At 62.8% G+C, this 56,979-nt stretch carries 52 protein-coding genes (2 of these 52 running past the window's edge); 22 read left to right on the forward strand and 30 right to left on the reverse strand.

The window, feature by feature from the left end; all coding sequences use genetic code 11:
• On the forward strand, positions 1-326 hold the 3' portion of the coding sequence (locus BV071_RS29855; RefSeq protein WP_035615389.1) for a hypothetical protein. It extends 313 nt beyond the left edge of the window; only the last 326 of its 639 coding nucleotides appear in the window; the start codon falls outside the window, past its left edge; it ends in the stop codon at positions 324-326.
• Here the strand turns inward: BV071_RS29855 and BV071_RS35975 are convergent.
• The 3 genes from BV071_RS35975 to BV071_RS29865 all read right to left on the reverse strand — a co-directional run bounded on the left by BV071_RS35975 (position 299) and on the right by BV071_RS29865 (position 2,105).
• On the reverse strand, positions 299-424 hold the full coding sequence (locus BV071_RS35975) for a hypothetical protein (RefSeq protein WP_265595070.1): 126 nt from the start codon (positions 422-424) through the stop codon (positions 299-301). The two genes, BV071_RS29855 and BV071_RS35975, sit on opposite strands and share 28 nt — an antisense overlap.
• Positions 425-949: 525 nt before the next feature.
• A complete protein-coding gene (locus BV071_RS29860; protein ID WP_035615391.1) occupies positions 950-1,234 on the reverse strand; it encodes a hypothetical protein in 285 nt (94 codons plus the stop codon).
• Between the two features lie 124 nt (positions 1,235-1,358).
• Positions 1,359-2,105 (reverse strand): glycosyltransferase, encoded by a 747-nt coding sequence (locus BV071_RS29865; RefSeq protein ID WP_035615394.1) that lies wholly within the window; start codon positions 2,103-2,105, stop codon positions 1,359-1,361.
• 56 nt (positions 2,106-2,161) lie between these two features.
• Here BV071_RS29865 and BV071_RS29870 point away from each other — a divergent pair, with 56 nt between their 5' ends.
• On the forward strand, positions 2,162-3,052 hold the full coding sequence (locus BV071_RS29870) for a glutathione S-transferase C-terminal domain-containing protein (RefSeq protein WP_035615397.1): 891 nt from the start codon (positions 2,162-2,164) through the stop codon (positions 3,050-3,052).
• A gap of 224 nt (positions 3,053-3,276) precedes the next feature.
• On the opposite strand, the gene BV071_RS33965 is transcribed toward BV071_RS29870, so the two are convergent.
• Positions 3,277-5,499, reverse strand: coding sequence for a YXWGXW repeat-containing protein (locus BV071_RS33965; RefSeq protein WP_052574060.1), 2,223 nt, complete (start codon positions 5,497-5,499; stop codon positions 3,277-3,279).
• A 316-nt stretch (positions 5,500-5,815) separates the two neighbouring features.
• Positions 5,816-10,225, reverse strand: a complete 4,410-nt coding sequence (locus BV071_RS29885; RefSeq protein ID WP_035615399.1) for an autotransporter-associated beta strand repeat-containing protein — start codon at positions 10,223-10,225, stop codon at positions 5,816-5,818.
• Positions 10,226-10,427: 202 nt separating this feature from the next.
• Here BV071_RS29885 and BV071_RS29890 point away from each other — a divergent pair, with 202 nt between their 5' ends.
• Positions 10,428-11,531 (forward strand): substrate-binding domain-containing protein, encoded by a 1,104-nt coding sequence (locus tag BV071_RS29890; protein WP_035615402.1) that lies wholly within the window; start codon positions 10,428-10,430, stop codon positions 11,529-11,531.
• A 27-nt stretch (positions 11,532-11,558) separates the two neighbouring features.
• Here the strand turns inward: BV071_RS29890 and BV071_RS29895 are convergent, their stop codons facing one another.
• The 3 genes from BV071_RS29895 to BV071_RS29905 all read right to left on the reverse strand — a co-directional run bounded on the left by BV071_RS29895 (position 11,559) and on the right by BV071_RS29905 (position 14,329).
• Positions 11,559-11,924, reverse strand: coding sequence for a hypothetical protein (locus BV071_RS29895; RefSeq protein WP_035615404.1), 366 nt, complete (start codon positions 11,922-11,924; stop codon positions 11,559-11,561).
• Between the two features lie 93 nt (positions 11,925-12,017).
• A complete protein-coding gene (locus tag BV071_RS29900) occupies positions 12,018-13,028 on the reverse strand; it encodes a hypothetical protein (protein WP_265595071.1) in 1,011 nt (336 codons plus the stop codon).
• A 77-nt stretch (positions 13,029-13,105) separates the two neighbouring features.
• The gene (locus BV071_RS29905) at positions 13,106-14,329 is read right to left on the reverse strand and encodes a saccharopine dehydrogenase family protein (RefSeq protein WP_035615408.1); all 1,224 of its coding nucleotides are present in this window, start codon (positions 14,327-14,329) and stop codon (positions 13,106-13,108) included.
• Between the two features lie 242 nt (positions 14,330-14,571).
• Between BV071_RS29905 and gspG the strand changes: the two genes are divergently transcribed.
• The 11 genes from gspG (at position 14,572) to BV071_RS29960 (ending at position 25,067) form a co-directional block, all read left to right on the forward strand.
• Entirely contained in the window at positions 14,572-15,009 is a 438-nt protein-coding gene (gene gspG / locus BV071_RS29910) for a type II secretion system major pseudopilin GspG (RefSeq protein ID WP_035615410.1), read from the forward strand.
• Complete coding sequence (locus tag BV071_RS29915) at positions 14,984-15,568, forward strand: hypothetical protein (RefSeq protein ID WP_265595072.1); 585 nt, start codon at positions 14,984-14,986, stop codon at positions 15,566-15,568. Before gspG ends, BV071_RS29915 begins: the two co-directional genes overlap by 26 nt.
• An 11-nt stretch (positions 15,569-15,579) precedes the next feature.
• Positions 15,580-16,008 (forward strand): prepilin-type N-terminal cleavage/methylation domain-containing protein, encoded by a 429-nt coding sequence (locus BV071_RS29920; protein WP_265595073.1) that lies wholly within the window; start codon positions 15,580-15,582, stop codon positions 16,006-16,008.
• Entirely contained in the window at positions 16,005-16,934 is a 930-nt protein-coding gene (locus BV071_RS35980) for a prepilin-type N-terminal cleavage/methylation domain-containing protein (protein ID WP_052574061.1), read from the forward strand. The genes BV071_RS29920 and BV071_RS35980 overlap by 4 nt, the downstream gene beginning before the upstream one ends.
• A 14-nt stretch (positions 16,935-16,948) precedes the next feature.
• Positions 16,949-17,890 (forward strand): type II secretion system protein GspK, encoded by a 942-nt coding sequence (locus BV071_RS29930; protein ID WP_035615416.1) that lies wholly within the window; start codon positions 16,949-16,951, stop codon positions 17,888-17,890.
• Positions 17,887-19,125 carry a hypothetical protein gene (locus BV071_RS29935; protein WP_265595074.1) on the forward strand — a complete coding sequence of 413 codons (1,239 nt, stop codon included), beginning with the start codon at positions 17,887-17,889 and terminating at the stop codon, positions 19,123-19,125. The genes BV071_RS29930 and BV071_RS29935 overlap by 4 nt, the downstream gene beginning before the upstream one ends.
• 55 nt (positions 19,126-19,180) lie before the next feature.
• Positions 19,181-19,750, forward strand: a complete 570-nt coding sequence (locus tag BV071_RS29940; protein WP_035615420.1) for a hypothetical protein — start codon at positions 19,181-19,183, stop codon at positions 19,748-19,750.
• Positions 19,751-19,773: 23 nt separating this feature from the next.
• Complete coding sequence (locus tag BV071_RS29945; RefSeq protein WP_265595075.1) at positions 19,774-20,403, forward strand: hypothetical protein; 630 nt, start codon at positions 19,774-19,776, stop codon at positions 20,401-20,403.
• Between the two features lie 28 nt (positions 20,404-20,431).
• Entirely contained in the window at positions 20,432-20,929 is a 498-nt protein-coding gene (locus BV071_RS29950) for a hypothetical protein (RefSeq protein ID WP_035615424.1), read from the forward strand.
• Positions 20,930-20,960: 31 nt separating this feature from the next.
• Positions 20,961-23,465: a secretin N-terminal domain-containing protein gene (locus BV071_RS29955; protein WP_035615425.1), complete on the forward strand. Its 2,505-nt coding sequence runs from the start codon at positions 20,961-20,963 to the stop codon at positions 23,463-23,465.
• A gap of 216 nt (positions 23,466-23,681) precedes the next feature.
• Complete coding sequence (locus BV071_RS29960) at positions 23,682-25,067, forward strand: tetratricopeptide repeat protein (RefSeq protein ID WP_035615427.1); 1,386 nt, start codon at positions 23,682-23,684, stop codon at positions 25,065-25,067.
• Between the two features lie 227 nt (positions 25,068-25,294).
• Here BV071_RS29960 and BV071_RS29965 read toward each other — a convergent pair whose 3' ends face one another.
• The 3 genes from BV071_RS29965 to BV071_RS29975 form a co-directional block, all read right to left on the reverse strand.
• Positions 25,295-26,656 (reverse strand): cytochrome c peroxidase, encoded by a 1,362-nt coding sequence (locus BV071_RS29965; RefSeq protein WP_265595076.1) that lies wholly within the window; start codon positions 26,654-26,656, stop codon positions 25,295-25,297.
• A 98-nt stretch (positions 26,657-26,754) separates the two neighbouring features.
• A complete protein-coding gene (locus BV071_RS29970; protein WP_265595077.1) occupies positions 26,755-28,080 on the reverse strand; it encodes a cytochrome c peroxidase in 1,326 nt (441 codons plus the stop codon).
• 188 nt (positions 28,081-28,268) lie between these two features.
• Positions 28,269-29,300 (reverse strand): alpha/beta fold hydrolase, encoded by a 1,032-nt coding sequence (locus tag BV071_RS29975; protein WP_035615430.1) that lies wholly within the window; start codon positions 29,298-29,300, stop codon positions 28,269-28,271.
• Positions 29,301-29,389: 89 nt separating this feature from the next.
• Here BV071_RS29975 and BV071_RS29980 point away from each other — a divergent pair, with 89 nt between their 5' ends.
• Positions 29,390-29,812 carry a YlbF family regulator gene (locus tag BV071_RS29980; protein WP_035615431.1) on the forward strand — a complete coding sequence of 141 codons (423 nt, stop codon included), beginning with the start codon at positions 29,390-29,392 and terminating at the stop codon, positions 29,810-29,812.
• Between the two features lie 90 nt (positions 29,813-29,902).
• On the opposite strand, the gene BV071_RS29985 is transcribed toward BV071_RS29980, so the two are convergent.
• From BV071_RS29985 to BV071_RS30010, 6 genes are all read right to left on the reverse strand, one after another.
• Positions 29,903-31,171 (reverse strand): hypothetical protein, encoded by a 1,269-nt coding sequence (locus BV071_RS29985; RefSeq protein ID WP_035615432.1) that lies wholly within the window; start codon positions 31,169-31,171, stop codon positions 29,903-29,905.
• Between the two features lie 103 nt (positions 31,172-31,274).
• A complete protein-coding gene (locus BV071_RS29990) occupies positions 31,275-32,663 on the reverse strand; it encodes a sulfatase (RefSeq protein WP_035615433.1) in 1,389 nt (462 codons plus the stop codon).
• Positions 32,664-32,717: 54 nt separating this feature from the next.
• Complete coding sequence (locus BV071_RS29995; protein ID WP_035615434.1) at positions 32,718-33,206, reverse strand: hypothetical protein; 489 nt, start codon at positions 33,204-33,206, stop codon at positions 32,718-32,720.
• 86 nt (positions 33,207-33,292) lie between these two features.
• Positions 33,293-34,342 (reverse strand): Mrp/NBP35 family ATP-binding protein, encoded by a 1,050-nt coding sequence (locus BV071_RS30000; protein ID WP_035615435.1) that lies wholly within the window; start codon positions 34,340-34,342, stop codon positions 33,293-33,295.
• Between the two features lie 119 nt (positions 34,343-34,461).
• Positions 34,462-34,683, reverse strand: a complete 222-nt coding sequence (locus tag BV071_RS30005) for a hypothetical protein (RefSeq protein WP_035615436.1) — start codon at positions 34,681-34,683, stop codon at positions 34,462-34,464.
• A gap of 139 nt (positions 34,684-34,822) precedes the next feature.
• The gene (locus BV071_RS30010; protein WP_035615437.1) at positions 34,823-35,620 is read right to left on the reverse strand and encodes a molybdenum cofactor guanylyltransferase; all 798 of its coding nucleotides are present in this window, start codon (positions 35,618-35,620) and stop codon (positions 34,823-34,825) included.
• 155 nt (positions 35,621-35,775) lie between these two features.
• On the opposite strand from BV071_RS30010, the gene BV071_RS30015 reads away from it, so the two are divergent.
• Positions 35,776-39,042, forward strand: a complete 3,267-nt coding sequence (locus BV071_RS30015; RefSeq protein WP_265595078.1) for a hypothetical protein — start codon at positions 35,776-35,778, stop codon at positions 39,040-39,042.
• A gap of 86 nt (positions 39,043-39,128) precedes the next feature.
• Here BV071_RS30015 and BV071_RS30020 read toward each other — a convergent pair whose 3' ends face one another.
• Both BV071_RS30020 and BV071_RS30025 read right to left on the reverse strand, forming a co-directional pair.
• A complete protein-coding gene (locus BV071_RS30020) occupies positions 39,129-39,566 on the reverse strand; it encodes a hypothetical protein (RefSeq protein ID WP_265595079.1) in 438 nt (145 codons plus the stop codon).
• Between the two features lie 59 nt (positions 39,567-39,625).
• Positions 39,626-40,030: a hypothetical protein gene (locus BV071_RS30025; protein WP_265595080.1), complete on the reverse strand. Its 405-nt coding sequence runs from the start codon at positions 40,028-40,030 to the stop codon at positions 39,626-39,628.
• Between the two features lie 66 nt (positions 40,031-40,096).
• Here BV071_RS30025 and BV071_RS30030 point away from each other — a divergent pair, with 66 nt between their 5' ends.
• Positions 40,097-40,459: a dihydroneopterin aldolase gene (locus tag BV071_RS30030; protein WP_035615441.1), complete on the forward strand. Its 363-nt coding sequence runs from the start codon at positions 40,097-40,099 to the stop codon at positions 40,457-40,459.
• On the opposite strand, the gene BV071_RS30035 is transcribed toward BV071_RS30030, so the two are convergent.
• The 3 genes from BV071_RS30035 to BV071_RS30045 all read right to left on the reverse strand — a co-directional run bounded on the left by BV071_RS30035 (position 40,456) and on the right by BV071_RS30045 (position 42,308).
• Complete coding sequence (locus BV071_RS30035) at positions 40,456-40,986, reverse strand: hypothetical protein (RefSeq protein ID WP_035615442.1); 531 nt, start codon at positions 40,984-40,986, stop codon at positions 40,456-40,458. The genes BV071_RS30030 and BV071_RS30035 overlap by 4 nt on opposite strands.
• Positions 40,987-41,084: 98 nt before the next feature.
• Positions 41,085-41,543, reverse strand: coding sequence for a hypothetical protein (locus BV071_RS30040; RefSeq protein WP_035615444.1), 459 nt, complete (start codon positions 41,541-41,543; stop codon positions 41,085-41,087).
• 12 nt (positions 41,544-41,555) lie between these two features.
• Entirely contained in the window at positions 41,556-42,308 is a 753-nt protein-coding gene (locus BV071_RS30045) for a succinate dehydrogenase/fumarate reductase iron-sulfur subunit (protein ID WP_035615446.1), read from the reverse strand.
• A 340-nt stretch (positions 42,309-42,648) separates the two neighbouring features.
• On the opposite strand from BV071_RS30045, the gene preA reads away from it, so the two are divergent.
• Positions 42,649-43,788 (forward strand): NAD-dependent dihydropyrimidine dehydrogenase subunit PreA, encoded by a 1,140-nt coding sequence (gene preA, locus BV071_RS30050; protein WP_035615448.1) that lies wholly within the window; start codon positions 42,649-42,651, stop codon positions 43,786-43,788.
• A 14-nt stretch (positions 43,789-43,802) separates the two neighbouring features.
• On the opposite strand, the gene BV071_RS30055 is transcribed toward preA, so the two are convergent.
• From BV071_RS30055 to BV071_RS30070, 4 genes are all read right to left on the reverse strand, one after another.
• Positions 43,803-44,576 (reverse strand): glucosamine-6-phosphate deaminase, encoded by a 774-nt coding sequence (locus tag BV071_RS30055; RefSeq protein ID WP_035615450.1) that lies wholly within the window; start codon positions 44,574-44,576, stop codon positions 43,803-43,805.
• A gap of 5 nt (positions 44,577-44,581) precedes the next feature.
• Positions 44,582-45,778, reverse strand: a complete 1,197-nt coding sequence (gene nagA / locus BV071_RS30060) for an N-acetylglucosamine-6-phosphate deacetylase (RefSeq protein ID WP_035615452.1) — start codon at positions 45,776-45,778, stop codon at positions 44,582-44,584.
• Between the two features lie 88 nt (positions 45,779-45,866).
• Positions 45,867-46,187 carry an SLBB domain-containing protein gene (locus BV071_RS30065; RefSeq protein WP_035615455.1) on the reverse strand — a complete coding sequence of 107 codons (321 nt, stop codon included), beginning with the start codon at positions 46,185-46,187 and terminating at the stop codon, positions 45,867-45,869.
• Positions 46,188-46,233: 46 nt separating this feature from the next.
• Positions 46,234-47,103 (reverse strand): nitrilase-related carbon-nitrogen hydrolase, encoded by an 870-nt coding sequence (locus BV071_RS30070; protein WP_035615456.1) that lies wholly within the window; start codon positions 47,101-47,103, stop codon positions 46,234-46,236.
• Between the two features lie 95 nt (positions 47,104-47,198).
• On the opposite strand from BV071_RS30070, the gene BV071_RS30075 reads away from it, so the two are divergent.
• Genes BV071_RS30075 through BV071_RS30090 form a run of 4 tightly spaced genes read left to right on the forward strand, consistent with a single transcriptional unit; the run spans position 47,199 to position 53,055 of the window.
• Positions 47,199-48,698: a CoA-acylating methylmalonate-semialdehyde dehydrogenase gene (locus tag BV071_RS30075; RefSeq protein WP_035615458.1), complete on the forward strand. Its 1,500-nt coding sequence runs from the start codon at positions 47,199-47,201 to the stop codon at positions 48,696-48,698.
• A 39-nt stretch (positions 48,699-48,737) separates the two neighbouring features.
• The gene (gene hydA, locus BV071_RS30080) at positions 48,738-50,177 is read left to right on the forward strand and encodes a dihydropyrimidinase (RefSeq protein ID WP_035615460.1); all 1,440 of its coding nucleotides are present in this window, start codon (positions 48,738-48,740) and stop codon (positions 50,175-50,177) included.
• Between the two features lie 51 nt (positions 50,178-50,228).
• A complete protein-coding gene (locus BV071_RS30085; RefSeq protein WP_035615462.1) occupies positions 50,229-51,701 on the forward strand; it encodes an NCS1 family nucleobase:cation symporter-1 in 1,473 nt (490 codons plus the stop codon).
• 19 nt (positions 51,702-51,720) lie between these two features.
• Positions 51,721-53,055: an aminotransferase class III-fold pyridoxal phosphate-dependent enzyme gene (locus BV071_RS30090; protein ID WP_035615464.1), complete on the forward strand. Its 1,335-nt coding sequence runs from the start codon at positions 51,721-51,723 to the stop codon at positions 53,053-53,055.
• Positions 53,056-53,060: 5 nt separating this feature from the next.
• On the opposite strand, the gene BV071_RS35985 is transcribed toward BV071_RS30090, so the two are convergent.
• The 4 genes in view from BV071_RS35985 to BV071_RS30105 are tightly spaced (at most 51 nt apart) and all read right to left on the reverse strand, a layout consistent with a single transcriptional unit that may run on beyond the window.
• Positions 53,061-53,873: a PEP-utilizing enzyme gene (locus BV071_RS35985; RefSeq protein WP_265595081.1), complete on the reverse strand. Its 813-nt coding sequence runs from the start codon at positions 53,871-53,873 to the stop codon at positions 53,061-53,063.
• Between the two features lie 51 nt (positions 53,874-53,924).
• Entirely contained in the window at positions 53,925-55,484 is a 1,560-nt protein-coding gene (locus tag BV071_RS35990; RefSeq protein WP_265595082.1) for a PEP/pyruvate-binding domain-containing protein, read from the reverse strand.
• On the reverse strand, positions 55,369-56,325 hold the full coding sequence (locus tag BV071_RS34560) for a phosphatase PAP2 family protein (RefSeq protein ID WP_075091043.1): 957 nt from the start codon (positions 56,323-56,325) through the stop codon (positions 55,369-55,371). The genes BV071_RS35990 and BV071_RS34560 overlap by 116 nt, the downstream gene beginning before the upstream one ends.
• Positions 56,318-56,979, reverse strand: partial view of a 1-acyl-sn-glycerol-3-phosphate acyltransferase gene (locus BV071_RS30105; protein WP_035615467.1) — the 3' portion only. Its footprint extends 508 nt past the window's final position; 662 of the gene's 1,170 nt are visible here — the last part of the coding sequence; its start codon lies beyond the right edge, outside the window — the gene reads right to left on this strand; its stop codon occupies positions 56,318-56,320. Before BV071_RS30105 ends, BV071_RS34560 begins: the two co-directional genes overlap by 8 nt.

Here is a 56,979-nt window from a genome sequence, read left to right on the forward strand (position 1 = left end):
TGCAAGAGGTGGTCTCATTCGACGCCGGATGGGAGAGGATGACGGAATACTTCACCCGTCTAACAAAGGGACTGCTTCGGCATCATTACGCCAGCTACGACTACTCAGCTTCGGTGTTCAGGGTCCAGTTCCTTCACCCTTGGGACGAAAGGCTTGGTCAGCTTGAAGCGGTCCGGGACATGTTGAACTACGACCGCATAGGCGAGGGGGTTTTCCAATATCGCCACAGTCTTAGCGATACGGGTCAATCGGGTCTATGGATGCTCGTCTTTTATGAAGCCATTCTCGTGCTGGTTCATCACACAAATAGTCCCCCACAGGCATAGAAGCGCCCCGGCACCACCCCGGCACCATCGACACCGGCGGGGGTCATGCAGCGGCCCTCTTCCTCCGCCTCGCCCGCCAGAGCAGCAGGGCGGTCCATGTGATCGAGACGGCAAGCAGAACCAGCCAATACGGAACTAGCAACAGCCACAGCCCGTCGTGGAGGAACCACGACATGATCATCCCGTAGCGGAAGGGGTTCTTGAAAGGGGTCCCGATCTGTTGAACTGCCCCAGGTCTTGGTGCTATTGACCCACGTCCTCGTTGTGTCGGCCGGGCCCAGCTGGAAGCGGATGAAGAGCGGGGACCCCAGCTTGAAACGACGGGGATTTGCCAGAATGCTCGTGTCTGTGTGGATCTTTGCCGGACCGCCGTCTTTGATTCCGATCCCGATGCATGAGTCTAGATTGCAGAGCGCCACATTCTGGTAGAAGCAGGCGTTGAACTTGCGAGTCGATTGCGACCAGCCCCAGCATACGAACCCCATCACCATCATACCGGACCAGAAGGTTATGGATCGGTGCAGGGCGAGTTTCATACAGGCAGCATGACGGTGCGTGGAGAAATGAAAAGCCCCGGTCAGCGGATGCCGATCGGGGCGGGTGTAAACAATTGTTAACAGCGGTCACCCAGCTTTGGCCGGGAAAGGCTTCGGCTCGTCATCGGCCACGGCTTCCGTCACCCATCGCTCCACGATTGCCTTCGTCGTGGTCTTCTCGCGCTCGGCGTGGAGGGCGGCCAGCGCCGTGAAGCTCGGCGGGACACTTAGTTCCACCTCTACCTTGCCCGTTCGGTTCAGCTTGGGCGGGCGCTCCTGTGTCAGCACCTCGGGGCCTCTCCACTTGCCGGAGCCTCGCGGCCTTCCGCCTTTATGCTTCACCTTCGGAGCCTCGGCGGTGCCAAGCTCCACTTCTGCTTCCTGCTTGGCCTTGTCCTCGCCTGCAAACGGGGAATGCGGAGCATAAGGGGCAATGATTTACGAGTTTTGCTATTGGGCTGCGGGGACCTAGCGTCCCCTTTCTGCTTTTATCCATTCAGGGAATCGGCTCCAGCGGAATGCCACGCTTCTCCAGCGAAGTACGGTGCTTCTCGTAAATCTCCGCCAGATCCCGATTGTAGCGGTCCTTGTCCACTTGCCGCGAGACGTTCCCGCCATGCATGCGGTGCAGATGGCTGACTGTCGGCACGTAGAGCGGTAGTCCCGCTTCTAGGATAAAGCGGGTATAGAGTTCCAGGTCCTCCGCCGTCTCCATTTCTTCGTAGCTCCCGACCGCGTCGAAGAGCTCCCGGGTGAAGCACACATTCCCTTGAATAAAGTGTCGCCCGGAAAAAACCGCCCGCAGCATCTCATCAGCCGAGCTGAAGTCCCAGCCGTAGTAGTCCTCGCCCGCCAGGTAGCGCCCATCTTGGTCGATCTTCAGGAAGTCCGCCACCGCCCAACGCGCAATGCCCGCCTCCAGTGACTTTGCAAAATGGTAGGCCGTGCGCTGCAAGAGCAGGTCATCATCGTCCAGGGGCATCAAGAGATCGCTTTCACAGGAGGCGGCAGCAAGGTTTCGTGCCCGGCCCGGTGCCGTGCGTCCCGGCGAGAAAGACAGGACCAGCCGCGGGTCATCCAGGCCTTGCAGATACTCCCGCGTGCCATCGTCCGATCCACAGTCATGCACTGCCTGGATGATCTCCAGTTCCAGCGGCGCGGTACTGCTCATCCGGACGCTGGCGATGTTTTGTTGGAGAAATCCGAGGCGGTTGCGGGTCGGGGTGAGAATCGCGAGTTTCAATCTCTCCCAAGAGAGCTTCGCTTTCGCACCCGTCAACCTGGTGCTATGGAGTCGGCATGGCCCAGTTCCCCGATGAGACGATTGATGGCTCCTTCGAGCGGCAGGAAGACGCATTTCGCCGCATCATTGGCAAAGAGGCTGACCTGCCCGCCATCCCCGGCCGCTATCACCTCTATATTTCCCTCGCTTGCCCTTGGGCCCACCGCACCCTGATCACCCGCTCCTTGCTGGGGCTGGAAGAAGCGATCGGCGTGAGCATCGCCGACCCCGTCCGCGATGAACGCGGCTGGGCTTTTCGCGAGGGGCCCGGCCATGGTCCCGATCGTGCCGAGGGCTTCCGTTTCCTGATGGAGGCCTATCGAGCTACCGATGCTTCCTTTGAAGGCCGTGTGACCGTTCCGGTGCTCTGGGACCGCCTCGCCAAGCAGATCGTCAACAACTCGGAGGACGACATCTGCCGCATGTTCCAAGATGCCTTTGCGGCGCCGGAAGCTCCCAATCTCTTCCCGGCCCATCTTGCAAAGGAACAGGATGCTCTGAGCCAGTTCCTCTACGAGAAGGTCAACAATGGCGTCTATCGCGCCGGCTTCGCCACTACCCAAAAGGCCTATGAGGAAGGGGTGCTGGAACTCTTCTCGGCGCTCGATCAACTCGAGACCCGCCTTTCCTCCTCCCGCTATCTTCTTGGCGAGCAGCCCGTGGAGAGCGACTGGCGCCTCTTCTGCACTCTCCTGCGCTTCGATGCGGTCTACCATGGCCACTTCAAGTGCAACCTGCGGCGCATCATCGACTATCCCTGCTTGCACCGCCACCTCGTCGATCTCCACGGCATCCCGGGCATCGCCGGGACCGTCAATCTCGATCACATCAAGCGACACTACTACGTGACCCACGACGATATCAATCCCACCCGCATCGTGCCCGTAGGCCCCGCCAGGATTTTCTGACGGGTGAAGCCCGCGCGGGAGCTTGGAATCCTCCATCGCCCCTTGGCGGCGCAGCCGATTTTAGGAGTGCGCGCGAGCGTCGCCGCTTTTCCTGCGCGGTCGTGGGCAATAGCCACACAAGTTCTCGGCGGACCGACCTGCCTCGATCCCAGATCCCGGCAAGGCTCCCCCAAAAACAAAAGCGGCCGGACTCTCGTCCGGCCGCTCTGCGGTTCTATTGAAGTTTACTCGGCGGCTTTATCCTTGTCCTTACCTTTGCCCTTTCCGCCACCACCGCCGCCGCCACCTTCGGGCTGACGTTGTGGTTGCTGGCGCTCGCGCTGCGGCTGGACCTGGCGTTCCTGCTGCGGCTTAGGTTGGGCCTTTTCGCGTTGCGGTTGCGGCTGCGCCTCACGCTTTGGCTGCACTTCACGTTCCCGCTGGGGTTGCGGCTGCGCCTCACGCTTTGGCTGCACCTCCCGCTCCCGTTGAGGTTGCGGCTGCGCCTCACGCTTTGGCTGCACTTCCCGCTCCCGTTGGGGTTGGGGCTGCGCCTCACGCTTGGGCTCCGGCTTCGGCTGGACTTCACGTTCCGGCTTGGGTTGCACCTCGCGCTCGCGCTTCGGTTGAGGCTCCGGCTTCACCTTTGGTTCGCGTTCCGGTTGCTCCGGCTTCACGCGGGGCTCACGCTCCGGCTGTTCCGGCTTCACCTTCGGCTCACGCTCCGGCTGCTGGGGCTTCACCCGCGGTTCGCGTTCCGGCTGCTCCGGCTTCACCTTCGGTTCGCGCTCAGGTTGTTCGGGCTTCACCTTTGGTTCGCGCTCCGGTTGGGGCTTCACCTTTGGTTCGCGTTCCGGGGTCGGCTTGACCTTGGGCTCGTTGGGTCCCTTATCCGGCTTGGCTGGCGTGTTGTCGCCATCCGGCTTGCCCTTGTCGCCATCGGTCATGTCCCCCTTGCCACCTTGGCCACGGCCACCTTTGCCACGACCCGGGCGACCGGGCTGCGGGTTTTGATCCGCTTCCTTGTCGGCACCGGGAGTGGTGTCAGTGGGATCCTTGTCGAGGACGGCCGGAGCCTGTTTACGCTTCGGCGGGGCTTGATCCTGGCTCATCTGCGCAGCCTTGCGGCCGACCACCGGCGAGCGTGGGATTTTCACCTTTGCGGGCTTCACCGCAGCTTCCGCTTGCTCCGCGCCTTTATCGGCCCCTTGACCCTCGCCCCTGGCTGCCACGCGCGGGCCTTCCTTCTCGATCTGTTGGCGTTGCTTCGAAAACTTGGTCATCGCCTGGCGCTGTTCCACGAACTTCTCGCGGGTCGCCTCGTTCAATTGCTTGAACTTCTTGCCGCCTTCCGGAGCCTTGGCAAAGGTGGCCAGAGGGGTGGCGACTGCCAACTCACCGCCATCGCGGCCCTTGAATCCACGGCGTCCATTGCCGAGGTCCCTCAAGGCGGCGAAGTTCTGCGGCGGGCGAGCATCGCGGTTGTCGCGGAAATACTCGAAGTCGTTCATCCGGCGGTGCTCCCAGTCGCGGTCGTCACGGTGCTCCCAGCGCTCGTGCGCGAAGATCGGATCGAAGCCGCGGGTGCGGAAGGTCGTCGCGTAAGTCACCGACGAATAGAAGCCGCGGTCGCGATAACGGGGTTCATAGTAGTCCCCGAAGTAGTAGTGACCGTAGCTCGGCCGCACGAAGAGGTGATTCACCACCAGGCCGATGTTGATCACCGTCACCGGCGAATAGTGGTAGTTTGGCTGGCGCCACACCGGTCCGTGGAAGCGCACCGGGGCGAAGATGATCCCCCGGGTCTCGATCGGATAGTCCCAGTAGCCAGCCACGTAGACATAGCCGCGCGGTGTCCAGGAGTAGCGGTCCGGCACATAGGTCCAGTCGCGGCGATACGGCTGGTAGTAACCCGGACGCCAGCGGTAGCGGGTATCAACATAGGTCCAAGAGCCAGGGATCCACACGTCATTGTCGGATGTGGCGGCAATGTTCGGTCCGCGCTCCAGGCTCCTCGGCGGTTCCGGCAGGTAGCTGACTTCCTCGGTCCCGGCATCCGCCCAATAGCCCGACACCCACTGCCACTGGGCGCCGACTTCGTTCCAGTATCCGGGGACCCACTCGCGATCCGGCGGGACGTTGCGCCAGACCCCGCTGACCCACATGAAGTCATTCAAATCTTCGTCCCAAGACCAGTAGCCGGCAATCCACGTCACATTGTCGCCCTCGAGCTCTTGCTCGGGCGGCAGTTCGTCGATCGCTTCGGGTGGTTGGGTGCTGATGAGGGCACCCGCTTCCGGCTCGAAGCTCACCGTCTCGGCGAAGGCTTCATGCACGGGTCCGCGGGTCAAGACCTCGGTATCTTGGGATACTGCCTCCTGGCCTTGGGCCACGATCGGGGAGAGCAGCGTCCCGCACGCTGAAAAAGCGGTGATGGTGGCCAAGAGGCCGTATCGGGTGGTATTCATGGGTTCCTTCTTCTAGCTTGATGCGTTCCCCCTTGGGACGGAGCGCGCCGCGAAACATTCAATCAACCTTCATTTCCTTCGCAGAATACTTAGGATGAAGGCGATCGTCCGATTCCGCAGAAACGCGGGTGCTCCACCAAAGTGGACCCGCCGCGCCCCGGGGCAACTGCAAAATGCATCCCGACACTCCGGAAAATGCGCCGTGCACCTTGTTAGGGGCCCCAACCCGTAGTTGAGTTTAGGCCCTTCGACCCCCCGACCGGGCCGAAGGGCCGGTTACCCGAATCCCTGAGCGCTTGCTAGGACCTCACTAGGCTCAGGGGGATTGCACCGCGTTCAGGCGGCCAAAGAGTTTGCGCCCGGCGGCCTTGGCGGCCGGGACGGTGATCACAATGGTATCGGTATCCGCATCCGGGCTATCCTCGCTCACATCTACAACGATGGTGTCCGTGGACGAGTCGGTCGCGCCAACAGGCACGTCGTGGGCTGGTGACGTGAAGGACAAGTCGGTGGACCACTGGAAGCTCAGCGCGACGCCGGATTCTGACAGATCCTTCCGCTTGAAGGAGAAGATCAGATTGCCGCCGGATTGCGAGACGGTGGGCAGCAGCGCCTTGGAATTGGAACCCGCGTTGGCGGGATTTGGTTCGCCGCCGAGCACGAATTCCAAGCCGTTGTCCACGCCGTCGTGGTCGGGATCGGCCCCGAAAGCGGCATCCGCACCCGTCAGGCCTTTGGAGGCGGCCCAGGCATCGAAGCCGCCGCCGCCGCTGCTCAGCGTCAGCACGCCGGTCGCCTCGTCGAAGGAGTAATTCTTACTGCCCACGGTTTTGCTCCAGACATCGCCCGTGGCAGTCCATGGAGTGGTGCCGCTGAGGACCTGGAAGCTCGTGCCATAGATCGAGGCGACGTTCTCCAAGGTCCAAGACCCGGAAGTCAGCGGGGAGGCGTCGGTGACGGTGGTGTCGATGTTGAAGTCACCGTTGAAGAACCCGGAGCCCGCACCGGAGATGCCATTGGCCGTCGCACCGATGGCGAAGCGGAGCTGTGCATTGTCCGATAGGGTCAGGCCGGCACCGCTCGCGATGGTGGTGTTGCCAGTGTAGGTGTTGATTCCACCCAAGGTGAGCGAACCACCTTCGACAGCGAGGCCGGTTACCCGGGTGCCCGCACCTACGGCATTGGCGATAACACCGTCGTAGGTAGAGGTGCCGGTGGTGCTGAGCAGGGAGTCCGTGGTGGTGGAACTGTTGCCGATGGTGGCAGCGCTCGCGCTCTTCACGATGCCAGCCAGCGACTGGTTATTACCGGCGAGGTCTAGGGTGGCCGCGCCGCTGGCGCCAAGCGTCACGGTGGCTGTGGTAGCCAGGCCGTTGTTCGCGCCGAGACGGGCAGTGCCCGTCACGGTCATGGCGGTGTAGCCGGTGCCGCCACCCCAGTAAGTGATGCTACCGCTGCGGTGGATGACCGGAACCGTGGATGTGATCACGCTCTTCACATCGAAGCTGCCGCCGGAGGACACATTGATGAAGTGCCCGCCACCGACCGGAGAGGCGGTGATGTTGATCGGTCCGGTGAGCGTGGCGGTGCCAGTCACGCTGGACGAGGCTTCCAGGATGCCAGCGCCCTGCGGGCTGCTATTCGCACCGATGGTAACGGCATTGGTCAGGGTCACGTTGTCACCCAGGCTGAGGCGGATGCCGCCATTGATGGCGACGGTGCCGTTGCCCACGGCTGTGGAGGAGTTCGCCTTGAGGATGCCGCCGGTGATGGTGGTGCCGCCGGTGTAGGTGCTGTTGCCAGTGAGCGTGAGGGTAGAGCTTCCCCCTTTGGATAGCGCCAAGGTGCCTGCACCATCTTGGATTGTCCCGTCATAGGTGCTGGTCGTGGTGCCGGAAATGGTCAGCGTACCGGCACCTGCGATGCTACGTCCGATGGTTCCCGTGCTGAAGCCACTGAGCGATTCATGGGTGGTGCTCATGTTCAGGTTGAGCAGGCCATCCACCAGCAGCGGACCGGCACCCAAGCCACCTGAATTCACGGTAAGCGTACCACCTTCCTCCACGGCAGCGGCGGCCGTGCTGACCAGGTTGCCGGTCTGCAGCGTGGCGCTGGCTCCGGACAACACGTCGAGACCGGTGCCGAATTCGCTCAGGATTGTGAGTGTTTGCGCGCCGCCCACGGTGGCACTGCCGGTGGCGAAAGTCAGGGTGTTGATGTTGATGTTGGCTCCGAGCGTGGTGTTGGTGTTCGCGGCATTGCTGGCGGAGAAGTATACATCGGTCACGGGCCCCACCAGCTGACCGGCATCGCTGGTGCCGCTGGCACCGTTTGCCCAGTTGCTGTTAGGAGCCAGGGAGGAATCGCTCCAGACTGAACTCACATCGCCGCGCCAATACGCGACAAAGGGTGTGGCTGCCCCGCTCACGGTCAGGACATAGTTGTTGCCTTGCAGGGACCCGCTGTAGGTGGTCGGGAAACCGGAGGGAGTCACGTCGCTGGTATCCAGCACGAAGGTGCCGCTCAAGGGCGCCTGGGTGGTGATCAGGTTGTAGACACCCACCGGGGTGCTGCCGTGAAGCTTGATCGTGGTCGTGCCGCTGGTGCTGGCGTCGAGCGCATCGATCTGGTCCGGAGCGGCATTCAGGCCCAGGTCCAGCGTGGCGTTCGTAAGCGCGAGATGGTTGACAAGCTGGGTACGCACCGAGGTGCCCTTGCGCAGATCCAGCGAGGCGGAGCTGATGCTGAGATCGGCGGTGGGCAACGCGCCCGTGTTGCCTAGAGCCAGCGTGCCGCCACTGATGGTGGTGCTGCCAGTGTAGGTATGCACTCCGCTCAAGGTCTGCTTCGCCGGGCCGCTTTTCACCAGGCTGATGCCACCGGAGATCACACCCGAAGAGGATTGGTCCGCAGCGGTGTTCAAGGTAAGCGTGGCCGTGCCGGTGCTGAGGCCCACCTTCACCGTCCCGCTGAGGCCCGCGATGGTTTGGGAGAAGGCGCTGGTGCCGGCTTGATTGTTCAACTGCAGCGTGCCGCCGGTCGAGGTGTTCGAGAACACCACCCCGCTTGGAGACAGGGTGTTGGTCGCTCCCACTGTGACGATGGCGCCATTGTTGTTAATATCGAGCGTTCCCCAGGTGTTGGAGGCATTGCTGAATTCCCACTTGCTGGCGTCTAACAATTGGAGATAGCCGGTGGACAAGCCGATCGAACCGGTGACCTTGCCGGTATTGGTGCGCAGAGCTAGGCTGGCGTTGGCCGAGGTGCCGGTGCCCAAGGTGCTGAAGCCGATGTTTCCGGACACCACGCTCGCCGTCGCGGCATTCGTGCCACTCGCCATGATCGCTGCGATGCCGTTGGCCGAGCTATTGTCCACGGTGATGCCGCCGCTCCAGGTAGCGCCCGAACCGAGCGCCAAGAGCGCGCGGTTGCTGCTGCCGGCGCCGCGCCGCAGGGTCACGGCATTGCCAAGGCTGAGGTTCGCATTCACCGCGACCGAGCCGCTGAACTGCTGCCCGCCATTGATCAGCACCGGGCCGCTTCCAAGGGCCGTGGCGCTGGCGACGGTGATGCCCGTGGCATCGTTCGGTTGGTTCACCGTGGTGCCGCCCGAGTAAGTATTGGCCCCGGAAAGGGTGAGCGTATTGGTGCCCAGCTTGACCAGGCCTAGGGCTCCCTGGGCGGTGTTGCCCAGGTTGGCCGCATAAGCGCGCGCCGCCGTGGTCGTATCGAAACCGATCGCCGATCCCGCGGCGAAGTTCGTGGTTCCGAGCATGGTGGTGATGTTGGCATCGGTGATCGCATTGGACACCGCCAGGGCCGCACCACTGGCCACCGAGTAGCCACCGTTGGTGCCGATGCCGCCGGGCAGTGCGCCGGTTCCATTGATGGTGAGCACCCCGGCGGAGATCGTGGTGGCGCCGGGATAAGTATTCGTGCCGCCGAGCGTGAGTACACCCGGGCCTGCCTTGGTCAGGCCGACACCCACGCCACCGGTGATCGCACCGGTGTGGGTCACCGCGCTGTTTACCGTCAGGATGCGGGTACCGCCACCTAGGTTGGTCGCGGTGTTGAATGTCAGCAATCCGTTGTTGGTCAAGTCGCCGAGCGTGACGTCACCGCCAAGTGTGATGGAAGTAAACTTGCCGCTCAGGTCGCGGGCCGTGCCTGCGGCGTTCGAGGAGATGGTGCCACCATTGATCACCAGCGCACCGCCAGAGCCCATGGCATTCACTCCCCCTACGGCGACGGTACCGGCATTCAGGGTGAAGCCACCGGCGTAGGCATTGCCATTCGCCAGCGCCCAAGTGCCGGGGCCGCTTTTGATGAAGCCGGTTCCCGCTGCGGTGGACAGGGCTTGTCCGGCGAAATTGAGGGTCTTGCCGGCGGCGACATTGACCGTGGCGATCGTGCCGCCGGTCCCCAAGGTGTTGCTGGGAGTAACCGTTACGCTTTCATTCGCCGTGATCGAATTGAAGTTGGTGGCCGCAGACGGACCGGCGATGGTGAGCGCGATACCGAGGTTGTCTTCAAAGGTCACATCGGACCCCGAAGCCCAGGGCTGGTCATAGGTTCCGCCGGGCGCGGTGGCCCAAGTTGCGCTATCCCACGCGGCGGCGCTGCTGGTTTTCCAATACTGCGGGGCAGCGGAAGAGATCGAGATAGCGGTGGCCGAGGCGGCGATGACGGGGAGCGCGGCGGCGATTCGATGCTGAGATGGTTTCATGAATGGTTTTTCCTGATGACGTGTGGAGGGCGGATGCGGGAGGCGCGCATCAAGGCCCGGCAAGGTGCGGGGCGAGTAGGCAGTGAGATCGCATTAGTTGTCCGACAGCCGTGAAAAAAAGGGGATAGTTCTTGCCTGCTGTCCTGAAAAACAGGACGGTCTAACTCGCTTAATTTCACCAAGCCTCACTTCTTCTCGGTCCATGCACCCCTTCCGCCAGCGCTCGGTCGCCGAGCAGATTGTGGATCATCTCAGGGAAGGTTTTCGCAACGGCCATTGGCGCGGCCAGCTTCCCGGCGTGCGCTCCTTGGTCCGCGAATTGGGTGTTTCGAAGGATAGCGTGGAGGCCGCCTTGCGCTTGCTGGAGGCTGAAGGCAGCCTCCAATCCGCCGGGCCGGGCCGCCGCAAGGAGATCGTGCTCTCTCGGGATGCGCCGGGAGAATTCAGGTCCTTGCGGATCGGCGTGCTGTTCTCCGATCCCTTGCGCCAGATCAATCTCTATGCCCAGCAGGTGATGCTCGAAGTGATCCGCCGAATCGAGAATGCCGGGCACACCTGTGTCACTGCGGAACGCAGCTTGGGAGAACTCGGCTCGAAGCTTCCCCGCATCGTCAGGATGATCGAATCCGCGAAAGCCGATGCTTGGGTGGCCTATTCGGCACCGCGCGAGGTCCTGGAGTGGTTTGTCACCCGTTCGATTCCGGTGGTGGCGGTGGGCGGCGGATATTCGGGGCTTCCGGTCGCCAGCTCGGCCTCGCAGCTCGATGAGGCGATCCACGATTCTGTTAGGGTCTTGAGCGATCTTGGGCACCGCCGGATTGTTGCCATCTCGCCGGACAGTTGGCGGCTTCCCGCACCGAGTCTAACAGGCCAGTCCTTCCTGTCGGCCTTGGCGGCCTGCGGTCACTCGCCGACCAGCTATAACCTTCCGGCCTGGGATCAGACTCCGGAGGGCCTGGAGAAACTGCTGGAGTCGCTGTTCCTGATCACCCCGCCGACGGCGCTGATCTTCGTCAATCCCGCCAGCTACGTGGCGGCGCTTGATTTTTTCGGGCGGAAGGGGATCCGGGTGCCGCGGGATGTCTCGGTCATCAGCATGACCACGGGGCCGATGTTCTCCCTCCTGCCTCATCGTCCCGCGCATTTCGAGTGGCCGGTCGAGGAACATGTCCGCCGCGTGAACCGCTGGGTAAAATGCTTGGCCAAGGGCAGGACCGACTTGGCGCAAGTGATCTTCTCCGCGACCTTTGAGCTGGCGGAGACCATCGCGGCGGTGAAGGGCAGGAAGACGCCGGAGCGGCGGTGATCTCAAAAATCCTTTAAGCTGCCGGATTTACCAGTCCGAGATATCCTTCGCCCGGTGGCTGGCATCGCGGCACGGTGCCACCAAAATCCTGGGCCCAGTCACCACGGGGGAGATGGAGTATTCTCCATGGACCGGACACACCGGCTTTGACTCCATCAACAAGCCCGGGCCGATGAGCTTGGCCCACTCGATCGGGGCGCCGGCCTTCAGATGCTCCTCCTCCTGCACATGCCGCATCAGCATCTGGAGATCCCGCTGATGCATGACGCATGTCGCCCGGTCGCTGCCCCGATGCTGGTGGGGCATCAGCGAAAGCACTCCAAGCGCTGCGACGAGCGCCAGGAAGACGATCGTCAGTTGGAACACCTTCTTGCGGGTGAAGTAGCGCGCCATGCGGCAAGGTCTCTAGCAGCAGAGGTTGCTTTTGTCTGCTTGCTGTTGTGCAAGCACATCAATGTATTCATCGCATTGTAGAGGGCTGGACCTCTAATCCCGAATCATTTCTACCTCCGCCTTGCTACCCCCGGAGGCACCACCCCTCAGTCCACCGTTGAATCGCTCGTAAGAGCCCTGCCCCGCGGCGAAGCCAACCGCCCAAGGCGCTGATGGCACTTTTAAATCGTTTCGTTTGAATCCGGTTCTGACGAAGTGGATGGTTTCCCAATCTTTCTCGTTCTCTGGAGTTTTTCCCGTGATCTTGGCCCAGTTCAGAGCACAGGAATAACGATCCTGGTTGCGCGAAAAAGAAACCCCCAGTCCGTCGAAGTGCGGGGTGTCCCCCGGTTCCTCCTGGCGGTCGCTTACAGGCAGGGTATCGCCGGGGTTGCGAGTTTCTTCATAAGAAAAACGGACTTGGTCGCCGTCTCGCACCCGCCAATCGCAACGATAGGCTTCTCCGGCGTCGGCTGAGAACTCCATCTGCTTGAGCTCTCTGTCCCCCCCGCTCACTACTCTTTCCCGTTCGAGGACGCGTAAACCTTGCCAAAAGGACTTCGCGTTTTTGTCCGCCTTGAGAAATGTCGATTTCTCTAACACAATTCGGGAGCCGTCTTTGGACCGAAAGCGGCTGGAAAAGCTCCATTCGCCGGTTAGAGGCGAGCAAAGTTCAAAACGCCAACCGCCAGCAGCTTTAGGCTTCTGCCTGAGCTCCATTTCGACGGAGCGAACCGATTCCGCGGGTGCGGCAGCATTTTCAACGGTGTAGAGGAATACCGCTTGGGTCTCGGCATTCTGTTTCTGGGATACTTCTTGGCGTGCTTGGCCTCCTCCGGCCTTCTGCGCCGCTAGCCGAACAACCAGCTTCGCGCCCGTGCCGGCCAGAAGCTGCCCGGAAGCAGATACTATCGATTTCCAAGGGGCTGGGTCTCCATGACGTCCTTGCTGGATCAGTTTGTCGGCCAAATGGTTTGGCATTTCGATCACCACGGCTTCCGATACGACGGGAGCAGCCTCCAGTGGCGAGATGACACAAGCGCCAACCGCCACAAGCAGGCCCAAGACTCTGGGAATTGTCATGATGCCAAAATACCCGAATGCCAATCTTAGGGGAACTTGGAATCGTCAATTGGATACCCTCAAGCCACCACAAAGCCCGCCGCTTGCTCCGGCGTGAGCTCGATGAACTGCCAGGGCAGGCCATACACATTCAGGTCCGCCATGAATGAGTCCGGATCGTACTGCTCCATGTTCCAGACGCCGGGCTTGCGCCACTTGCCTTCCAGCATCTGCTTCGCGCCGATCATCGCCGGCACGCCGGTGGTGTAGGAGATCGCCTGGCTACCGACTTCGCGGAAGCACTCCTCATGGTCGCAGATGTTGTAGACGTAGATCGCCTTGGCCTTTCCGTCCTTCACGCCGGTGATGACGTTGCCGATGCAGGTCTTGCCCTTGGTCGTCTGGCCGAGCTCGCCGGGATCGGGCAGCACCGCCTTCAGGAATTGCAGCGGGATGATCTCCACGCCCTGATAGACCACCGGATCAATCCGGGTCATGCCGACGTTCTGCAGCACTTCGAGGTGCTTCAGGTAGTTCGGCGAGAAGCTCATCCAGAACTGCGCGCGCTTGATCGTGGGAATGTGCTTCACCAGCGACTCCAGCTCCTCGTGATACATCCGGTAGATCTCGTACGTGCCCACGCCTTGCGGACAAGTGAAAGCCTGGTGCTTCGACATCGGCGCAGTCTCGACGAACTTGCCGTCCTCCCAATGGCGGCATTCGGCCGTCACCTCGCGGATGTTGATCTCCGGGTTGAAGTTGGTCGCGAAGGCCTTGCCGTGGTTGCCACCATTCACGTCGATAATGTCCAGGGTGTGGATCTCGTCGAAGTGGTGCTTCAGCGCCCAAGCGGTGAAAACATTCGTCACGCCCGGGTCGAAGCCGGAACCGAGCAAGGCCGAGCGGCCCGCGGCCTGCCACTGCTCCTGCAGTTCCCACTGCCAGGAGTACTCGAACTTGGCGACGTCCTTCGGCTCGTAGTTTGCCGTATCCAGGTAATCCACCCCGGCCAGGATGCAGGCCTCCATGATCGTGAGGTCCTGGTAGGGGAGGGCGACGTTGATGACCAGGGTCGCCCCGGTCAGGCGGATCAGGTCGGCGGTCTGGACCGGATCATCCGCATCCACATGGGCGGTCGCAATCTCCCGGCCGGTGCGCTTCTTCACCTCCGCGGCGATCGCGTCACACTTCGACTTGGTGCGCGAGGCGAGGGTGATTTCACCGAAAACCTCGGGAACCATGGCGCATTTGTGGGCGACAACGCTGCCGACGCCCCCGGCGCCGATAAGAAGGACCTTGTTCATGGGAATGTTGCCCGAAGGGGTGGGGGAAAGGGGCCCCCCTTGCAAGGATTTCCACCCCCTTTCACCGGAACGTCACCTCCCCCGAAAATGGGTTTTCCCGAGCATCGGCGCGGTTTTCCTCCGCCTCCTCCCCCTCACCCCGTGAAATCCCCCGAAACTACCCCAGATTTTCCAGACAACTTTTGGTTCCCGCGGTGTTTTCTCCCGCGTAGTCCTTTTCCCAGCAACCGCAAGACCACCCAATGAAATACCAAAGAACTATCCGCAAGCGCCTCGCTGCGGGTTTCACGCTGCTTGAAATGGTCATCGTCCTCGGGATCATCGCCGTCCTCCTCGGGGGATCGATCGCGCTGATCGGCGGTATCGGTGATGGCGCTAAGCTCCAGCGTGTTACGGCTGACTTCAACTCGATTGGAGCCTCTCTGAAGACCTACAAGATCAATGCCGGGAACTATCCGACCACTCAGCAAGGCCTTCAGGGCCTGATCACGCGGCCATCGAGCGCGCCGCAGCCGAAGAAGTGGATCCAAGTGCTCAAGAAACTTCCGCCCGACCCATGGGATCACGAATACGGCTACAAGTTCCCGGGCTCCAAGGACCCGAGCGAATTTGAGCTGATCAGCAAGGGCAAGGACGGCATCGAGGGCACCGCCGATGACATCAGCAGTCAGGACGAATAAGCATTTCCGGCGACGCTCGGGCGGTTTCACGCTGCTCGAGATCGTCTTGGTGCTCTTGGCCATCGCCGTCCTCGGCGGCGGGGCCGTCACCATGATGATCCTGTCCAGCGATGAGCGGAAGCTCGACGCCGCCACCGGTGAGGTCGAGCTGCTCGCCAAGCGCGCCCGCACCATCGCCGGCCTGCAGCAACGCCCCTATGCCCTCGAATTCTCCGGCAACAAGGTGACCCTGATGCCATTGGCAGAGGCCATCTTGGAGCCGGAACAGCGGGAAGCCGCTGCGGCGGCACTGGCGGCGGGAACGCAGATGGAGGGCAGCCGCTTCAACAGTGCCCACGCTTCGTGGGCCGCCGATGAAGATACCCAAATTTTCGTCCGCCGCTGGGCTAGCGATACCTTCGTTCCGATCAATGCAAAAAGCCGCCAGGTGTGGCGCTTTGATCCTGAGGGTTTCTGTGAGCCGCTGACGGTCCGCTATCAGGTTGGCAAGAGCTGGGCGGAGACCGAGTTTAATCCCCTGACCGCGGCGATCCGCGATCTCTCGAAAGAAGTTTACTGAAAACAGCCACCATGAGGATTACACGCCGATTGCCGTACCAGCGCTCGAGGGGCTTCCTGCTCCTGGAGGTGCTGTTGGCTCTCGCCGTGTTTGCGATCGCCGTTACCGGCTTCGTGATGGCCCTCAACCAGACCGCGGATTTGGCCACGGTCACCCAGCGCGAGCTGCGGATCACCCGCTTGCTGGAGAGTGCCTTGGCCAAGGCCATGTCCCAGCCTGTGCTGGAAGAAGGGACCACTTCGGAGGCAGTCGGCGAAATGGAGGCCCAAGGGATGGAGATCGAAACGACGGTCGAAATGATGCCGGAGATCGAGAACGAGGACGGCCAGATGCTGCAGGAGATGTATCGCATCGAAGTCGCCGCCCGCTGGTTCGAGAACGGCGTGTCCCAAGAGCAGACTGCGGAAACCTGGCGCTACTCGCGCCTCTACCAGCCATGAGGAAGGGAATTTCCAGAACCATCCGCCGCGCTGGCTTCACCTTGCTGGAGCTGGTGCTCGCCATGCTGCTGCTTGCGATGCTGATCGGGATGGTTTTCTACACCTTCTCCGCGAACATGCAACTGGGTAACACGATCGTGGAGAGCCAGAACGAGGAGAGCGAGCGCAACGCCTTCTTCGACCTGATGAAGAAGATGTTCGGGACCCTTCCCGGCAATACCCGGATGGAGCTGGTTTCGAAGGATGCCGGCCGCCAGTATCTTTCGGACCTGACCTTGCAGAACGTGCCGCTGACCTTCACCTGGGGTGGCACGGAGAAGGTCGCCAAGGCGGTCCAGCTTACCACGGTCCCGCGCCGCGATGGCTACCTCGCCATTGTCCTGCGCTATTATGAGGAGGAAATCCTCCAGGATAGCGACAACCAGCAGACGAATAGTGCTGACGTGAAGCCCTTCGCGGAGGTCGTGCTGCTGGAAGGCGTGCGCACCTTCGAATGGCAGGTGCTCGACGGCCGCACCATGGAGTGGGCCTACGATTGGGATCTCGTCGGCCGCCTGCCTCTACAGATGGAGCTGACTATCGCCTTCGGCGCGGAAGGCGAGTTCATGAAGCAGATTTTCTGGATCCCGCCGAAGCAGGATCCCGAGGTGATGATGCGCCAGTTGCAGCAGCAACAACAGGCCGGTGCCGGTGGCGTTGGCGGTGGCAATATCAATATCCCCGGCGGTCAGATCGGTGGTAACGGGCCTGGCGGCCGTGGCGGGGACGGTCCCGGCGGACGTGGGGGTGAAGGACGGCCACGAGGTGGCGCTGGCCCCGGAGGTGGTCCGGGTGGTGGCGGCGGTCCGGGCGGCGCTGGTGGCGGCCGTGGTGGAAATCGCGGCGGCGGCGGTGGTGGTGGTCGTACTGGTGGCGGTGGCCGTTAAGACGAGATCCTGCGATGAAATTTTTCGGTCAATCCAAACGCAAACACAACCAAGGCTCCGCGCTGATCGCGGTGCTCTGGCTGATCGCGATCCTCGCGATGGCGTCCATGGCGGCGATTCGCGTCGTCATGTTCGACGTCGACTTGGCGACCTCGCAGGTCCACGGCTTCCGTGCCCGTCAGCTTGCGGAGATGGGAATCGCGATTGCGTCCAATCCCGCCGTCAAGCGCACCGACCCCTTGCTGAAGCAGATCGACGAGGCCAGCGGTGAGGGCTTCGAGGCGAAACTGACCTCGGAAGGCGAGAAGTTCAATATCAACGCCCTCGTGCTCAAGCAGGACGAGGACTTCTTCAAATCCACCTTCATCAAGTGGGGTCTCACCCTGGACGAGGCCGAGGCAATGACCGACGCCTTGATTGACTGGGTCGATACCAATGACGAGGCTGGCCTGAACGGTGCGGAGTCCCAATGGTACCTTGATCAAGGTCGCCTCAACCAACCCTTCAACCGGCCCTTCTATAGCCTCGACGAGGTCCGGCTGGTCAAGGGCATGGACTACGTGGAGGCCCTCAAGCCGGATTGGCGGAATTGGTTCACCATCTGGAGCAGCGGCCAGCTCGATCTGAACGAGGCCTCTGCCGAGCTTATTGCCGCGGCCGCCGATATCCCGGTGGAGGAAGCCGCAGTGATTCCTGAGACCGTGCGCGGCCCAGACGGCATCCGGGATACCGATGACGATGCTCCTTTCCAACAGGTCGAGCAGGCCCTTACGCTTTTGGGCGTCGACGCAACCATGAGTCCCCAAGTCGCAGGCCGTTTCACCGTCAACGATGCGACACAACGCATCGAAAGTATCGGCACCGTCAATGGTGCCAAACGGAAGATTACGGTCATCGTGCGCAACCGTACGGGTAGACCGGCGGTTTTGGATCGAACCGAGGAGGTAATGCCTTGAGCAAACAACAAGAAACCACACTGCTCGTCCCCGGTGCCCGGGGTTGGGAGACATGGAAGCAATCCAGCGCTGGCGGCTTTGTCCTCCAGTCTGCGGATGGCCCCGCACGCGCCTCGGATTTGTCCGGCTTGCCTAGCGGCAACTTGGCGATGCTGTTCCCGGTGCGCGGGATGCATGCCCTGCCTTTCAAGGCGTCGAGCACCGATGAATCGCTTTTCGAGGACCTCGCCGCCATGCACGCGGAGCGGCTCGGCGTACGCGCCGACCCGATGGCCGGGCAGCTGAGCGATACCTTCCTGATCACCAAGGATGAGGAAAATGCCACGCTGCTCTGCGTGGTCCTCAAGTCGCCGGGTGACGGTGACCTGCCGCCGCGCAGCCCGAAGGAATTCGACATCTCGCCGCGGGCCTTCGCTCCGGTGGGAGAGGCGATCGCCACTTGGGTGGAGTTCGGGCGCTGGGTCTTCGCCTTCTACCGGAATGGCAAGCTGCTCTACTCGCAGGCCACTTCCAGCAGCGGTCCCGCGCCGGATGCCGGCTGCCTCCGTGAAATTCAACTGGCGCTCGGTCAGCTCTCGATCCAAGGTCTGCAGCTCAAGCCGGAAGTCGTCTATGTCTGGTCGCCGGAAGGCGATGCCGGCTCCGCCGGTAGCCTGGAGCGCGGTCTGGGCCTTGCCGCCCGGGTGATGCCTCGCCCGGAGCCCCAGCTTCCCGACCCGCGCAGCAAGCTGTTGCCGGCAGACGTCCGTGCCGCCCGGCGCGCCCAAGTCGCCCGCCAGCAGAAGATCGCCGCCATCGCCGCGGTGGTCGTCGCCTACCTCGGCGTGGCCGGTTACTTCGGCTACGGGGTCTGGCGCGACAAGCAGTCTATCAAGCAGGCCAAGGCCACTGCGGCCGAGATCCTTTCCGACGCCGACAATGCCCAGATGGAGCAGCACAAGTTGGAGTGGGAAGAGCTTCAGCCAGTGGTGAATAACAACCGTGCCCCGGTGGAAATCATGTCCAGGGTCGCCAAGGCGATCCCGCCCAACTCCGGCCTGCGCCTGAAGACCGCCGAAATCAACATCGGCGAAATCAAGCTGGTGGGAGAGGCTCCCCAGGCGGCTCCAGTCCAGACCTTCAGCCGCAATTTGGAGAAATCCGCCGGCCTGGCGGAATACAAGTGGGATGCCCCGCCGCCCCAGAATGACGCCAAGGGCTGGAACTTCGTCTTCACTGGCAGCCTGCCTAAATAATGGCTTACCGACAAATTTTCCGCCAGGTGGCATTCCTTATCCGACTTCACGATTCATGAGCGACCGCGAAAAGAAACTGGTTTTGGTCTTCGGCCTCGCGGCCTTCTTCCTGATCAACCTGTTCGGCATCTCCCGCTTCCGCAGCTTCCGGGACGAAGTGAAGAGGGACTTGGAGACCGCCAAGAAGTCCATCGACACCGCCGAGGAGAACCGTGCGGCCTACGATGGACGCGTTGATGAGCTCAATTGGCTCAGCGAGCACCGGCCGGAGGGCAAGGACCGCCAGACGGTTGAGACCGAGCTGGTGGGGTATACCGAGAGCCAGGCCACTGCCGCGCAGTTGACGATCAAGCGCCGCAAGATCCAGCCTTCCGTCGAGACTGGCATTTTCCACCGCGCACGCGTCGAATTCGTCGTCAATGGCACCGAGACCGCCCTCTACCGCTGGCTCGACCGCCTGCAGATGCCGGAGCAGTTCCGCGCCATCACTTTCATGCGCCTCTCGCCGGATGCGAAGGACGACACCTTGATCGACTGCACCATCAATGTGGAGCAGTGGTTCATCCCTCAGACTGCCGAGACCGAGAGTCCGGAAGGCGAGGCCGAGGGAACCCCCAGCGAATAATTCCCAAGCTACTCTTTGCAGACATGAGAACGACCTCAATCGCGTCACTCGCATTGCTTCTCGCTGCCGGCGTGTCTTTTGCCGACGCGCCGAAGAAGGTTCCGAATGGCAACTACGCCCATCTCTGGAACAACTCGCCGTTTACCTCGAAGCCACCGCCGCCGGAAAAAGGCCCGGAGATCAGCGCCTTCGATGATTGGGCGCTGAGCGGAGTTTCCGAAGTCGCGGGCGGCTACATGATCAGCCTCCAGCACAAGAAGAACCAAGGTGAGACCCAGGTCATCAAGCCGAGCGGCACCTTGAAGTACTTCCCCGACCACATGGAGGCGCTCGCGCCCGGAGCTGCCGGTGCCTTCAAGGTGGACAAGGTCGATTTCGACAATACCAGTTGGATGAAGACCGTGGTGCATCTCACGGCTGGTGGCCGCAGCGGCACGGTGAAGTTCGACGAGAAGTCGGTGATCCCGAAGGCCAGCGCACCAGCCCAGCGACAGGGGCAACCGGGACAGCCGGGGCAGCCATTGCAGCCTGGACAAATGCCGAACAACGGCAACCCGAACGGCCAAGTCGCTCCCGCAGCACCGGCTGCCGCGCCCGGCGGCGCGCAACCGGCCGTGCGGCCGCCTCGCCCACGCGGAACCGGTGGCCGCTAAATCCTGACCGACTGACCGACCCACTGCCGTGAACGTCTCTCCGCACATCATTCTGGCCTGCCTGCTGGCGGGTGGCAGCGCGCTTGCCGCGGTGCCGTCCTCCCGCACTGGTTCGCGGGACTATCCCTATGCTCCGGACAAATCGCCCTTCACCTCGCCGGCAAAGGCGGTGGTGGAGGCCCCTGTGCCGCTGCTGGCGGACTGGTCTCTAGCTGGTGTCGCTGAAGTGCAAGACGGCTATCTCATCACGCTCAGCCACCGCCAGAAGACCGGCGAGCGCATGACTCTCCGCTCCGCGGGGCAGGGGACCTTCAAGGTGGATCGCGTGGATTTCGGCAAGGACTGGCGCGAGACCGTGGTTCACATCTCTTCCGGTGGTCTCAGCACAGCTCTGCGCTTCGACCCCGCGGCCATGGTTCCGGCCAGCAAAGCTGCCGCCACTGCACCTGTTCCCGCAAACTCTCTGAAAACCCCGGCCCCGGCCGGTAGCATCGCACCCAAGGCTCCCGCCACGCACCCGCACTGACCGACCGACTCCCGACCGCTCTTTTTTTCCCATGTTGCCCAAACCGCACTTCCTTTTGGCCGGATGGCTCCTCGCCGGCGTGGCGCTTGCCCAGAACCCCGCCGTTCCACCGCCACCAGGTGGGAATAATCCCGCTGCACCGCCGGTGCGCCCACCAGCCGATGGACCGCTGAAGCCAGCACCCGACCCGAACACGGTCGTGCAGGGCGGCTACATCCATCCGACGATCGATGGCCAGGTGCTTGCCGAGCTCTACACCGAGATGACCGGCCGCCGGGTGACCGTCAGCAATGCTGCGATCGCCGCGCAGTTCCGCTTCGTGCAACAGGGGCCGATCACCTATGGAGAGGCTACCAAGCTGCTCAAGGATGCCGCGCTGCTCGAAGGTTTCGTTTTCGTGCCCTCCGGTGAGAACCACGACCGCTTGGTCTTCTCCCAGAATGCGCCGGGTCCGCAGAGCCTTGGTGGTGTGCCGACGATCACTGATCCGGCCGAGCTTCCCGAGGGCGAGCAACTCGTCACCTATGTGATGGCGCTCAAATACATCAAGCCGGCAGAGATGGAGCGCACGCTGACTGCTGTGGTCCGCCAGTTCGGCAGCTACGGTTCGATCTCCTCGGTGCCGAACGCTTCGTCGATCGTCATCACGGAAAGCTCCGCGCTGATCCGCCGCTTGCTCGAGCTCCAGAAGGAGATCGACGTGCCTTCGCAGCAGGTCGCAACCCGCTTCATCAAGGTCCAGTACGCGGATGTCCAGGAGCTCTCCGAGACCCTGAACGAAATCCTCAATACCCAGCAGCAGTCACAGAATACCGCTCGCCCGCAGCGCGTGCAGGGTGGGGCTCCGCAGGGCGGTGCCCCCAATACCGCCGCGGTGGTCGCTCCAGGAACAGGTGGTGCTGACGGCGGCGGTGCCGGTGAAGAGGTTCCGATCCAGATCGTGCCGGCGAGCCGGACCAACGAGATCTTCGCGATGGGCCGTCCAATCGACATCGTTTTTGTGGAGACCCTGGTGCGAGGCTTCGACTCGCCGACCGACCAGAAGAATTTCCTGCGTCGTAAGCTGAAGTTCCTGGCCGTGGCCGACTTCCTGCCGGTGGCAGAGCAGGCGCTGCAGCGCGCCTTCAGCGGCAATACCCAAGGCGGTGCGGCTGGTGGCCAAGGTGGTGCGGCTGGCGGTCAAGGCGGCGGTCGAAGCGGTGCCAACTTCGGCGGCGGTGGTGGCGGCGGCAACAACCGCACCAGCGGCACCGGCAGCTCCCGCACCTCGGCGGGTGGCAGCTCGGGCAGCGGCAGCTCCTTCGGCGGCGGTAGCAGCGGCAGTTCCTTCGGCGGCGGTGGTAGCAACGGCGGCGGTGGCTCCGGTGTCACTGGTGGCGGCAATCTCGGCCAGCCCCAGGTCAACAGCGCTCCTCAATCCCTGCTGGTCGGCCGCACCCTGCTGGTGGCCGATAATATCACCAACTCGGTCGTGATCCAAGGCCCGCCGGCGAGCCTCGAAATCGTCAGCAAGCTGCTCGACGAAATCGACGTGAAGGCAGAGCAGGTGATGATTTCCTGCGTCTTCGGCCAGCTCTCGCTCGGCAAGGACCTGAACTACGGTATCGACTACCTCCGCACCGTGGAGACCCGCGGTGATAACGCGATCGGCGGTCGTGGTGGTAGCGGCGCCGGACCGATCGTCCCGCTCGATGGCAGCGCCTTCGATCCGGGTGACTTGGCCGCCACGGCTGGCTTGGGTATCTACGGCAAGATCGGCCCGCACATGAACCTCTACCTGGAAGCCCTCCAGTCCTCGGACAAGTTCAACGTGATCTCCCGGCCGACGGTCTTCATGGCGAACAACCAGAAGGGCACGATCTCCAGCGGTCAGCGCATCGCGGTCCCGACCAATAGCTTCAACAGCGGCACCACCGGCCAAAGCACGAACATCGAATACCGCGATGTGGTGCTCACCCTGGAAGTCATCCCACTGGTGAACTCCGCGGATGAGGTGACCCTCCAGATCTACCTGCTGAACGACGAAGTGCTCGGCACCCAGACGATCGAAGGCGTCGGCGAAGTCCCGAACATCGCCACCCGCCAGCTGGTCACCACCGTCACTGTGCCGAACAATGACACGATCGTGCTCGGCGGCCTGATCACCACCCGTGATCGCAAGACCCGCTCGGGGATTCCGATCCTCAGCTCGATCCCATGGATCGGCGGCCTCTTCGGCACCACCACCAACGGCGAGGATCGCGAGGAACTCCTGATCTTCATCCAACCGAAGATCATCAACGACACCGCCAGCCTCTACGATGCCCAGGTGGACGTGGATGCCCGCTACAAGATCGATGACAACAACCGAGCCTTCATCGACGGTCCTGGCGTCCTGCCCAGCAAGCAGACCGTGGTAGAGTCCGCCAAGGGCGGCAAGGGTGGGACACCGCCGCCCCGCGTGGTGGAAGCCACCGTCACGGAGGAGAGCAAGGCCGAGGCCAAGGAGGCTCCCCGCGCGACCACCAAGAAGAAGGGCTTCGTGAAGAATCGCTAAACACTGCGTATATACATCGCATGGCTTATTGGCGCCGCCGGATATCCTCCGTGCGGCGCTTCCCTTTACTAAAGGCCCGGGCGGTGTAAGAATCCGCTTGGCGAGGGCGGAACTTTTGATTCCGGTACTTGCCAAGGCCCTTGTCCGAGATTCATTTTGTCCCGCCGGGACGCGGAATTTCCGGCCCCTGCTCACAAAAACCATCCAATTTCGCAAATGCCCGAGATTACAGAAGCGGAACTCGCACCGAACGTGAAGGCGCTGTGGCTGAAGGCCCTCAGTGCCGTTCAGACCAACAACCACGGCTACGCCGTCAAACTGCTCCTGCCGGTGCTCAAGGATGCACCGGCCTTCCTTGACGGCCGCAAGGTGCTGCGCAAATGCGAAAGCATCGTCACCGGCGGTCCCAAGAAGGCGTCGACCGTCTTCGGAATCAAGACCGGCGGTGGCAGCGGGAAATTCTCCAGCGCGATCAAGAAAGATCCCGCCGCGGCCGTGAACCTGATTGAGGTCGAGTTGGAAAAGGATCCCTACAATACCGATCTCAATGAGCAATTGTTCGAGGCCTTCAATGCCCTCGGACTGTCTGAGAGCGCAGCTTTCGCCTTGGAGACGATCCGCCAGGGTCATCCGGAGAATCAGAAGCTGATGCACAAGCTCGCGGAGTACTACAATACCCGTGAACTCCCGGCGAAGGCCGCTGAGGTCTACCGCGACATCATCAAGCACCACCCGACCGACTCCGTCGCAATCAAGGGCGACAAGGACTGCACCGCCCGCGCCTCGATGCAAAAGGGCGGCTGGAGCGAGGGTGCCAACATGAAGGACCTCCTCAAGAACAAGAACGAGGCTGCCGAACTCGACGCCGCCGGCAAGTCGGGCCTGACCAAGGACCAGTTGGAAGACCGCCGCGATCGCCTCATCCAGAAATACAACGAGGACCCGAATCAGCTTCCCGTGGTCAAGGATCTCGCCGGTATCTTCGAGCAGCTCGAAGACTGGGACAACGCTTTCACCTTCTACTCGTGGGGCTTCCAGCTCAGCAATGGTGACGTGGCCCTGCAGACCAAGGCCGGCCACATGAAGGACAAGGTCGCGGACGCGAACATGAAGGCTCTCGAGGAGCGCGCGAAGTCGCACCCCGATGATCCGGAAGTGCAGGCAATGCTCGCCGAGCGCCGCACCGCCCGCATCGCGGAAGCGGTGGAGGAAGCCAAGCGCCGCGTGGAGATCAACCCAACCGACCCGATCTCCCGCTACGAGCTTGGCCAGGCATTCTTCAACGCCGGCGACTACAGCTCCGCAATCCCGCATCTCCAGCAGGCCAAGCGCAACCCGCACATCCAGTCCAAGGTGCTGCTCCTGCTCGGCCGGACCTTCAAGGCCAAGGGCATGTTCGACATGGCCGCCAAGCAGCTCTCCGACGCGCTCGGTGACATGGTCGCCATGGACAACACCAAGAAGGAAGTCCTCTACGAAAAGGGCCTCATCCACCAGGAGATGGGCGACAAGGACGGCGCGCTCGATGCCTTCAAGCAGATCTACGAAGTGGACTACGGCTACCGCGACGTGGCCCAGCGCGTGGAAGCTTCCTATGCCTGAGGCGGGCTCACAGCTTTGCGATTTGATTCAGGGCGCGGGGATTTACCTCGCGCCCTTTCTCTTCCTTCATGGGTCATATAGGACCGATATGACTTATATGGCGCTGACCTGTTCCCGGCAATCCACCGCAAGCGGGGGATCATGCGGGCTCCATGCGGAAGGGGCGGCAGCCGTGCACTGCCGCCCCTCGCTTGGGCTTAGACTCCGGGGAGATTTGCGGCCTCCGCTTACTTCGCCTCGTAGCGGAAGGGATCGGAATACTTCGGATCCTTGGTCAGGGTCGTATCGGTCAAGGTCTTGAGGAAGGCGACCAAGGCATCCTTCTGATTCTGTGTGAGATTCAGACGGCGCGGTCCCGGCGGCGGGGATCCCGGAGGGCCGGGAGGCAGGCGCAGTTGCGGCGAGAGGTTCGGATGATTGGTCACCCCGCTGTTATAGAACTCCACCACCTGCTCCAGCGTCGCGAAGCGGCCATCGTGCATGTAAGGAGCGGTCAGCTCGATGTTGCGCAGTGATGGCACCTTGAAGAAGCCATTGTCCGCGGTGCTGCCGCTGATGCCGCCGAGGCCGAGATCCACGGAGGGATTCTCGATGCCGTTGTTGAAGATGGCGTTGCCGGGCACGAAGTTATCGCTGCCGTGGCAAGCGGCGCAGCCACCCACTGGACCTTGGAAGATCGCGCGGCCTTGGTTCTCCTGCGCGGTGAAGTTCGTGAAGTTCTGCGCGACTCCTTGGTCATACTTCGAGTTCCCGCTCACGATCGAGCGGACGAATTGGGCCAGCGCGCGGGCGATCCGGGTGCTATTGACCTCCGGCGTGCCGAAGGCCGTGGTGAAGAGTTCCGCGTAGTAGGGCTCCACGCTCACCCGCGTCACCACGTCATCCAGAGTCATGCCCATTTCCACCGCATTCTGGATCGGCTGTAGGACTTGCGCTTCCAGAGTCGCCGCACGTTCATCCCAGAAATAGTTTTGGCGCAGGTAGTAGCGGTTGTTGGTCAGGCCCATCGAGTTCCGGCCGGTGAGGCCGCCATTGAAGCCCACGCTGAATCGCCGTGAATCCGAGAAGCCGTGCTCTGCCTGGTGGCAAGACGAGCAAGAGATGGTCTGATTGGCAGACAGGCGCTTGTCGTAGAATAGCACGCGACCCAGTGCCGCCCCCGCATTGGTGGTCGGATTGCTCAGCGGTGTGTTGTCCTGACCACGGATCTGCGGCGTGAGCAGGTGCGCCGGCAGGGTAGGGTTGGCGTAGTTGAAGGCGGTGGGCGGCAGGATGAGGGCATCTGCGGCGGCCGAGGACACGCTCTCCGCGAGATCCGGGTTCAATCGGTAGAAACGCTGCGGACCCTCCTGGATCAGCAGGATCTGCAAGGAGCCATTAAAGACCCGGTGGGTTTTCACATTGGTCCAGGTGCCGAGATCGCTGCTCGTCTGCAGCATCCATGCGTGGTTGCCGGGATCGCTGACATCGAGCACGAAGCCGCTCTCCGCGCGGCTGAACTGCACGCTGCTATTCGTCACCGGCACTTGGACAGCCACTTGGGCCAGGGCGGGAAGTGTGAGAACCGGGAGCAAGAGGATCGTTTTCACGATTCCACCGAAGCCCCGTCAACCGCCTGAGTGCGAGGAACTTTACCTTTCCTTCACGTCCAGCGCCCGGGTTTTACCTTAAGCTCACGTGAAGACCCTCACTCCGCTTGGTAGCGGAAGGGATCGGAGAACTTTTCGTCCGTGGTCACACTGGTGTCCGTGAGGGTCTTCATGAATGCCACCAAGCCGTCCTTCTCCGCTTGGGTAAGATTCATACCTCCCCGGGTCTTCTCGAAGAAAGGCAGCGGGAAGCCGAGGCCGTCCACAAACTCGACGCCCGAGTTATAAAACTCCACCACTTCCTCAAGGGTCTTGAAGCGACCGTCGTGCATATAGGGGGCGGTCAGTTCCACATTGCGCAGCGTGGTCACCTTGAAGCGGCCATCGTCAAACGTCAGCCCGGTGACCCCGCCGACCCCTTTGTCGACGATTGGAAGCTCCAGCCCGTTTTTACTGGGAGCTATCGTTGTGAAGTTCACGTTTGAATGACAAGTACTGCAGCGATTGCTGAAGACCTCGCGGCCCAGCAACTCCTGCGGCGTGAAATTCGCGAAGTTGGTTTCCTGGGCGATATCGAGCTTCGTGTTGGCGGACGAAATCGAGCGGATGAACTGGGCCAGCGCACGCGAAATCCGGGTGCTGTTGATCTCCGCGGTACCGAAGGCCGCAGTGAAGAGCTCGGCATAAAAGGGCTCTGCCGAGAGGCGCTCCACAACGATGGGCAGTGTTGTCCCCATCTCAATGGGATCCTGGATCGGCATGAGCACTTGGACCTCCAGACTCGCGGCGCGCTCATCCCACAAGTACTTCCCGCCGAGGTGGTATCTTGTATTGGTGAGTCCCATCGAATTGCGGTGGGTCTTTTCGCCGGCAAAGCCGACACTTAAGGGCCGGGTATCCGCGAAGCCGTGCTCGGCCTGATGGCAGGAGGCACATGAGGTGCTTTGATTCGCGGAGAGCCGCTTGTCGTAGAATAGCACCCTGCCCAAGGTGGCTCCCGTGTTGGTCACCACGTTGTCAGCCGGTTGGTTGTCCAAGGCCCCGACTTGGCTTGCGAACACCGGGGGAAATACTGGATTCGCGTAGTTGAAAGGCGTGGCTGGCAGCCGCAATGCCCGTGCGGCGCTGGATGGCAGGGGCTGCGCGAGCTCCGGGTTCAAGCGGTAGAATTGCTTCCGGTCGGCACCGGCGGCCGGAACCCGTAGCACGCCGTTGAAGACGCGATGGGTCGGTCCATCCGCCCATGCCTTGAGGTCGCTGCTGCTTTGGAGCATCCAGGCACGGTTACCCGGATCCTTGATCTCAAGGAAGTGGCTATCGCCTGCCACCGATAACAGCAATCCGGGTTTCTCCGCTAGGAGTGCCGGAGACGTTTGCCCGGCGGCCGACATGACGCAGATGGCAAGGAGGAGATATGCCTTCATGGGAGCGGGGGATAGCGTGGCCTTACATTAGATGCTCCGGGATTCCAGAGTCGAGTGAAGACCCTCGCCGCAGGGGATGGGGGAACTGTTGCTTTCCCGGGATATCTTCGACGCGGGCCAAGCGGGCCAGAGAAGGTGGCTATTAAAAGCGCCCCTTCAGCACTCAATCATCCATATTCGACCTCCACTCACTCAGTCCTCTCCACTGCCGCCTGTGCCGGATCAGCCGCTTCCAGGAAGAACTGGCAGAGATCCGCATACAGGGCGTGGGAACCCTTCGAGAGCACGTGGTTGTGGTCCGCGCCTTCCACCACCCGGAACTGTTTCTTGCTGGCCGGGATGGCGGCGAAGATTTCCCGCGCTTGATCGATCCCGATGTAGGGATCTTGGTCACCGTGGGCGATGAAGGTCGGTAGGCTCAGCTTCGCAGCGGCCTCCACCGGCCGAACATTGGCCGGCCAGAAGCCGGCCCGCAGCCTGGTGCCACAGCTCACGCTGAGCGCGGCGAGCGGGCAGCAGAAATGCAGGCAGTTGGGCGTCATCTCCTCGGTCGAGCGTAGCACCGGCCGGTCGAGCGAGCTGAAGGTGGCGATGCTGGCGACGCCCTGCCACTTGCCGGGATTGCGGGCTGCGGTCTGGAGTGCGATGGCCCCGCCTTGGGAGACGCCGAACAGGAAGGCGGGCGCTGGCATGAAGGCGAAGCGCGAGGACGCCTCATCAAAAAGCTTTTCCACCAGCGCTGCCTCGCGGACCCCGAAGGTGCTGCAGAGAGCGGGGTGATCACCTTGGCCCGGCAGATCGATCAGGATGCAGCGGAAGCCCGCGGCGCAGAAGCGCTCGCAGATCGGCAGGTGATCCTCCTTCCGGCCGCCGTGGCCGTAGAGCAGGACCACGGTCCCAGTCTGTTCGCCCCAGATTGGTATCGCGACGCCGCGCTTTTCGAGCTCGGCGCGCAGGATCCGTGATTTTTCGGCCTTGCCGGGTTGCTGGGACGGGGTGACCAGCAGGCAGGGCGTCTGGCCGATTCCGGTGTAGGACTCGATCTTCAGCCCATAGGCATCCGGCTGGGCGAGGATCTCGCGGTGGTAGTCCTGCAAGGCGCGCCGCGGCGGCGAAACCATGTGCTCGGACCCAAACCAGCCGACCACCGCGAAGAGGATCAGAAGCAGGATTAGGGCAACCGCGGCGGAGCGCAGGGCGATGCGGCGGAAGCGCTTCATGCAGGGCGACGGGGCGGATACGACACTGGCTGGCGCAATTTCGCAAGATCGCGTTTGCCACAGAGGCCTGCTGAGTCTAGGGAGGGCGCATGACTCTGCTTGCCGAGAAATCATCCGTGATGGAGAAGACCCGCGAACTCTGCGCCGCGATCGCCGCGGACGAGCATTTCGCCCAACTCCAGAAGGACGTGGAGCGCTTCTTGGAGGACGATGCCGCCCGCCTGATGTACCAGACCGTGCACCAGCGCGGCGAGGAACTGCACCACAAGCAGCACTCCGGCGTGAAGCTGTCCCCGACGGAGATCCGCGAATTCGAAGCCGCCCGCGACGAACTGATGAACAACGAGGTCGCCAGCGCCTTCCTCGACGCCCAGGACGAACTGGAGAACCTCCAGAAGACGATCGGCAAATACGTCAACATGACCCTCGAACTCGGCCACGTGCCGACCGACAAGGAAATCGCTGAATCCCAAAAGGGCGGTAGCTGCGGCAGCGGCTGCGGTTGCCACTGAGCGGCTCTAACGAGCTCCAAATTTCAAAACGAAAGCCCCGGTCGCGAGACCGGGGCTTTCTGTTTGGAAGAGATTCCGGCTAGACGAGGCTCACTGTTGCCGGGGCCGGTTGAACCGTTGCACGATCTGCGGTGGCAGGATCTGGGCGTTCTGGTTCATCCATTGGCGGGCGGCGGGCTCGTCTTGGCGCATCCACTGGCCGAGGTTTTGCCAGTAGTAGCGGTTCTTGGCGTCGTTGTTGCTGAGGTTCGCGACGAACTCGAGTGAGGTCTGCGGATTCTTGCGGAAGCTTTCTTCGATGAAGACTTGGCGGGCGCCGTCGAGATCCGGGTTGTTGCCCAGACCGGCGAGCCACTTGCCCGCGGCGGCGGCATCTTCGCGAGCGTAGTTGCGGGCGATGCCCTCTGCGGCCTCGGTGCGGGTGTTTTCCGGCAGGCTCTCGACCCATGCCCGGGCGGCGGCCAGATCCTGGCGGGCCCAGCGGTCGGAGACGGTCTCGGAGACATCGCGGCGGAGGTCCACGTTGGTCATCGCGGTGTTCCACTCGGAGGCCTTGACCGGATCGAGGTTCGAAAGGTCGCGGGCCATCTGGCGCGAGGCGCGGCCCTGCATCTCCTCATCACCCATGCCGGCGATCCAGTCCTTGGCGTAGTCGAAGCCATACTGCATCACATAGGGCTGCATCGCATTGAGCGCCTGGTTGCGGGTCTCGCCCTCAAGCTGGCCGAGGAAATCGCGGGCCAGCTCGGGATCGGCAGCGGCGATGCCGCGGGTGGCGCCGAGCAGCCAGTTGTTCACGTTACCCTCGTCCGGGGCGGTGGAGGCCCAAGCGAAAGCTGCTTGCGGATCGTTCGCGGCCCAAGCGGCGACAGTCGTCTCGCGCTCCCAGTCCTCCGCACCCTTTTCCTGCAGGAAGCCGAGGGCGGAATGCGGGTCTTTCTCGGCCCACGCCTGGAGGATCAGCGATCGCTCGGAACCGCGCAGGTTAACGCCGGGCATGTTGCGGAATTCGTCATAGACCGCCCCGAATTGCTCTGGCGGCAGGCGGTCGAGGAAGGCCAGCAGCCGCTGGGTGCGGTCGAGCCGGCTGGTGGATTCGAAGATCGCCTTGAGATTGGTATCGATGGACTTGGCGGAGACCGTCCGGCCGTCCTTGTCCTTGCCCTTGGAATTCCCCGCGCCGAAGCGGCCGTCGCTGCCGCTGCGCTCGCTGCTGCGGGCATTGCCCGAGCCGGAGCCGTCCTTGGCGCTGGCACTTCCGGCTCCCGGCGCACTGATCCGGCCGATCATGACGCCAGCTCCCAAGGCCAAGGCAACTCCACCGGCAGTCAGCACCCACTGGGATTTCTTCGGATTCATGGCAGTTTAAACGGAACGAAAGACCGCGGTTTTTCGGGAAATTGTGCCCGGCCGCTTTTGTTTGAAGCACGAGGCTGGCCAGCCATTCCCAATTCGGGCCCTCTTACTTCCCACTGAACCCGGCGATCTTGGCCGAAAGCTCGGCGCGCACGTCCTTCAAGGATGGGTCTTCCGCGAGGTTCTTCAGCTCGTGTGGATCGGCGGCGGGGTCGAGCAGGACGGCTCCGCTGCCGGGATACTCGGTGTAGCGCCATTTGGCGGTGCGCACGGAGGTGCCGGTCGCGGTTTTGCCGTCCTCGCTCCAGATGGTGAAGGCGGGGTGGTCCCAAGGACTGGCTGGGTCTTTAAGCAGGGGTGAGAGATCCCGGCCCTCGACGCCGGACGGTGCAGGCAGCCCGCAGAGAGCGGAAAAGGTGGGGTAGAGGTCGAGCGATTGGACCACAGCGTCGCAGGTCTTTCCCGCAGGGGTAACCCCGGGAGCGCGGACGATCAGCGGGACGCGGGCCCCGGCTTCGAAGAGCGAGCCGGCCTTGGACCACTTGCCGTTTTCGCCAAGCTGGTAGCCGTGGTCGCTCCAGAAGACGACGATGGTGTTCTCCGCGAGGCCGAGTTTGGTGAGTTCATCGAGCACACGGCCTGCATTCCAATCAGTCCAAGAGATGCCGGCATGGTAGGCGCGGATCACCTCATGCGCTTCTTTCTCAGAGGCATCGCGGCCGATGAAGAGGTCGGCATTGCTCGGACGGATGGCCGCCTTCGGGAACCCTGAGGGGACCGTGGGTCGGGGCGCGAAGTCCGGGGGCAGGGGGAAGTCTTCCGGCTTCCAAGCCTCGAAGAAGCTGCGCGGCGCGGTTGGCGGGCTGTGTGGCTGGACGAAGCCACAGGCGAGGAAGAAGGGCTGCTCGTGCTTTGCACGCAGGAAGGCTATGGCACGGTCCGCGACGCCATTCTCGGGGTGGCCGTCGCCATTGCCATCGAGGACGATGACGCGGTCGCTCTTCTGGTCTTTCGACATGCCCTCATCTCCCGGTAGAGGCCAAGCGGTCTGGCGCGGGCGCTTCTCGATCTTGAGTCCCTCCATTGCGCCCTCGGTCCAAGAGGCTGGGTCATCGATCCCGCCGTGGAAGATCTTGCCGGTCTCCGCGGTGATGTAGCCGTGCTGCTTGAACCACTGCGGCAGGGTGATCCAGTCGGGGTGCAACTTGCGGAACTCATCGCGATTCCCAAGCACGCCGGTGGTCTTCGGATAGCGCCCGGTGAGCATGGAGGTGCGCGAGGGATTGCAGAGCGGGAACTGGCAATAGGCCCTCTGGAAGAGCACTCCGGAAGCGGCGAAGCGATCAAGGTTGGGCGTATGCGCCAGCTCGAAGCCGTTGCAACCGAGCGAGGCCTTCATGTCATCCGCCAGGATGAAGAGGACATTCTGACGAGGTTTCTCCGCCCGGGCAGGGAGGATCAAAGCCAGGAGGAGGAAGAGGTGCTTGGGCCGCATCCCCTCAAATTATCTCTGTCTGCAAAGTGAGGCAGACCCCCAATCGGGGTAAGCTCAATTGAGGGAGCGCCGCGAGCTCACCTCCAATCCGCCGCCGAGACGCTTGTGGACGAGCACGAATTGCTCGCGGGTGGTTTCGTGCTTGTCGGAGGCACCGTATTCGACGGTCACCGTGACGATCCCGGCGTCATTGACGACATTGGAGAGGCGGAAGATCGGCTCCTTGCGCAGGCGCAGGAAGCAGAAGAGCGGGACATCCGGGTGATGGGCATTCCAGAGCCACTGGGCGGGCAGGAAGTCCGGGACGTCGGCTAGAGCGGAAAAGATCGAGCGGATCCGGCGCTCCCCGTGGCGGGCGATCAGCCGGGAGGCAGTTTTGCGGGCGAGAAGACCCTCCCACCAGGCGGCGAGGGGATTTTCGCGGGCTTCCACCACTTCCTCGATCAGGTTCCGCGCGTGGAAGGCCATCGCGGAGTGAAGTTGCTCGCGGGTCATCAGGCCCGTTTCGTAGTCGGCGAAGAGCTGGGGTGGTGTGCGCAGCATCGGGGAAAGTCAGACGAAAGTCGCCCGACTATGCCGCAATCCCGGGCGCTTGCCACGGGAACTTTTTCGGCCCGGTTCCGGCCTGCTTATGCCGGAACCCTGGCCCGGAGGCTGGCAGCGATCTCCTGGAAGGCTGCGGAGACTGGATGCTCGGCAGGCGGAATCAGCGCCACCGGGGTGCCGGCGTCGCCGCGCTCGCGGGTCTGCGGGTCGATCGGGATCTGGGCGAGCAGGGGGACCCCCAAAGTGGCGGCCTCGCGGACGCCGCCGCCTTCGCCGAAGAGGTAGTAGCGCTGGCCGTGGTCGCACTCGAACCACGCCATGTTCTCGACCAAGCCGAGGATGGGGACGTTGACCTTGGCGAACATCGAGACGGCCTTGCGGGCATCAATGAGCGCCATTTCCTGCGGGGTGGTGACGATCACCGCGCCATCCACCGCTACGGTCTGGACGATGGTGAGCTGGATATCGCCGGTGCCGGGCGGAAGGTCGAGGACGAGGTAGTCGAGCTCGCCCCACTCCACCTGGCGGAGGAATTGCTGGGTGTAGCGGGTGGCCATCGGGCCGCGGACGATGACCGGCGAGCGGTCTTCGAGCAGGAAGCCCATGGACATGAGCTTCAGGCCGTAGGCTTCGATCGGGATGATCTCGTCCTGCTCGTTCGCCATCGGGCGCTCGTGGCTGCCGAACATCTGGGCAACCGAGGGACCGTAGAGGTCACAGTCACAGAGGCCGACCTTGGCACCGGTCTTGGCGAGGGCCACGGCGAGGTTGCCGGCGACGGTGGATTTGCCGACGCCACCTTTGCCGGAAGCCACGGCGATGACGCGCTTCACGCCGGGGATTGAGGACTTGCCCTGAACGCCTTCCGAGGCGGCTCCTTGGGCTCCCTGCGGGTCCTTGACGACAATTTCAACCTTCACCGTGCCGATGTCTGGCAGGTGGTCCAAGGCGGCGTGGCAATCCTTGAAGATTTGCTCCGGGATCTTGGGATCCTTGGTGGCAACCTCGAGGTGGACAGTCAGGGTGCCGCCGTCGTGGCGGATGTCCTTGACCAGACCGAAGGAGACGATGTCCCGGGAGAAGCCGGGGTAGCGGACATTGCGGAGGGCTTCCTTGATGAATTCGGGGCTCACGGCGGCGGAAGCAATGGCGGGAAAGGGCGGGGTGTCAACCCCGGGAAAACAGCCAATCACCAATCGAGGTGTCGCTGCGCCGGGCGGGGAGGAGTTGGGGCTGCCCTCCAAGCCCACGGTCAAGTCTCCCCGGGCTCCGGGGTGAAGGGCCTTCCGCCTTGGCCGCTGGCGAGTTCGACAGGCTTCTCGTGGCGGCAGGCGATCCAGAGGACGGCGGCCCACCACAGCGGGGCGATGACCAAGATGATCAGCCAGTACGGCAGGTATAGTAGGAAGTCGTTTTTGAGGTTCAGCTTGCCGATATCCAAGATTCGTCCGGCGTTTTGTTGAGAAGGGGGCATCCGGGAAGGATGGGTCGCCGGACCGTAGCATCGATTTCCTCAATGGTGCCCCAGTGAGAAACGATTGGGCGGATGCGGGAGGAGTGGCGCAGCATGGATGGCGGTACAGCCAAGCCATGGTGAACAGCGAGCAAACCGATCAGCGTGTGGACGAGGCGGCGAGGAAGGCGACGCTGCTGCCTGCCGTGATAGGTTGCTGCCAAGGGACGGGCTGTCCGTCGAGGGCGGGCTGGAAGCCTGAGGTTTCAGGTGCGAGGCGCAGGCTGAAGCTGAGTTCCGCGAAGAGACCGCCGATGGTGCAGGCGAGGGTGTCGAAGCTTCCGCTGAAGTGCGGATGCTCGAGATTGACGGTTTTTGGCACCACTCCATGCATGAGCTTGGCGAAGGCTTCGTCGAGATCCGCGGGCGTGTTGACGTTGTCGAGCGCGGCGGGATGCGGGAGATCGAGGACCTTGGGATCGAGCGAGCGCAGGAAGTGGCGGGCACGGGGTTCTCCGCGGGCGAGCCAAGCGGAGGCTTGCGGGATGGCGCTTGCCTCGAAGATCGCGCAGAGTGGTTCAGGCTGGCCGTCGAGACGGTTGGCGAAGGCAGTGGCTGCCCGCGCGGGATCACGGCCATCTAACAAAACGCCCAGTGTGGCTTCGTCTAGCAGGAAGTGGTCGCCGCCGATGAGGAGCACGGGCACGCCAGGGCGGGAGATGTGGAAGGCATCGAGCGCGGCGAGCGGGCCGGCACCGGGATGGCGGTCGCGGATGAGTGGCAGCTCCAGTGGTGGCGGAGAGCCGTCGTCGCGCATCGAGAGCAGGGGATCAAGTCCGGCGGCGCGGGTGATGGCGACGAGGTGGTCGATCTGGCGCAGGCCGTCCGGTCGCGTGATGAGCGACTTGTCCCGGCCCATGCGGGTGCTGTGGCCGGCGATGAGGATGAGGGCGGTCATGCTTGGAAGAAGCGTCGGCCCCGTGTTAGCGCCCACGGGGGCCGCTGGCAATCATGGCGGGCAGCTCCACTCGCCCAAGCACCAATCTCCGATCTTACTTGTGGATGCCTCGGAAAAGGCACTGGATTTGTTCTCTTGAATCAAATTTTCCCCTTATGAAATTACGCCATCTATTGCTCGCCTGTTCCCTGTCCATGCCCGTGCTGGAGGCAGATACCTTGCGAATCGTCGAATTGAGCGATCTGGGGCTGAAAGCGGGAGAGGATGAAGCTTCGGTGCCCCGGCAACCCTGGAATGAGGAGGGGAACATCCTCTTTCCCGGGGTTCGCGGGCCGCAGATTCTGGAAGCTTACGTGGTGGGCTCGGAACGAGGAGATGATTCAATGATCCCGCAGGCGAAGTTGCGGGCTGCGCTGCGGCTCAAGGACGATCAAGCGGTAGAAGGATTCGTGGACACCCTACCCGAGACCCGCGACGGGACACTGAAGCCACTGGCTTTCAAGTTCGACCCGACGAAGTTTCCGGCTGCGAGCGAGGATGAATTCAATGCGGCGCGCAAGCTACACGATGTGCGGGTAGCCCAGTCCGGCCTGCCTGGATCAATTTGGTACCGGCACCGTGCCGGAGCCTTGCCGCAGGGTAACCGTCGCCAGGGATTCGAGGGCGAGATGGATAGCACCTTCCGGATGGCGAGCGGCGGCAGGGCGGTGGCGGAGAATCTCGCTCTCGACCGTGAGCTGATCCTGGGTAGCGAAGTGAAAGGTGAGGCGGTGGATATCGCCACGCTGAAGGGTATCACAGTGCCGGCGATCGACTGGACCGGTAAGCGGAAGCCCGGCGAAGTGAAGGTGGATCCACTGGCGATGCTGGTCCCGCAGGATCAGCACTTCCTAGTGGTGCCATCGCTGGGTGCCTTGCTCGACTTGAAGGCCGTAGTGGAGAAAGAGGGTGCTCCGATCCTCCAGAGCTACGATGTCCGTAGTCCTTACCAGGGGCTGGTGGCACGCTATCAATCGCAGATGGGGATCGGCAATCTGGAGATGATCGCGCGCAGCCTGGACATGGGCAGCGTGGCGGTGACCGGGAGCGATCCTTTCTTCGCCACTGGGACGGACATGGCGCTGATCTTCGCGACGGACCAGCCGGAGCTGGTCTACAAGGCACTGGATCTGGCGGTCGGACTGAAGGCGAAGCTTTCAGGAGTGGAGGGAAAGGACGAGGGCGGTGTCCGCAGCTACCAATCGGCAGACCGGACGGTCTCGGCGCACTTGGCGAAGTTCGATAGAGCGGTGGTGATCTCGAACTCGGCGGTGCAGGTGAAGCGGATCGCCGCGGTGGCGAAGAAGGAAGTTCCGGCGCTGGGGGCTCTGGATGAGTACAAGTTTTTCCGCCAGCGCTACGTGGCGGATGCGGAGGAGGACGCCTATCTCTTCCTCTCCGATGCGACGATCCGGCGCTGGTGCGGGCCGGCGGTGAGGATTGCGGGATCGCGGCGGACGCGGGCGGCTGCGGCCCTGGGTGAACTGGTGGCGACGAAGATCGAAGGTAAGGAAGCGGCAGAGAGCTTCGAAGGATTGCTGGGAAAGACCGGTTCCGCCGACAGCACGGTGCGGAGTGAGATCTACAACACGCTCGGCTTTCTGACACCGGCTACAGAACTCGAGATCAAGAGCGCGACGCCGGCGGAAGCGAGTGCCTACACGCGCTGGAGGGATGGCTATGAGAGCGGTTGGCGGCGGGTTTTCGATCCGATCGCGATCCGTCTGAAAATGGATGGAGCCAAACGCCAACTCGATCTCTCGGTGATGCCTCTGACGGTCGATAGCAACTATCGCAGTTGGATGGAATTCACGGGGCGCAAGAAACCGGAGCGCGGAGCACCGGCGGCACACGCGGGGGCCAAGGCCTTCTTCTCCTTTGCGGTGGATCATGAGAGCGAGCTTTTCCGGAAACTTGGCGAGCAATCGATGGAGATGCTTCCCGGGCTCAAGGCGAATTCGCTGGGCTGGGTGGGCGATTCGGTCTCGGTCTATCTGGACGATGCCTTCTTCTGGAAGGCGCTGCGGACCGGGAAGAGCGAGCAACTGCTGCAGATGAACTACCTGCGCCTGCCGCTGGGCGTGCGGATCTCCTCGCAGAGCAGCGTGCAGCTTGCGGTCTTCCTCACCGCGCTGCGGGGATTCGTCAATGAGTCCGCCCCGGATTTGTTAGATTGGCAGCAGCGCAAGCACGGTGAGGTCACCTACCTGGCGGTGCTGAGCAAGGAGCAGCAGGAGACTCCGATGAGCGCGGCGGTGTACTATGCGGCGCTGAAAGACGCGCTGATCCTATCGCTGGATGAGAAGGTGCTGCAGCGCGCGATTGATCGCGAAAAGGACAAGAAGGGTGCGCCCAGCGGCCAACACGTGCAAGCGGAGGCGGACAGCGATGTGCCGCTGCTGCTCGGCATGTCCGGCAGCGGGCGGCTGCAACAGCAGCGGATGGAGAGCTGGGCGGCGCTGCCGATTCTCAACGAGTGGCATCGGCGCGAACCAACAAAAGATCCGGTGACGGCTTATGCGGCGGCGTTCAAAGAGGAGATCCGCTGCCCGGGGGGCAAGGGCTACCGCTGGAACGAAGCGGCAGGGACAATGGAGTCGGTAGTCTTTGGCCATCCGGCGGAGCCGCGCGGGGAGGAAGTGAAGTTTGCCAGCGGGCCGCTGCGCTTCCGGGCGGGGATCAATTTCGAGGACGACGGGCTGCGTCTGACTGCGAGCATGGAGCCGGCGGCTACTCCGGCGGTGGCTGGGGACGGTGGCAAAGAGATCGAGGTGCCAGCGGGCTTTCCGCAGTTGAAGGATCTGGTTCCTCTGAGCGAGGGACTGGAGCTGAGCTATCGGGTGGATGAGACCGATGCGGATGGGCCTTACAAGAAAGTGCTGAAGTTCCTGGCGCCGGAGACCCGCGGGGATGGCACTCTGGTGCGGATCGAGGCGAAGACGGATACCGAAGGTGAGGAGAACGATCGCAGTTATCTCCAAGAGCAACTGCTCACGGCTGCGGGCTACGGCGTGCAGCGGGTGAAGGACACTGAGATGGAGCGGACCTATGGGCGCCTGATGCCGCTACTGCCGGCCAAACTTGCGCCGGGGGTGAGCTTTGGCGGGGAGTATGATTCCGAGGCGAAGTCGGAAGACGGCGTGGAGAAGGAAGCCGGGGAGATGCGCGCCCGGGTGGTGGGGCTGGAGAAAGTGGAGGTGCCAGCCGGGGTATTCGAGAACTGTGTGAGGATCGACGGGGAGTATGATTACCTGGCGGGAGAGATGATCGGGCGAGTGACGGATTCAATCTGGTATGCGCCGGGCGTGGGGGTGGTGAAGTCGACTTGGAAGAGTGAGTTCGGGCATGGGACGGAACTGCTGGAGAAGGTGGTGAAGCCGTGAAAAGGCAGGGAACGAAGCGCAGAGGAAGTTAAAAGGCGAACGCCGAACATCGAACGCCCAAGGACGAATGTTGAATGGGAGAGAGGTCAGAGGGCACCGCTTGGCGGGGTGGTGCCTCCCTTGATTCTACGATGGCGATAGTAGAGGAGGGCGGACCAGAGGGCGAGGTGGGCGGGGAGGAAAGTCCAGAGAGGGATGCCGGGGGTGGGTGGCTCGGGGGCAGAAGAGGTGACGGGGAAGAGGCCGCTGCCGGGGTAGGAGCTTCCTATCGAGGAGATGAGTTCCGGGGGTTCATAGGGCGGGCCGTGGTAGAAGTGCAGGCCGGCGGTGCCGTAGGGATGGGAGTCGCTGCGGATCCAGAGTTTGCCCTCGGAGAAGCTGGCGATGTAGCAGGTGCGGGCACCGGAGGGGAGGTAAGAGAAGTAGGTCTCGTGCTTGTGGGAATCGATCCACGCGGCGACGAGGGCTATCAGGACGAGAACGCCGGACCAGAAGCTGAGGGATTTGTGGAGAGGGCGAGGCACCGGAGGAAGAGAGATCGAATATTCAACGTCGATGCCTGCGGCTTTCAAAGCCACGCTCCCTATTTGGCGGCTCCGGCGGGGAGGAGGGCCAAGGCAAGGAAGGCGCAGATGGCAAGGGAAACGCCGACGTAGACGGGGACGGTGAGCTTTTCACCAAGCAGCATGAAACCGAGGATATTTCCAACGATGATGGAGCCAGCGCCGAAGAGAGCGACGGTGCGGCCGAGCTCCATAGTGGAGTAAATGTAAAGCTGCCCGAAGACCGCGATCTGCCGGATGACGGTGTAGATCAGGAACCACCAGGTGAAGAAGGAGGCGAGGGTGAAGCCGTGTGCCGACATTGCCCTGCGGCCCATCAGGTCGGAGATCGAGAACAGCAACTGGGAGCCGATGATGATGAAGGCGGGGGATTTCAGGAAGGCGGCCACGGGGACGTGATGGGGGAAGCGGGCGGGGAGGGTCAAGCGCAGGCTTGGGGGCCCTTGGTCTTGACGGCGGGGCGGGGGGGCGCAGGCTGGGGGTGCCATCACATGGGAGAATTCGCTCAGATCGAGATCCGGAGACTGCGGGTGAAGACATTCATCGGTGTGCCGGAGGAAGAACGCGCCGGGGAGCAGGAGCTGCTGGTGACGGTGAAGGTCCACTCGCGGACTGCCTTTGGGGCGATGGAAGACGAGATCGGCAGCACGATCGACTATGCCGAGCTGGCAGCGGAGATCCAGGCACTGGCATTGGCCAGACCGCGGCGTCTGATCGAGACTTTGGCGGATGATATTGCCGGTCTGGTGCTTGCCGATCCCTTGGCCGCGGGGGTGGAGGTGACGGTGGAGAAGTTCATCCTGCCGGACACCGAGTGTGTGGCGGTGCATTTGCAGCGTAGCGGCGTGGGCTAGCTGGGAGGCGTGGTCTTGGTTTTCGGCTTTGCCGGGTGGGATTTCCGCCATGCCCATCCAGAAAGCAGTCCCGCGATAAGGCCGGGCCAGAGGGTGGTGTCGCTGTGCCAGAGGATGATCTTGGCGTAGAGGGTGATCCCGGTGACGAGAAGAGCCAAGCTGCGGGTGAGGGGATGGGAGCAGGTGAGGAGGGCGTGAATGCAGAACCAAGCGTGGCCGGAGATGGGAGGTTGGCCAGTGAGGGGGCGGGCGAGGCAGATGGCAGCGACGAGGAGATCGATGAGCCAGCGGGCTTTGCCATGCGGTCGCTCTAACAGGCGGGAGGCGGTGAAGGCTCCGGCGAGGGCGGCGGCGGGTGTGTAATACCAGAGGCGGTAGAAAAGGGCGTCGCCGCTGTGGGCGAGGAAGGCGTAGAGGGCGGTCGCGAGGGCGCAGGTAGTGGCCGGGATGGCGATGGCCGCGAGGGGATTGCGGATGATGATTCCCTTACCGAGCTCTAGATGGTGGTGGCCGCTTGCATCGGGCATTCTTGGGGCGGGTTACGCGGGAGATGTAGAGGATCTCTCTCTCTCTCGGGCCGGCTAAAGCCGGCGCACCCAGTGGCACCCAGTGGGTTGCTTGTGACTCAGTGGCGCGAGCGGTTTTCGGCGTCGACTTCAAGAGGGGCATCCTCATAGCCGTGGAAGAGGCACTCGAGGATGTAGCGCTGCATGAATGGCCCGATACCGCCGAGGGTTTGGTACTGCTCGACGTGGACGAGCTCGTGGCGCATGACGCCCCAGTTCCCCTTGAGGACGTAGATGCCGCGGCCGAGGGTCATGCCAGCGGGCAGGATGATGCGGATGCCGAAATTCCGGGCCATGCGGATCAAAGGATCCGGGACGGGCATGGGGATCTGCTGGACCTCGAGAACCCGGACCTCCTCCGGGTTCTGGATCTTCAGCTCGGTGGCGAAGGCGAGGTGCTCCGCCTGGAGCGGCACCCCCTCGGCGAGGATGCGGCGCTCCTGGATCTGCGCCCAGCGCGAGATGGCTGGGGCTACGCCCGACGCCAGCGTGATCGCGAGGCCGAGCGGCAGGATCATATCATCACGAGATCAGACGAACTGCTCGGCCAGGACGGCCTTGCTGTAGTCGCGATTCAGCAGCGCGATGTGGTCGACGCTGATTTCCTTCGGGCAGGCGGCCTCGCACTCGTAGTGGTTGGTGCAGTTACCGAAGCCCTCGCTGTCCATCTGGCGGACCATGGCCAGGGCGCGCTTTTCGCGTTCCGGTTGGCCTTGGGGCAGGTGGGCGAGGTGGGAAACCTTGGCGGAGACGAAGAGCATCGCGCTGGCATTCGGGCAGGCCGCGACGCAGGCGCCGCAGCCGATGCAGGCGGCGGCATCGAAGGCTGATTCCGCGTCGTCCTTCTTGATCGGGATCGCATTCGCATCCACGGCGGAGCCGGTGCGGACGTCGATGTAACCGCCAGCGGCAACGATACGGTCGAAGGCATTGCGGTCCACGATGAGGTCGCGGATCACCGGGAAGGCATGGGCGCGGAAGGGCTCGATCCAGATGGTATCGCCATCGCGGAATTTCCGCATGTGGACCTGGCAGGTGGTGGTGCCGCGCTCCTGGCCGTGGGGCACACCATTGATGGTCAGTGAGCACATGCCACAGATGCCCTCGCGGCAGTCGTGGTCGAAGTGGATCGGCTCGCCTCCATCGTTGATGATTTTCTCATTCACGATATCGAGCATCTCCAGGAAGGAGCAATGCTCAGGGATCCCGGCGGCGGGATAGGTTTCGATGCGGCCCTTGTCCTGGGGACCGTTTTGACGCCAGACCTTCAGCGTGAGGTTCATATCGGAGAATTGTGGGGCTGCCGCGGCGGACGCCGCGGCCACGGATGGAAGATAGGGGGACGGGGGCGGCGGGCGCTAGTCGAAAAAGCCGGTTTTGTGGGGCAATCCGGTTTCCGTGGGTGACCGGGATCGATGGCTGGGATGAAGAGATTGGACTGGGGATGACGTGGATTCCGCGGCTGGGTGGGTGGACAGCGGGATCGCGGAGTAGGGGAACCATCTTCCCATTGGTTCCATCGGTCTCATCCATTTTGGTCCGGCTTCCGCGGTCCAACATTTTTCGGAACGGGCATGAAACAAGCTTTTCACGCGAACACCTGTCCGGTTTACTTCTACGATCATGGCTACCCTTGCGACCACCGTTGATGGACTGAAGTTCGCGAATCCTTTCGTGATCGCTTCGGGGCCGCCGGGGACGAACGTGAAGGTGATCAAGCGGGCCTTCAAGGAGGGCTGGGGCGGGGTGATCGCGAAGACGGTGAGCCTGGATGCCTCGAAGGTGGTCAATGTGGGGCCGCGCTACGCGAAGCTGATGGCGGGCGACGGCAAGGAGGTGGTCGGCTGGGAGAACATTGAGCTGATCAGTGACCGGAAGTTCGAGATCTGGCTGGATGAATTCAAGGAGGCCAAGGACGAGTGCCCGGACGGGGTGCTGATCGCCTCGATCATGGAGGAATACAACAAGGACGCCTGGTGCGAGATCGTGGAGCGCTGCCAAGACGCCGGGGTGGATGCCTTTGAGCTGAATTTCTCCTGCCCGCACGGCCTGCCGGAGCGGAAGATGGGGGCGGCGATGGGGCAGGATCCGGCGATCCTGGAAGAGGTCTGCGGCTGGGTGATGGGCGCGGCGAAGATCCCGGTGTGGGCGAAGATGACGCCGAACGTGACCCACATCGAGGAACCCAGTGCCGCCGCGCTGCGGGCCGGTTGCCAAGGCATCAGCGCGATCAATACGATCCGCAGTGTGATGGGGGTGAACCTGGAGACATTGCGGCCGGAGCCGACGGTGGAGGGCTACACGACTCCCGGCGGCTATTCGTCGAAGGCGGTGAAGCCGATCGCGCTGCGGATGGTGATGGAGATCGCGCAGATGATTCAGAAGGATTTCCCGGGGCGCTCGCTGTCGGCGATCGGCGGCGTGGAGACCGGTGCGGATGCGGCGCAGTTCATCCTGCTAGGCGGCGATACCGTGCAGGTCTGCACCGGTGTGATGAAGTTCGGCTACGGGATGGTGAAGGATCTGAATGCGGGGCTACTGCAGTTCATGGAGAGCAAGGGCTTTGAGACGCTTGCCGACTTCAAGGGGCTAAGCCTGCCTTACTTCACGACCCATGCGGAGCTGGTGAGGATGCAGCTCGCGCGGAAGGCGGAGGAAGCCGCGGCGAAGGAAAGCGCGGGGATGGTGAAGAGCGACGCGGAGTGGAACGGCGACGACTTCGTGAAGCAGTCGGATGCACTGGCGCGGAAGGCGGGGGGGTAGAGGAAGGAGTGCAGCTAGAGTTCCCGCGCGCTGTCTTGGTCGATGAATAGCTCTGCCTTGGCGTGCCTGCGCAGGATGGTGGAGGGATACTCCTCGGAGATTTCGTCCTGCAAGGTGTGGCGCACGGCCTCCGCTTTGTGGGCGGCGGGGACCATGCAGGAGATCTCTGGTGCCGCGACCAAGGCGGGAATGGTCAGCGTGATCGCCAGCTTGGGCACTTGATCGAGCGTGGCGAAGCAGCCGTCGTGGACTTGTTGGTGGCGGCTCGTTTCGTCGAGTTCGACGAGCTTCACGAGTTCCGGGTCTTGGAAGTCAGCAACGTGGGGGTCGTTGAAGGCGATGTGGCAGTTTTCGCCGATGCCCATGCAGGTGATGTCCACGGGCTGTTCGCGCAAGAGGGAAGCGTAGCGATGGCATTCGGCTTGGGGATCGGCGGCATTGCCATCGATGTAATGGACGGCGCCGAAGGGGAGCTTGCGGAAGAGACGGGTGTCGAGGAAGTTTCCGAAGCGTTGGGGCGCGTCGTCCGCGAGACCGACGTATTCGTCCATGTGGAAGGCGTGGACGCGCTGCCAATCAATGCCGGACTCGCGGATCAGGGCATCGAGGAATTCGTTCTGGGAAGGCGCGGCGGCGAAGATCATGCGCACCGTGGGCTGTGTCTCCTGAAGGCGGCGGATGGCTGCCGCGGTTTTCACGGCGGCAGCGGCCCCGAGGCTTTCACGGTCCTCGAAAAGCGCCACCTTGAGCTGGTCCACGGTGAATTCGCGGAGTGGAGAAGCGGGCATGTGAGTCAGGGCAGGGTAGGCACCGCACGGGTGTCGTGGACGATCGATCCGGCAATCATGGTCATAGTGACTTCGAGCGTGGCGTCGAGGATTACGAGATCCGCATCCTTCCCGGTGTCCAGAGAGCCCTTCCGATCCGCCACGCCCATGATCCGAGCCGGGGTGCTGCTGGCCATGCGGACCGTGTCCGCCAAGGAGACGCCGCCGAGCTGGACCATGTTGCGGACGGCTCGGTCCATGGTGGCGACGCTGCCAGCGAAGGCACTGCGGTCGGAGAGCTTGGCCACGCCGTCCTCGACGATGACGGGAAGGCCGCCATCGAGAGCGCCCAGAGTGCTGGGGCCTTCCGGCATACCGGCGGCGCGCATGGCATCGGTGATCAGGGCGATGCGGTCCGGGCCCTTCACCTTGTAGACCAGTTGGAGCAGTGGCGCGGGGACGTGGATGCCATCGCCGATGATCTCCACGTCTAGGTCCAGCAGCAGGGCGCTCTCGATCACGCCAGCGTAGCGGAAGGCATTCCGGCGGGTGACTCCGGACATGGCGGAGTAGAGGTGGGTGACCAGCGAGTAGCCGCTCTGGTAGGCTGCCAGGACCTCATCATAGAGCGCATCCGTGTGCGCGATGGCGGCGACGATGCCTTTTTCCCGCAGGCGCAGGCCGAACTCGATCGCGCCGGGGAGTTCCGGTGCCGCGCTCCAGCGGGTGATGGCGGAGGAGTGGGCGAGGATGGCCTCATACTGGTCGGGGTCAGGATTGCGGATGTAGCGCGGGTCCTGCGCTCCGCGCTGGCTCAGGGCGAAGTAAGGGCCCTCAAGGTGCATGCCGAGGAAGGTCGCGCCGCTGGAATTCTGACGGTGGGCGGATTCGTAGGCGTCGAGGGTGCGGAGGAGGCTTTCGGTCTCGGCTGTTAGAGTGGTCGGCACCATCGCGGTGGTGCCGTGGCGGGCATGCATGGCCGCGATGGTGAGGAAGGCTTCCGCAGTGCCATCCATGAAGTCGCAGCCGCCGCCGCCATGGACGTGGAGGTCAATGAAGCCGGGAGCGATGTAGCCGCCCGCGGCATCGATGTTCTGCGCATCAGGAACCTCGATGCGTTCGGCGTGGATGCCGAGGATCTTGCCGTCTTCCACCACGACCGTGCCCCCGCGAAGCTTGTCGCGGGGGCTCAGGATGGTGCCATTGGTGATCGCGTAGCGCATAAACGGGAAGCGGGCAGAGATGAATGCTCCGCCACGGTGCCGCATCCCTACGTGGGGTAAATGCGGATTTTCTCCCCGATCTCCGCGCTTACCTGCCGATGAAGTTTTTCTGCGGGACCTCGATCACATCGCCAGCCTGCAGCTTCAAGGTCTTATTCTCGTCCTTGCGCAGGTCGTAGGTCTTAGCCTCCTTGCCGCGGATCAGCTTTACACGATTGAGGGCACCGAACTCGGTGGCACCCCGCGCGCTCTGGATCGCCGTGAAAAGGGTGAGGTCCTTCTTGAACTCAACCGGCCCGGGCGCACGCACTTGGCCGCCGACTACTACAGTTGGCTTGTCTTCTTGGGCAGCGTGGAGCGGAGCGAGGGCCAACAAGGAAACGAACAAGGCGGAGATGATTGTCTTCATGGTGCCTCGATCTACCCAATGGACTTTGTGTTGCAAAGTTAATTCTTCATGGTGCCACGATCGGCCCGTAGGACTCCGGGCGGCGGTCGCGGTAGAACTGCCAGGTGTTCCGGACTTGCTCGATCATTTCGAGATCGAGGTCGGCGACGATCAGTTCGGTTTGGTCGCGGCTGCCGACGGCGACCATCTGGCCGCGGGGATCGCAGAAGTAGGATTGGCCGTAGAATTCGCCGATAGCCCAAGGCTGCTCGGTCCCGACGCGATTGATGGCACCGACGAAGTAGCCATTCGCCACGGCGTGGGCGGGCTGCTCCAGCTTCCAGAGATACTCGCTGAGGCCGGCGACGGTGGCGGAGGGATTGAAGACGATCTCGGCGCCATTCAGACCCAGACAGCGGGCGCCCTCCGGGAAGTGGCGGTCATAGCAGATGTAGACGCCGATCTTGCCGACGGCGGTCTGGAAGACGGGGTAGCCGGTATTTCCCGGGCGGAAGTAGAACTTCTCCCAGAAGCCGGGGTGGCAGTGGGGGATGTGGTGCTTGCGGTACTTACCGAGGTAGGTGCCATCGGCATCGATCACGGAGGCGGTATTGTAATACAAGCCGGTTTGCTCGACCTCGTAGATAGGGACAATGAGGACCATGGCGAGGCGCTTGGCGGTCTCCATCATGAGCTGCGTGGTGGGGCCGTCCGGGATCGGCTCCGTGATGGAATACCAGCGGGTCTGCTGTTCCGCGCAGAAGTAGGGACCGTAGAAGAGCTCCTGCAGGCAGAGAACCTGCACGCCTTGCTTGGCGGCGTCCTCGATCATCGCCATGTGGCGGGAAATCATCGCCTCGCGGATCACCGCTGGCTCGGCGTCGCCCGGGTGGGTGGAGGAGGACTGGATCAGGCCGGCGCGAACGATTCGTGGCATGGCTGGGGTCGGGTTGAGGTCGTCTTGTCTTGCCGGAACGGCATGGAATCCGCTAGAAGAGCGATTGGCATGCCAATCCGCATGCTGGTCAAACCATGAACGGAGCCGTGGAGCAAGCTTGCCCGCTGTATGTCGGGGGAAAATGGAAGGAAGTCGTGGGGCAGGGTAGCAGCACGGTTTACAATCCCTCCCGCGGGAAGCCGATCGCCAGCGTGCCGATGTGCGGTACGGCGGAGGTGGATGAGGTGGTGGCGGCGGCGAAGGCAGCATTCCCCGACTGGCGGGACACGCCGCCGAGCGAGCGGGCACAAGTGCTCTTCCGCTTGAAAATTTTGTTAGAGGATGCGTTTGAGGAACTCTGCCTGGGGATCTCGACAGAGCATGGCAAGACGCTCTCCGAGGCCCGCGGTGATTTGCGGCGGGGGATCGAGGTGGTGGAGTTTGCCTGCGGGATCCCGACGCTGCTGATGGGCGAGTCACTGGAGAATATCGCGCGGGGGATCGATTGCCACACCGACCGGCATCCGCTGGGGGTGGTGGCGGGGATTTGCCCCTTCAACTTTCCGGCGTTGGTGCCGATGTGGATGTGGCCGATCGCGATTGCATGCGGGAATACCTTTGTGCTCAAGCCGAGCGAGAAGGTGCCGCTGACGATGCAGCGGGTGGTCGGGCTGCTGGAGAAGGCAGGGCTGCCGCCGGGTGTGCTGAATATCGTGCACGGCGGGCGGGAGTGCGTGGATGCGCTGTTAGAGCACCCGGATGTTGCCGCGATTTCCTTTGTGGGGTCGACGCCGGTAGCGCGGGAGATTCACCGCAAGGGCTCGCTGAACGGCAAGCGGGTGCAGGCCGCGGGCGGGGCGAAGAACTTCGTGATCCTGATGCCCGATGCGGATGTGGAACGCACGGTGGAGGCGGTGAAGGACGGAGCCTTTGGTTGTGCGGGTGAACGCTGCATGGCGGGATCGACGGCGGTGGCGGTTGGGGATGCGGGGGACAAGTTGCTGCCAGCGCTGGCAGATCTGGTGGGCGCGATGAAGGTCGGGCCGACGGATGTACGCGAGGGCCAGCCGGACATGGGGGCGGTGATTTCTTCCGAGCACCGGTCGCGGGTCGTGGGGCTGGTGGATGCCGGTGAACGTGCGGGGGCCAAGGTTTTAACAGATGGGCGGAGGACCAAGGTGGACGAGGCGCCTGAGGGGTTCTTCCTAGGGCCCACGGTGATCGATCAGGTGACGCCGGATAATCCGCTGATGGAGACGGAGGTCTTCGGGCCGGTGCTGGCGGTGCTTCGGGCAAAGACGCTCGATGAGGCGATCGCGCTGGCGAACCGGCAGGCTTTTGGCAATGGCGCGGCGATCTTCACGAATTCCGGCAAGGCAGCGCGGGAGTTCCGCAGGCAGGTCAGTGCGGGGATGGTAGGTGTCAATGTGGGTGTGCCGGCGCCGCTGGCCTACTTCCCTTTTAGCGGGTGGAATGATTCGTTCTTCGGTGATCTCCACATCCAAGGGAAAGAGAGTGTTGAGTTTTTCACCAAGCGGAAGACGACGACGACGCGGTGGTTTTCCTTCGGGGATGGGGAGGTGTGGGCGAAGTGATGCGATAGCCGCCAGCCTCTAGTTCACTCGGTATTTCCTATGACTCTTCTCATTCGCAATGGCGACATTATCACCTCCAAGGAACGGCGTACTGCCGACATCCTTTGCGAGAATGGAGTGATCACTGCCATCGGGCGGGATCTGCAGACACCTGATGGGGCGGAGGTGATCGATGCCACGGGCAAGTATGTCTTCCCCGGGTTCATCGATCCGCATGTGCACATTTACCTGCCCTTCATGGGCACCTATTCGAAGGACGATTGGGAGAGTGGCAGTAAGGCTGCGCTGATGGGTGGCACCACGACGCTGATTGAGATGTGCTGCCCCTCCCGCAAGGAAGATCCGCTGGAGGCGATCCGCCTGTGGAAGAGCAAGGCGGCGGGGCTTGCTTCCTGCGACTACACCTTCCATGCGGGCGTCACTCGTTTCGATCAAACCACGCCCGCCGCGCTGAAGGCCGTGGTGGAGGAGGAGAAGATTTCGTCCTTCAAGGTCTTCCTGGCCTACAAGGGGGCTTTCGGGATCGAGGATACGGAACTCTATCAGACTCTCTCGCTGGCGAAGGATCTGGGCGTGATCGTCACCGCGCATTGCGAGAATGCCGACCTCGTGGCGGAGACCCAGAAGAAGCTGGTGGCCGAGGGTAAGACCGGGCCGGAGTGGCACGAGCCATCGCGACCGATGGCGGTGGAGGCGGAGGGCTGCCATCACCTCATGACTTTCGCCGAGATGACGGGTGCCGAGGTGTATGTGGTGCATACGAGTTGCCAGCCGGCGGTGGAGGCGATCATGGCCGCGCGTGAGCGTGGGGTGAAGGCGGGGATCGAGACGGTGGCACCGTATCTCACGCTCGATAGCTCCTATGCCCAAAAGCCGGGCTTCGAAGGGGCGAAGTATGTGATGAGCCCGCCGATCCGGGCGAAGGAACAGCAGGACTACCTGTGGCAGGCTTTGGCTGATGGGACAATTGATACCGTGGCCACGGATCACGCGCCCTTTGACTACGTCACGCAGAAGCACATGGGGCATCCCGAGGCGGGCAAGGCAGTGGATGCTTCTTTTCGTCCGATCGGGAACGCCGCCAACTTCACGCTGATCCCGAATGGGATCCCGAGCGTGGAGGAGCGGGTGAAGTTGCTCTACACTCACGGCGTGGCGACAGGCCGGATCGACCTGCAGACCTTTGTGCGGGTGGCCAGCACGCGGGCAGCGGAGATCTTCGGACTCTACCCGCGAAAGGGCGAGATTGCGCCGGGAAGCGATGCGGATCTGGTGATCTGGGATCCGAACTTCACCGGCTTGATCACTGTGGCCAGCCAGTCGATGGCGACCGACTACTCAGCCTTCGAAGGTTGGCCGATCCAAGGGCGGCCGGAGACAGTGACGGTGCGGGGGAAGGTGATGGTGAGGGATGGGGAGTGGTGCGGAGCTAAGGGGTGGGGGAGCTTTCTGCCGCGCGAGCCCAAGGCCGTTTCTTGAATCTCAAATTTGAAATCTGAAATTTGAGATTCTGAATCTCTCATCCTCTCCATGCATCATCCCGCCCACGACGCCAATCTAACCAACGAGGACCTCGCCCCGGTCCCGCCTGAGAAGCGAACGTGGACGATGTGGAACTTCGCGGCGCTGTGGATCTCCATGGCCGCCTGCATCCCCACCTACATGCTCGCCTCGGGCCTGGTGGAGAAGGGCATGAACTGGTGGCAAGCGGTGCTCACCGTGTTCCTTGGCAATGCTATCGTGCTGGTGCCGATGATCCTCAATGCCCACGCGGGTGCGGCTTACGGCATTCCCTTTCCGGTCTTCTGCCGGGCTTCCTTCGGCACCCTTGGCGCGAATGTCCCGGCAGTGCTGCGAGCCCTCGTTGCCTGCGGTTGGTTCGGCATCCAGGCTTGGATTGGAGGCGATGCGATACACCAGATCCTCGCGGTCTTTTTCCCAGCGATGGCGGCAGGAGAGCCAATCTCCGGCATCGGCATCAATGCCAGCCAGCTTCTCTGCTTCCTCTTCTTTTGGAGCATCAACATGTGGGTGATCTACCGCGGGATCCACACCATCCGCATCCTGCTTTCGATCAAGGCTCCCTTGCTAATTCTTCTCGGCCTCGCCCTCTTGTGCTGGGCCTATAGCGCTGCCGGTGGCTTCGGGCCGATGCTCTCGAAGCCCTCCGTCTTCGGGCCCGGCCAGCCGAAGGCGGGGCAGTTTCCGCTCTTCTTCCTCGGCGCGCTCACCGGCATGGTTGGCTTCTGGGCCACGCTCTCGCTCAATATCCCGGACTTCACCCGCTACGCCCGCTCGCAGAAGGATCAGATCCTGGGCCAGTCGATCGGCTTGGCACCGACGATGGGGCTCTACGCCTTCATCGGGGTGGCCGTGACATCAGCCACCGCCGTCATCTATGGTGGCGATGGGATCTGGGATCCGGTCAAGGTGCTCACGCGTTTCACGAATCCTGCCGTGCTGGTCATCGCGATGCTCGCCCTGTGCATCGCGACCCTTGCTACCAACATCGCCGCCAACGTCGTCAGCCCCGCGAATGATTTCGCCAACCTGGCACCGAGCAAGATCTCCTTCCGCACCGGCGGCTTCATCACCGGTATTGTCGGCGTGTTGATGATGCCCTGGAAGCTGGTTGCGGATCCCAACGGCTACATCTTCACCTGGCTGATTGGCTACAGTGCCCTGTTAGGTCCCATCGCTGGCATCATGATCGCGGATTATTTCGTGATCCGCCGTCGCAAGCTCGACGTGGACGACCTCTATCGCGCGAACGGGCAGTATCGCTACACCAATGGCGTCAGCTACGCCGCTCTCGGAGCCTTTGTGTTGGCCGTCCTGCCGAATCTCCCCGGCTTCCTCGTGGAGATCAAGGTAGTGGATGCTGCCGCCGTCCCAGACTTCCTGGAAGTGCTCTATAAGCAGGCTTGGTTCGTCGGCTTCGCCCTCGCCTTCGCGCTCTACCTGCTGTTCCGCCATCTCGGTAACCTGAAGATCCCCGCCTGATCCCAACCTTTCCAAACCCATGGCCACGCTCCCACCCTTCGACTACACCCCGATGCCTTACGAGGGTCCTTCCTCAGAGGAAGTGCTCGCCCTGCGCAAGCAATACGTCAGCCCCGGCATCTTCCACTACTACAAGAAGCCGATCATGATCGTCGAAGGGAAAGGGCAATACCTCTTCGACGAAACGGGCCGCCGCTACATGGATGGCTTCGGCGGGATCGTCACGGTGAGCGTGGGCCATTGCCATCCGGAAGTGGTGGCCGCGGCCAATCTCCAGAACGAAACGATCTCCCACACCACCACGATTTACCTGCACCCGAACATCGCGCTCTATGCGAAGGAACTCGCGGCGAAGATGCCGGGCGATTTGAAGGTCTGCTATTTCGTGAACTCGGGCTCCGAGGCCAATGATCTCGCGATGTTGATGGCCCGGGCCTACACCGGGAACTACGATGCGATCGCGCTGCGCAATGCCTATCACGGCGGCAGCCCTTCCGCGATGGCCCTGACCTCGCACCACACCTGGAAGTTCAACGTGCCGCACTCCTATGGGGTGCAGCATGCGCGGATGCCGGATCTGTATCGCGGTCCTTTCGGCAAGGATGATCCGGAGGCTGGCCGCAAGTATGCCGCGGATGTCGAGGATCTGATCCGCTTCGGTAGCTCAGGCAAGATCGCGGCCTTCATTGCCGAGTCGATTCAAGGCGTCGGTGGCACGGTGGTGTTTCCCGATGGCTATCTGAAGCACGCTTATGCGCATGCCCGCGCGGCCGGTGGCCTGTGCATCGCGGATGAGGTGCAGGCAGGCTTCGGCAGGACGGGCACGCACTTCTGGGGCTTCGAGACGCAGGGCGTGATCCCGGATATCGTCACGATGGCGAAGGGAATCGGCAATGGCTGCCCGCTTGCCGCGGTGGTCACGACACCGGAGATTGCGCAGACCCTGGCGACCCGGATTCACTTCAATACCTTCGGCGGCAATCCAGTCTCGATGGCGCAAGGCCGGGCGGTGCTGCGGGTGATCGAGAAGGAGGGGCTTCAGGCGAACTCGCTCAAGATCGGGGCGAAGTTGAGCGAAGGTTTCAACCGGCTTGCCGCGAAGCATGCATTGATCGGCGATGTCCGCGGGCTAGGGCTAATGCTGGGTGTGGAGCTGGTGAAGGACCGTGCGACCAAGGAGCCGGCCCGTGACGAGTGTGCGGCGGTCTTCGAACGCTGCAAGGAGCTGGGCCTGCTGATCGGCAAGGGTGGCTTGTGGGGGAATACCCTGCGGATCAAGCCGCCGATGTGCATTACCGAGGCGGATGCCGACTTTGTGCTAGAGGTGATCGATCAGGCGATCGGCGAGGTGTGAGCGGTTCACCCCGCCATCACCAATCCGCGCAGGCCATCGACCTTCACGCGACTGCCTTGAGGGAGGCGCGAGAGGCAGCCGGGAACTGACATGACGGCGGGAATGCCGAGTTCCCGAGCCGTGACCGCGCCATGCGAGAGCGGTCCGCCGCTCTCGGTGATAACGGCCGCAGCCAGGTGGAAGAGGGGAGTCCAAGCTGGATTCGTGGTGCGGCTGACCAAGACGGCGCCCACCGGGAAACCGGCGAAGTCTTCCGGGCCGCGCACATGGTGGATGAGACCTTCGGCGATGCCGGGGCTGCCGGGCAGACCCTTTAGAGGCCCCTCGGCATGCTCTTCTAACCATTCGTCTCCTCCCGGCGTCCATGCCGGTTCGCGGGCTGCGGCGGCTAGGTAGGCTTGCTTGCTTTCCCGGACCGCGATCGCGAATGCTTGCTGCTCTTCCTCCGTGTCCGCGATGAGGAGTGCGTCAATCTGTGCGGTCTTGGCGAAGAAGAGGTCGAGCGGCTCGTCCACGAGGCCGCGCTTCACCAGTCGCTCGCCCAGTGTTGCGATGGCCCGACGGATCGGCCGGTTCAGGCGGGTGGTGTGGTAGTGCTCCAGATCATCGAGCTGGGTGTAAACCCGGGCGAGACGGAGCAGCTCCGAGAAGAAGAAGCGCCATGGCTCCGGGGTAAGTTGTAGGAACTGCTGCTCCGCTTCGTGTGAGGCCAGTTTCGCCTGACGTTCGGTGTCCAATGCCGCGGCCGGGGTCTCCGCCAGCGCCCGGATGTGGTCCAGCACGACGCCCGGAGCATCACCCCAGGGGGCGTGATACATGTCGAAGTCGGTCTCGCGGTGTCCGTGGTCGCTGAGGAATTTCTCGAAGCGCTATTCGAAGGCCGGATGGAGATCGATGGTTCCGGCGGCCAACTCGACCCGCAAAGCATCATCGCCGCGGACCATGGCCGCCATCTCCTGGAGTTCGCGATTGATCTGCGAGGTCTTGGTGTTTCCCCAAGCCAGCAGGGATTGGAACAGGCTTGTGACCTCCTCCTGCGGCGCGACGAAGGAAACCAGCTTATGCAAGAGCCGGCAGAGCAGTCCGTGAGTGATGGAGATGGCAATGTTCGGGCGGAAATAGTCAGACCCGTGTTGCACCAGGTCCTTCGCCTGCTGCCACAGCTCGCGATCGCTGAGCGAGGCGAGGTCTGTCGCGCAAGCGCGGCCGATCCCGATCAGATAGCCGTCGAGATCGCGCATCCAGTCCACCGGCAATTGCTGAACCCAGCGGAAGTCATCGCGGAAGCGCGGGACCAGATCCTCCAGCTGATCGAGGTTGTTGGCCTCGAAGGGCAGGCGGCAGTAGCGCTCGACCAGATTCTGGTTGCCGTAGATGTAGTGATCGAAGCTCGCGAACCAGCGCCCGGGGCAGGGCGGCATCCCCATCAGCCGGAGCGACCACGCGAGCGAGTCGTGAAAGCCCGCTTCGACGAATTCCCAGGTCAGTGGTGTGATCGGGCCGGGGAAGCGTTCGGCGGATTCGTCCCGGGTCCAGCGTTCCGGGAGAGTCGTGATCGCGCGCGCCTGCAATAGCCAGAGCTTGCCCCCGGCAAAGCCCCACTCAATGTCCTGGGGGAAGGCGGCCTTGGCTTCCACATCGAGCACCAGGCGGGCGACCGAGCGGAGTTGTTCATCGTTCAGGCAGGGCAGGGTGGAGGCATCGCCTGTTAGATCGATGTGGCGGATGCCTTCAGCGACCGCGATCGTTTGAAGGGCTTTGACGGCGATCTTGGCTTCGAGGATCTCCAGCCGCTCGCGGTCGAGGACCCAGTGATCGACCGGCGATTCGCCGCTGACCACGGATTCTCCCAAGCCATGGTTCGCATCGATCAGGATACGCCGGGCGTCACCGCTGACCGGATCGAGGCTGAAGGCAACGCCGGCGGCCTCGCAGGGGATCATGCGCTGGACCACCACGGCCATGCTGGCTTGGGCATGATCGTAGCCGCGCTGGCTGCGGTAGGCGACGGCGCGCTCACTCCAGAGCGAGAGGAAGCAATCCCGCACCCGCTGGAGAATTGCATCGGCGCTGCGGACGTTCAGATAAGTCTCGTGTTGCCCGGCGAAGGCGGACTCGGCCAAGTCCTCCATGGTTGAGGATGAGCGCACCGCGTAAGCCCCCGGCCCAAAGCGTTCCAAGAGGCTACGGATTTCCGACTCGAGGGCCTCGGGCAGCGAGGTGCCGGCCAAGGATTCGCCAATCGAGGTGAGATCGGAGCTGCCGCAAAGCGCTGCAAACTCGCGATAGGCGCCGGAGCTGACGATGAAGGCGTCAGGAACGGGGAAGCCCTCGCGCTGGAGCTTCGCCAGCCGCGAGCCCTTCCCCCCGCTCAGCTCGGGGTCGCTCGCTGCGGGATCTTGCAGGGTCAGAACCAAAGGAGATTTCATTATCGTTTTGGAAAGAGATTGATCGGGTCAGGGCCCAGATGCCCGCGCCGAACAGGGTGCCTGCTGCGACATCCGCGACGTAGTGGTACTGCAGGCCGATGGTGGCGCAGATGATCAGCAAGCAGGGGATGGCCAGCCAGCTGCCCAAGCGGCGCGATGCCGCGAAGGCGGAGAGCAGGACAAAGACAGTGATCGCCGTGTGCAGGCTCGGGAATACATCCACGCCATTGCAGCCGCTCTGGACGATCCGGTAATTCAGATCCGAGAAGAAGCCAGGGTGGGCAATCGGACCGATGCGTGCCGCCAGGGTGGATTCCTTGAAGGGGCCGGCTGCGGGGAAAGTCGTATAGGCTGCGAAACCGATCGCGAAGATCAGGTGAAAGCCGGTCACATAGCGGAGCTGCGTCTTTCCTCCGCGGTAGGCGGCGAAAATGTAGCCGCCCACCCAGAGCGGGAAGAAGAACAAGTACGCCGCGGATAGTAGCTCGCGCAGGGCGCCGGAGACGGCAGGCATCACCCGTATCGCCAGGCAGTCGCCGAAGAGCATCCGGTCGATCTCGAAGAGCACGGGGTCTGCCCGCCATTCGCGCAGGCGCGGGATGGCACCACCGAGCCAGAAGTAGGAAAGGTTCAGGGCGACCAGTGGCAGCCAGAGGCGGACTTGCCACCACGGCCCCTGCGGGCGGATCCGCCGTAGGGCCAGGAAGCTGGCAGCCTGCACGCCGAGCACCGCCAAGTCAGTTGGCCGCGCGATGCCTTTGAAGAGCAGGGAGATTCCCAAGCCCAGCCAGAGGAGAAGGTAGGCGGACTCGTGCCAAAGGAATTTCGGGCGATCAGGCATGGTTTGGTTGGGTGAGCAGCGCTCGGATTTCGCGAATCTGCTTCCGTTCGGCGGGGGACGCCAGCAGCCAGCGGAGTTTTCTCCACGCCGCGCGCAGTGGATTCCGGGAGCGGACTGCCAGCACAGTGCTGATGGCATAGGCGACCGCGCCCTTCGGGCCCCAAGCCCAGACTGAGCCAGCGAGTGCCAGTGGCATCCAGAGCGCGGCAGCCGCGCTACCCGCCAGGATCTTCCACAGGGCCACCACATTCGGACCAGCGGCAAGGCGCCGGGCAATGACGTGGGCGGCCATGAAGACGGGCGCATTGAGCAGGTAGCCGGGGAGTGCCAGCGGGGCTAACAACAGGGGAAGAGGCGAGCGGGGCGCTTCCGCCACCATCTCCCGCGAGCCGTGCCGAAGTCTTTGCCAGCGCGAGGAAAGTTCCGCAGGCACGCTGCCTTCCCATGCCTTCAAGCGGTGGTAGCGGGAACCGTTCGTGTGTGAGGCCGCCCTCTCTGCGATTTCCTGGTGCAAGGCGTCCTCAAAGTTCGTGCCGACGGTGAGCAGGCCGGTGTTGATCGCGTTCTTGAGGGCCACCAGGCGCCGACCTTCGGAAGAGACCTCTAGCGGCTCACCGATGGTTACTTCCACGCGCGAGCGGAAATGACCCGGAT

It is taken from the genome of Haloferula sp. BvORR071, from assembly GCF_000739615.1.
Lineage (GTDB): Bacteria > Verrucomicrobiota > Verrucomicrobiia > Verrucomicrobiales > Akkermansiaceae > Haloferula.

Coding starts and splice junctions, on each gene's coding strand:
- BV071_RS35975 (WP_265595070.1), bottom strand. CDS start 424: ATGGACCGCCCTGCTGCTCTGGCGGGCGAGGCGGAGGAAGAGGGCCGC.
- BV071_RS29870 (WP_035615397.1), top strand. CDS start 2,162: ATGGCCCAGTTCCCCGATGAGACGATTGATGGCTCCTTCGAGCGGCAG.
- BV071_RS33965 (WP_052574060.1), bottom strand. CDS start 5,499: ATGAATACCACCCGATACGGCCTCTTGGCCACCATCACCGCTTTTTCA.
- BV071_RS29885 (WP_035615399.1), bottom strand. CDS start 10,225: ATGAAACCATCTCAGCATCGAATCGCCGCCGCGCTCCCCGTCATCGCC.
- BV071_RS29890 (WP_035615402.1), top strand. CDS start 10,428: ATGCACCCCTTCCGCCAGCGCTCGGTCGCCGAGCAGATTGTGGATCAT.
- BV071_RS29895 (WP_035615404.1), bottom strand. CDS start 11,924: ATGGCGCGCTACTTCACCCGCAAGAAGGTGTTCCAACTGACGATCGTC.
- BV071_RS29905 (WP_035615408.1), bottom strand. CDS start 14,329: ATGAACAAGGTCCTTCTTATCGGCGCCGGGGGCGTCGGCAGCGTTGTC.
- gspG (WP_035615410.1), top strand. CDS start 14,572: ATGAAATACCAAAGAACTATCCGCAAGCGCCTCGCTGCGGGTTTCACG.
- BV071_RS29915 (WP_265595072.1), top strand. CDS start 14,984: ATGACATCAGCAGTCAGGACGAATAAGCATTTCCGGCGACGCTCGGGC.
- BV071_RS29920 (WP_265595073.1), top strand. CDS start 15,580: ATGAGGATTACACGCCGATTGCCGTACCAGCGCTCGAGGGGCTTCCTG.
- BV071_RS35980 (WP_052574061.1), top strand. CDS start 16,005: ATGAGGAAGGGAATTTCCAGAACCATCCGCCGCGCTGGCTTCACCTTG.
- BV071_RS29930 (WP_035615416.1), top strand. CDS start 16,949: ATGAAATTTTTCGGTCAATCCAAACGCAAACACAACCAAGGCTCCGCG.
- BV071_RS29940 (WP_035615420.1), top strand. CDS start 19,181: ATGAGCGACCGCGAAAAGAAACTGGTTTTGGTCTTCGGCCTCGCGGCC.
- BV071_RS29945 (WP_265595075.1), top strand. CDS start 19,774: ATGAGAACGACCTCAATCGCGTCACTCGCATTGCTTCTCGCTGCCGGC.
- BV071_RS29955 (WP_035615425.1), top strand. CDS start 20,961: ATGTTGCCCAAACCGCACTTCCTTTTGGCCGGATGGCTCCTCGCCGGC.
- BV071_RS29960 (WP_035615427.1), top strand. CDS start 23,682: ATGCCCGAGATTACAGAAGCGGAACTCGCACCGAACGTGAAGGCGCTG.
- BV071_RS29970 (WP_265595077.1), bottom strand. CDS start 28,080: ATGAAGGCATATCTCCTCCTTGCCATCTGCGTCATGTCGGCCGCCGGG.
- BV071_RS29975 (WP_035615430.1), bottom strand. CDS start 29,300: ATGAAGCGCTTCCGCCGCATCGCCCTGCGCTCCGCCGCGGTTGCCCTA.
- BV071_RS29980 (WP_035615431.1), top strand. CDS start 29,390: ATGACTCTGCTTGCCGAGAAATCATCCGTGATGGAGAAGACCCGCGAA.
- BV071_RS29985 (WP_035615432.1), bottom strand. CDS start 31,171: ATGAATCCGAAGAAATCCCAGTGGGTGCTGACTGCCGGTGGAGTTGCC.
- BV071_RS29990 (WP_035615433.1), bottom strand. CDS start 32,663: ATGCGGCCCAAGCACCTCTTCCTCCTCCTGGCTTTGATCCTCCCTGCC.
- BV071_RS29995 (WP_035615434.1), bottom strand. CDS start 33,206: ATGCTGCGCACACCACCCCAGCTCTTCGCCGACTACGAAACGGGCCTG.
- BV071_RS30005 (WP_035615436.1), bottom strand. CDS start 34,683: ATGCCCCCTTCTCAACAAAACGCCGGACGAATCTTGGATATCGGCAAG.
- BV071_RS30010 (WP_035615437.1), bottom strand. CDS start 35,620: ATGACCGCCCTCATCCTCATCGCCGGCCACAGCACCCGCATGGGCCGG.
- BV071_RS30015 (WP_265595078.1), top strand. CDS start 35,776: ATGAAATTACGCCATCTATTGCTCGCCTGTTCCCTGTCCATGCCCGTG.
- BV071_RS30030 (WP_035615441.1), top strand. CDS start 40,097: ATGGGAGAATTCGCTCAGATCGAGATCCGGAGACTGCGGGTGAAGACA.
- BV071_RS30035 (WP_035615442.1), bottom strand. CDS start 40,986: ATGCCCGATGCAAGCGGCCACCACCATCTAGAGCTCGGTAAGGGAATC.
- BV071_RS30040 (WP_035615444.1), bottom strand. CDS start 41,543: ATGATCCTGCCGCTCGGCCTCGCGATCACGCTGGCGTCGGGCGTAGCC.
- BV071_RS30045 (WP_035615446.1), bottom strand. CDS start 42,308: ATGAACCTCACGCTGAAGGTCTGGCGTCAAAACGGTCCCCAGGACAAG.
- preA (WP_035615448.1), top strand. CDS start 42,649: ATGGCTACCCTTGCGACCACCGTTGATGGACTGAAGTTCGCGAATCCT.
- BV071_RS30055 (WP_035615450.1), bottom strand. CDS start 44,576: ATGCCCGCTTCTCCACTCCGCGAATTCACCGTGGACCAGCTCAAGGTG.
- nagA (WP_035615452.1), bottom strand. CDS start 45,778: ATGCGCTACGCGATCACCAATGGCACCATCCTGAGCCCCCGCGACAAG.
- BV071_RS30065 (WP_035615455.1), bottom strand. CDS start 46,187: ATGAAGACAATCATCTCCGCCTTGTTCGTTTCCTTGTTGGCCCTCGCT.
- BV071_RS30070 (WP_035615456.1), bottom strand. CDS start 47,103: ATGCCACGAATCGTTCGCGCCGGCCTGATCCAGTCCTCCTCCACCCAC.
- BV071_RS30075 (WP_035615458.1), top strand. CDS start 47,199: ATGAACGGAGCCGTGGAGCAAGCTTGCCCGCTGTATGTCGGGGGAAAA.
- hydA (WP_035615460.1), top strand. CDS start 48,738: ATGACTCTTCTCATTCGCAATGGCGACATTATCACCTCCAAGGAACGG.
- BV071_RS30085 (WP_035615462.1), top strand. CDS start 50,229: ATGCATCATCCCGCCCACGACGCCAATCTAACCAACGAGGACCTCGCC.
- BV071_RS30090 (WP_035615464.1), top strand. CDS start 51,721: ATGGCCACGCTCCCACCCTTCGACTACACCCCGATGCCTTACGAGGGT.
- BV071_RS35985 (WP_265595081.1), bottom strand. CDS start 53,873: ATGTATCACGCCCCCTGGGGTGATGCTCCGGGCGTCGTGCTGGACCAC.
- BV071_RS35990 (WP_265595082.1), bottom strand. CDS start 55,484: ATGAAATCTCCTTTGGTTCTGACCCTGCAAGATCCCGCAGCGAGCGAC.
- BV071_RS34560 (WP_075091043.1), bottom strand. CDS start 56,325: ATGCCTGATCGCCCGAAATTCCTTTGGCACGAGTCCGCCTACCTTCTC.